A 57,671-nucleotide genomic window follows, 5' to 3' on the forward strand; every position below is an offset into this window, starting at 1 on the left:
ATCCATTCTAATAAAGCGATCGTTGCTGTAATTCACCGAGCGCTCAAACAAACGAGCTTGCCTCAAGAAAGTGTACAGCTCATAGAAGATACGACGCGAGATAGCGCGAAGCAGTTATTTACATTAAATGACTACTTGGATGTTCTTATCCCAAGAGGTGGCAAGCAATTAATCGATACTGTAGTAAGAGAAGCGTCTGTTCCAGTACTTGAAACAGGTGCGGGAAATTGTCATATTTTCATTGATGAAACAGCGGATAAACAAATGGCATTTAATATTATTATAAATGCAAAAACGCAGCGTCCATCTGTATGTAATGCAATTGAAACGATTATACTTCATGAAAAGTGGGCGCAGCAATTTGGTAGCGAACTGTTTTCTTTATTGAAGGAAAGAGGCGTGGAGCTACGTGGTGATAAGAAAGCATTGGCAATTGATTCTTCTATTGCATTCGCTTCAGAAGAGGATTGGGAAACTGAGTTTTTATCTCTCACGCTAGCAGTTAAAGTCGTTTCTACAGTAGAAGAAGCGATTCATCACATAAATACGTATGGATCCATGCATTCCGAAGCGATTATTACAGAGAACGAGGAAAACGTCAGCAAGTTTTTCACATCCGTTGATGCCGCAGCACTTTATCATAATGCATCGACTCGTTTTACGGATGGATCTGAATTCGGATTTGGCGCAGAAATTGGCATCAGTACGCAAAAGCTACACGTAAGGGGACCAATGGGACTTCCTGCATTAACTTCTACAAAATATGTGATTCGTGGGAATGGACAGATTCGGGGATAAAAATTATAAAAGAAAAAGTGAAATAATAACGAAAGACACCCAATTTCATTTAGGTGTCTTTCGTTATTATAAGTATTGATTTACCACACAAAAAGCCCCACGAGCATAGCGCTTAACAAGGAAACAGCCATTCCGCTAACAAGAAGCTTCCAAACATTTTTACCGATTATTGATGATTTTTCTCCGCCAAATAATGAATTGTAAGTTCCGTATATCATACCTACTGTACTAAAGTTAGCAAAAGAGGCTAGAAATGTAGTTGCAACAGCAATCGTATGCGGTTGTAATGACTTTAAGTTTGATTTTAAATCCATCATGGCAACAAATTCATTCGTTGTGATTTTGATTCCCATTAATTCAGCTACATACATAGCATCTTTACCTGTTAAACCGAGTAAAAAAGCAAAGGGGCTAAAGATAATGGAGAAGATTTTTTGAATTGTTAAACCTGCTACAAAAAAGCTTAAAATACCATTTAAACATGCTGTTAAAGCTACATATCCAATTACCATAGCTAAAATAACGATTACCATATTCATTCCGACTAACATACTGTTTGAAATAGTAGAAAAGAAATCTTTTTTTTCATTTTTTGAAGGTTTATAAACAACATCTTCTTCTTTCGTAACTTCAATAGGATTTAAAACATTAGCTAAAATTAATGCGTTAATACAGTTTAAAGGAATAGCGCTGAAAATATATGTTGCTGGAACCATTGACAGATAAGCACCAAGAATGGATCCGCTGACACTACTCATACTCATAATTCCAAAAGTCAACAAACGATTTTCTTTTAAAACAGATAATTGATCACGAACAACCGCAAGTGCTTCCGTATTTCCTAAAAACATCATTTGAATGGAAAAGAAACTTTCTAACTTTGGTAAACGAGAAATCTTAGAAATAAGTGCACCAACTTTATCAATGATCCAAGTTAAGACTCCAAAGTAGGAAAGGATATCAAAAAAAGTGATAACAAAAATGATAGGAAGTAAGGCGCTAAAGAAGAAATCAACTGTTTGATTTTCCATAGCTGAAGGAAATGCAAAACGAATACCTTCATTCGCGCACGATAGTAGCCAACTGAAAAATGACGCAATTTTATTAATAATAATACTGCCCAATTTGGTGCCTAACATAAACCACGTAATAAAAAGCTCCAATATGATTAGAATAACGATTGGTCTCCATTTTATTTTTCTTTTATTAGGCGAACAAAGGAAGACGATTAATATTACAACAAAAATCCCTAACATATTTAATATGAAATGCATGTCAACAACTCCTTGAGGCTTATTATTTGTATATAAAAAAGCCTCTATTCTTCCAAATTTGGATTATGATCAGGAGTTATGAAGAATGTGAATTATGTTTAGCATTCATCTATTTCAATTAATGTACTAACAATTAATGTTCTCGCTTTATAAAGTATATGTATTAGGAATGTAAAGCAACAAATTAAATCTATTGACGGAACGAAGGATAACTAATAACTGCATCCATTTTTAAATTGTTTAGGCGAAATACCAGTATGTTTTTTAAATACCTTTGTAAAATGACTTTGGTCGTGAAAATTTAGTAATGTAGAAATTTCGGATATAGAATGTCTCGTATATGTCATTAACTTTTTTGACTCATCGACTTTCGCACGCTGAATATATTCATTTAAAGAAATTCCAACTTCTTTTTTGAAAAGGGAAGATAAATAACTAGGGTTTAATGTGACTATTTCTGCAAGGATATTTAGTGTAATATCACCATAAAGATGAGTGAATATATAATTTTGACATACGTTTATATGTTTTGAATGTTGCTGCATTGTACTATTTTTGACACGTTCTGCAAACTCAAGTAAAGCATTCTCTAAAAAAGGGGGAATTGCTTCATTTTTATGTATTTCTTCGAGTTTTTGTATAAATAAATCACTAATAGTATATGCGATTTCAGGGAAAACTCCGCCTTCAATAGCAGATCTAGTTGCAAGTGTAATAGCTGCAATGGCAGAATTCTTTTGGCTTCGCAGGTGACTTGTCTTTGATAACACCCCAAGTTCTCCTGATTCAGGTAATCTCCTTAGATTTTTAATTAACTCCTCCTTTTTCCCTTGCTTAATACATTCAAATATTTTCCTCTCGGCTAGTGGATCGATATGAGTTAATGTACTTTGTCGTTGCTCTGATATATGTACATCAGGCTGTTCAATTTCGAATTCCACCTTTTTTATTAGCATGTTTTTTTGCAGTATATCAGCTATGTCCAACTGTTTCTGATATAGCATGTAATAAAGCACTAAACTTACATTTAAAAAACTCATATTATTTAATACGGGTAGAGAACGATAATATCGAATCATTTCTTCTTTGTTTATTTTTAGTTGAAGATCATTAACAATGCCGTTAATTGATGTTTCTGATAGCCTGGAATAAAGGACTGGTCCAACAATTATATTCCCACTAATTTGGTCGTTCAAACGCAGATGAATTGCGAAAAAGTTTTCGAGAAAGGCGGTCTCTACTAGTGACGGAAAAGTATAGGAAGGCTGTTCCTTATATAGTTCATTCAGTATTGCCTCTTTGGAAGAATACATAGGGTTATGCAGAATATTGGACGAGATTTCAAATACTAAATCTCCTTTGTTAGTAAGAAAATAGATAGGTGTTTTATGTAGATCAAAGACTAGCTTACAAATATAATATAGATCTTCTCGTTTGGAGCAATTCATTATTTTAACCTCTATTCTTTAAAAAACAGCTAAAATTTTTACAAGCATTCTAAAAAATATACCATAAGATCTAAAAGATAATAACTATAATATCATTAAGAAAGCGTTTACTTATATGTTTTTTAGGAGGGCTATCATGAAAAGAGATATTAAGAAAATCATTTCTGAAATGACGCTAGAAGAAAAGGCAAGTCTATGTTCTGGATTAGACTTTTGGAATACAAAAGGGATTGAACGATTAGGGATTCCATCAATTATGGTAACTGATGGACCACATGGTCTAAGAAAACAGGCAGAGGGAGCAGATCACTTAGGGATTTATAACAGTATTCCATCGACTTGTTTCCCTTCAGCAGTAGGGTTAGCAAGTACATGGAATAAAGACTTAATACATGAAGTAGGAGTTGCATTAGGAGAAGAATGTCAGGCTGAACATGTAGGTGTTCTCCTTGGACCAGGTGCAAATATTAAACGTTCACCGCTATGCGGAAGAAATTTTGAATATTTTTCAGAGGACCCGTATTTATCATCGCAAATGGCTATAAATCATGTTAAAGGTGTCCAAAGTCAAGGCATTGGAACGTCATTAAAGCATTTCGCAGCTAATAATCAAGAGCATCGCAGAATGTCTGTAGATACAATTGTTGATGAAAGAACTTTACGTGAAATTTACCTTGCAAGCTTTGAAGAGGTTATTAAGGAAGCACAGCCTTGGACAGTAATGAGTGCTTACAATAAAGTAAATGGTGAATACGTTTCGGAAAATAATTATTTGTTACATGATATTTTAAAAGATGAATGGGGATTTGAAGGCTTTGTCGTATCTGATTGGGGCGCAGTAAATGAACGTGTTGCAAGTTTAGCGAACGGTTTAGAGTTAGAAATGCCTTCAAGCTTTGGAATTGGTGAGAAGAAAATTATTGATGCAATTAATTGTGGTGAGCTATGTGTAGAAAAGCTTGATCAAGCAGTTGAGCGTCTTCTTTACATTATTTTTAAAGCTTATGATAATCAATTAGAAAACGCTACGTATAGTAAGGACACGCATCATCAGCTTGCAAGGGAAGTTGCAATTGAAAGTATGGTTATGTTACAAAATGAAGATTCCATTCTTCCGCTAAAAAAAGAGGGGACGGTAGCGGTAATTGGAGAATTTGCAAAGCAACCACGTTATCAAGGTGGCGGAAGCTCTCATATTAATCCAACAAAGCTTGAAAGTATTTTTGAAGAACTTGAAATGGTATCAGGTGAAAAAACGAACATTTTATTTGCACAAGGCTATGATCTTGCAAGCGATGACGTAGATGAAAACTTGATTAATGAAGCAAAAAAAATAGCTGAGAGCGCAGATACAGCTGTCCTTTTCGTTGGGCTTCCAGATCGTTATGAATCAGAAGGCTTTGATCGAAAACATTTACAAATGCCAGAAAATCACGTGCAATTAATTGAGGCTATTGCTGAAGTTCAAAGTAATATCGTTGTAGTTTTAAGTAATGGTGCGCCAATTGAAATGCCATGGATAGGTAAAGTAAAAGGAATACTTGAAGGCTATTTAGGTGGCCAAGCATTAGGCGGAGCAATTGCTGATTTATTATTTGGTGATGCGAATCCAAGTGGGAAGCTAGCAGAAACATTCCCGGAAGTTTTAAGCGATAATCCTTCTTACTTAAACTTCCCGGGTGAAGGTGATAAAGTAGAATATAAAGAAGGCGTGTTCGTTGGATACCGTTATTATGATGCAAAAAATATTGAACCATTGTTCCCATTTGGCTTTGGGTTAAGTTATACAAACTTTGAGTATAGTAAACTTTCAATAAGTAAAAACGAGATAAAGGATACTGTTTCTGTTCTTGTAAACGTGAAAAATGCTGGTAGTATAGCTGGGAAAGAAATTGTTCAGCTGTATATAAAAGATGTTGAAAGTAGTATGATTCGTCCTGAAAAAGAATTAAAAGGATTTGAAAAAGTAGAGTTGCAACCGGGAGAAGAAAAAACGGTTAGTTTTACTTTAAATAACAGGTCATTTGCTTATTATAATGTTGAATTGAAGGACTGGCATGTTGAAACAGGTGAATTCGAAATTTTAGTAGGAAAGTCTTCAAGAGAGATTGTTTTACAAGATAACATATTCGTTCAATCAACGACTATAATTAAAAAAACAGTGCATCGGAATACGTTACTAGGGGACATATTTGCGGACCGAATGTTAGCACCAATTGCAAAAGAGCTTATGGAAAAAGCATTAAAAGACAGCCCGTTTGCAAGTATGGCTGAAGGGGATAGTGATGCCTCTGAAATGATGGATGCTATGCTAAATTACATGCCGTTACGAGCGTTAGTAAACTTTAGTGCAGGCGCATTTACAGAAGAAATGTTAAGTGAAATAATTGAGCTATTGAACGATGCGCAAATGAATTAATAAGCGGCGCATGTGAAGAAGTTAGATGGGGGATTACGGTCTGGAAATACCCGATTGGTTTGGGCTAATATTTTATACTATTAATAAACATAGATTTACAAAAAAGCAAATGAGAGCTAGCATCTCATTTGCTTTTTTTGAATTTATTCAGCTAATGTAAAATCAAATAATTGTCCATTATCTACAGCAGGCCCATTTAGTTCTTTGTAATGTGGGACATTGATATAAAAAGGTCCTTCGGTAGATTCCCACTTATTATCTGTAGCAATAAAAGTAATTTTATAAAACCTAACGTTTTCACTTCTTTCGGTTCGTATCTAGACTATGTCTGTTACGATGCTCTTTTTCTTATTACTTTATCTTGGGTAATAGTAGTAATTACGGGAGAGAAATTGATGTAACAGTTAACTGCGTTCAATTGTTTTGTGGCATGTTAAACTTAAGCAATTTTAATCATTATTTATAAATAAGAACGATGAGTTGGCCATGAACCTTGGAGTTTCCGAAGTTGTATAATTTGTCCTGTATGATAAGCATCGTGCAAAAGGATATTCATATATTGTTGCCAAGTATACTTTTTTAATTCTTTTTTAATAAACATCTTTTGTACTCTTAACGTTAGTAATTGCAAAAATAAACATACGCTTCCTACATTATTTTTCTCCATGTAATACATTCTCCTTTCTCTTCAATATGCCTGCCCTATAGTAGAACAAGAATATGAACTGCAACGTATAAAAGAGCTAAAAAAGGAACCTCCATTATTAATAAGGTATTTAACAATCGGCGTTTTAATGGAGCAAGGATTAAAAAGATTATCAGAGTCTTTAGTTTTCGGTAATTGTAATATAATTCTAAAAATATAGAAGGTATAATTCGATAATTATAGAATTTAATATATAGCAAATAAGGAGGGGATCAAATGGAAGTCTTTCATGTAACGAGTAGAAAGAGGGAAACGTACCATATTCAAATGAAGTATTCGATACTTTTCGAATGTGCACTTGGCATTGCGGCAATTACTCATAAAAGGTTAATAGACACACTTGAAAAATCCCAAAGCGAATGGGAAGAAATTAGACAATCATTAACAGAAGAAATGAGGGAGCACTTACAGTTTGTAGAAGAGCATAATACGTGGAAAGCGCTGCTTCAGTTGTTGTATGAAGGAGATTTTCAAAATCTATCACAGTTTATTGCGAATATCGATTCGCTTTCAGAAGAAGATTTAAAGTATATATGTTTACCCTTTGTAGGAGAGAAGTATGAAGAAAAAAGACATTTAGCAGGAAATGGAGACGTAACTGCAATACAAAAATTAAAGGAACTGACACAGGATCATCAGTTTTTCTCTACGTATATTAGCTTTATATGTAATAGTGATATACAAGAACTAAAGGACCATTTTATCGCCGTTATGACAGGATGGTATGAGAGTGTTATTAAAAAAGAGGAAGAGCAATTACTTTCTATATTAGAGCGAGACTATGAAGCAAAGAATGAAATGAATAAAAAGATGAAACCGGAAGAGTTTGTCGAGTGGGCGACTGGTGGCGTTAACTATATGCCAGAGCCAAGTGTTCATTATGTACTTCTTATCCCGCAATTGACGTACAGGCCGTGGAATATAGAAGCTGATATTGAAGATACGAAAGTGTTTCATTATCCTGTCGCAAATGAAAGTATACATCCAGAAGATCCGTATGAGCCGAATTATTTTTTAGTTCAAAAACATAAAGCACTTGGGGATGAAGCGAGATTACGAATTGTAAAAATGTTGTTTGAAAAAGAACGTACATTGCAGGAAATTACGGAAAGACTGCAACTTGGTAAATCGACAGTGCATCATCATTTAAAATTATTACGTTCGGCTAAGTTAGTTGATATACATGACGGAAAATATGTATTGAGAAAAAAAGCAGTGCAGTCGTTAGCGAAAGAATTAGATGTATTTTTAAATAGATAATATACAACGAGAATGTACATAAAGGGAGGAATTAAATAGAAAAGTTGGTGAGCTATAGTGAAGAGTGTATTGAAAAATCGTTCATTCTTTTTTATGTGGATTGGTAGCGCAATTTCGGAATTAGGCGGAGCTTTCGGGACGTTGTGTAATTCAATTCTTGTTTATGAGTTAACGGGATCAAAAACAGCATTAAGTAGTATGTGGTTATTATATTTTTTCCCATCTCTCATACTGCAACTAATAAGCGGACCATTTATTGATAAATGGAGCCGAAAGTGGATTATGATTTTTTCGCAATGGATGCGGGCATCTATTTTCTTACTACCTTTAGTCATGGTAGTTACTAGTAATATAGAAGTTTGGCACGTGTATGTCGTTCAAATTATAATTGGGCTCATTACACCGCTTTATACACCTGCAAGTCAAGCAATTACACCGAGCATTGTAAGTAAAGAACAACTTCAAGATGCAAATGCGTATATTGATGGAATGACTCGTCTTATGATGTTTCTTGCGCCACTATTAGGTGGTATCGTTATTACATTCATTGGAATCAAATTAACAATGTTGTTCGTTTGTGTTTGTCTATTCAATAGTGGGGGATTGTTACTTTTCATAAAAGAAAAAAGAGTAAAACAAGAATTGAGAAAAACGTGGCTAGAACAGTTTCTTCACGGTTTTACATACTTTTTCACAAAACCAATCATCGTTTGGCTCGGTGTATTTCTTACTTTCGTACAGTTTGGAGTAGGGGTAACGATGGTTACAAATCTTCCTTATATAAAAGACGAGTTGTCCGCAGGATATGCGGAGTTTGGTTATTTTATGGCTGGTTTCCCGCTTGGCTATGTAGTTGGATCTATGCTAGTCGGAAAAGTAACATATAAAAGCCGGCGTATACTTATGCTTGGTGGATTGTTTATAGGAGGGCTCACATACATTTCGCTAGGGTTCAATCATAGTATAATAATTGCGGTAATAACTGAAGTGATTGCAGGTGTTTGCATCGCATTTTTCAATGTTCATAACACGACAATATGCCAACAAACTGTCCCGAACAATATGATAGGAAAAGTATTTTCAGTTCGACTATTTTTCATACGATCCGCTATGCCGTTAGGTGTGTTAGTAGGAGGCATACTAAGTGAAATGTGGGGAGTTAGAGCACTATACTTTATCATCGGTGCGATTATATGTGTCACTTCTTTAATAGGAATATTACTCCCATATTTTAAATTTTTAGATGAGGCAGTTGAAGAGAAAACACCATAATTCAAAAGATTTAAAACTTTATAATTGAAAATAATTATCATAATCAACTATAATAGAAGAATACTAGTATTCGAATTACAAAGAGGGAGTGGGATATATGTTTATCGAAACGAAAACATTTACTGTAAAAGAAGGTACATCAAATATAGTTGTAGAACGTTTCACTGGAGAAGGTATAATTGAAAAATTTGAAGGCTTCATTGACTTAAGTGTTCTTGTGAAAAAAGTAAGACGCGGCGATGAAGAAGTTGTCGTTATGATTCGCTGGGAATCTGAAGAGGCATGGAAAAACTGGGAAACGAGTGAAGAACATTTAGCTGGACATAGAGCGGGCCGTGGTAAACCAAAACCAGATCATATCATTAACGTTGAACACGGTGTTTATTATGTGAAATCATCGAAAGCGGCTTATCAGCAGTCGTAAAATATAAGCAGAGGATACATGTTGTAGAAATTAACATGTATCCTCTTTTTTAGTACTGGAGGGATGTAAGTGATAGAAAACCTTTCATTTATTACATATGAAAAACATAAAGAAATAGTGGAAATAATTTTAAACGAATGTTTATCTATAGAAAAAGTAACCGGATTTATGCTCATCGGTTCTGTCGCAAGAGGTGATGCATATCCTGATTCGGATTTAGACTTATATATTCTTTTAGAAGACGGACAAAAGAAGCGATTTTATTCTGAAATGAGAGAAGATATTTTAGTTGAATATAAGTATGCTGGTTTTAATCAAATACAAGTAAACTTTAAAAATAATCAGATGGAACTATATTCATTTTTAGAAGGGAAAATTTTGTTTGATAAAAGCGGTGAATTGAAAGAATTAAAGGCAATAGCAAAACAAAAATTTGAAAACTATCGAGTTGCTAGTGATAAAGTAAAGGGCATTTCTCATTGGTTACATAGTTCGCTAATTAAAATTAAGACTGCTCTGAAAGCAAAAGATGAGTTAAAAGCATCATATATAGTTCAAACATCAACTTGGACATTGTTAGAGGGAATATGGGCTATTAATAACAAGCCAGTACCTTCAGCTGGATCTGTTTTGAAGTATATTGAAACATTATCCAAAGTACCAACTCACTTTGAAGATTTTATAAATAAACTGTTTTTAGGTGACACGACAGAGCGAATCTCTTCAGCAGTTTTCTTAATTGAGTGGATTTTAATTCATTTGGAGAATAAACAATAGAATACGATTGTTAAATTTTATTGGTAAATAGATATTCCGTTTCGAATCGTTCGTATAATTTCATCCACTGTATCTTAAAAGTTGCATTGAAAAAACGTTCTAGACGATAGAAAAAAGTATTAAACTATTAAAAAATGAACACTTGAATACAACCTTAAACATTCGGGTGTTATTAATATGGGTCAAAATACTTCTGTATAGCCCCTGTTTAAAAGGAGATGAGTGAATGAAGTTGAATCATTTGAATTTATGTGTTGATGATTTATTAGAAGCGAGACATTTCTTTGAAACTTTTTTTGATTTTCAATTTTTGGAGCAAAAAGGAAAGGCACTTGTAGTGATGAGCGATGAGAGTGGATTTATACTTGTATTAAGTGATCCAAAAGCATTCAAGGGGAATAAGGACGTTACGTATCCAGAAGCTTTTCATATTGGTTTTTTAGTGGAAACTACAAATGAAGTTGATAAATCATATAATCGTTTAGTAGCTGGGGGCATTGAAATAGACAAGGCACCTTATGTGATGAGAGGTAGTAGTTATGGTTTTTATTTTACAATGTTTAATGGATTGTTAATTGAAGTATCGTGCCTTGACTATAAAGATGGTAAGAAAGTTCGATAGCAATAAGAGGAATTGTTTTGAAGATGTGAATATAGCCCCTTATCCAGTTTGGAAAGGGGCTTGAGCATTTTATTTGTATGATAAGTGAACATCAAAATGTTTATAAACTAGAGGGTATTCCTCTTAAACTAAATATTATAGATTTGAAATAAAGTTTCATAACAAGGTCTATTTTGCAAAGGAATTGCTTATGCATAAAATACCAATAATGTATACTGATACAAGAAAATTTAGAGAATTAAGCAGGTTTCCCATATGGTGCAGTACAAAACTATTATAAGTAGTACAGTGAAATAAATAGGAGGTTTTCATTATGACAGCTTCATTTAAAGCTATGGCGTTCCAGTTGAAAACGGAACGACTTGACCTGAATATGTGGGAGGAATCCGATGCAGTCTGGCTTAGAGAACTAATTGGTGAACGTGGAGTGGAAATGCCAACCGTTGAATCTGTTCGTAACGATCTTATTGAGAAGCGCAAGAAAGCAACCGAAAATGGCATATCCCTTCTCACGATTCGTAGACGAGACGAAGGCGATTTCATCGGATACTGTGGCTTAATTATCGGTCGTTCCACGCTTGAAGAGCCGGAGATTGCATATGAGTTGTTCCGCAGTGCTCATCGTATGGGTTATGCGACAGAGGCAGCATCTGCAGTACTGGAGGCTGCGATTGCTACGGGTCGCAAAAGACTTTGGTCAACTGTAGGTGCTTGGAATACGGCGTCCTTCCGGGTATTAGAAAAGATAGGATTTAAGCGGCATCACAGTACGTTTGGTGAACGAGGTGAGATTGTTTGGAACGTACGCGATCTGTAGAAATCGGATTAGATTCGGAACAATTAAAAATGTAAAAGAAAGCCCATATGTTAGATATGGGCTTTTCCTTATAGTAAATATTGATTTTGTATTTATTAAGTGTAATAGTCTATCTTTTACCATAGTTTTTTACATCATCATATAATTCCAGCGCCTCTTTCACATTCAATCCGTTCTTCACAATACCATGAATCGCTTGAATCATCGCAGCGGGGTGTTCGGATTGCCATATGTTTCGGCCCATGTCTACTCCAATTGCACCTTCTTGCAGTGCATTGTACGTAATGTTTAATGCGTCTTCGATTGAATCTAGTTTCGGTCCACCGGCGATGACGACTGGGGCAGGGCATGTGCTCGTTATTTTTTCGAATCCTTCGCAGTAGTACGTTTTAATAATGTCAGCACCCATTTCAACACATACGCGGGAAGCGAGTGCGAGGAAGCGTGCCTCTCGTTTTTGTAGTTCTTTTGCGACCGCGGTAATGCCGAGAACTGGTAATCCGTAATCATGAGCTTCTGAAACTACGTTTGCGAGATTTAAAACCGTTTGTGTTTCATAGTCTGATCCAACAAAGACAGAAACGCCGACGCCAATTGCGTTTTGTTTTACTGCTTCTTTCACAGGTGTAACAATAGTTTCGTTCGCTAAATCTTTACCGACGACAGTAGCTCCGCCAGATACACGCATAACCATCGGTGTGCTGCAGTTTTCAGGAATACAAGAGCTAAGTACACCTCGCGTTAAAAAAAGGGAATCTGTATAAGGAAGTAAGTTTTTAACTGTTTCTAATGGTTGTTCTAGTCCGTGAATCGGTCCTAAAAAATAGCCATGGTCGATCGCTAACATAACCGCTCTTCCATCAGGTAAAATTGTATTTAATCGATTTTTAAATCCCCAAGTCATTCGAAATCACTCCTTCGTTAATGTTGGATTTTCCGTTTGTACAGTATCTTTATTTGGTAAATGTGGTGACTTTATAAAAACAGCTTTAAAAGGTTTGTCAGAATGGTTAATAAGATAATGAGATTCATGAGGACGAACTTGTAAGACATCACCTTGTTTAATTGGAACTCTTTCATTATTTACATAGAATTCTATTTCTCCTTCTAATGCATAAAAGACTTCCTCGCATGTTGTATGGTAATGATTTTGAAACTCTTGCCCAGGCTGAATGACAACAAGGCCAAGATCAATATTTGGACCTTGTATTAAATATTTCGGCCCGTTATCACCGAAGCGATAGGAGAAATCATTTTCATTCGCTTTTCGCATACATTTCACTCCTTTATGTAATGTGTTACAGTGCACCTGGTGCGATCCACATATGTGATGTAAGTCCTATATCAGCTAAAGTGAGCTGACTGTCATACACAGTTTTCCAAGTTTCATAGAACGCCTTATATAGTTCGTGATTTTCAGTAACTGGTTCGAATGTGTTTTCCCACTGTACAAACTGTTCGGCAGTCTCTCCTATAGATGAATATATGCCAACACCAACACCAGCAGCAATCGCAGTTCCTAAAGCAGCTGCTTCTTTCACAACAGGTACTTTAACAGGAATTCCGAGTACGTCTGAAAGAATTTGTGGCCAAAGTTTTCCTTTAGCGGCGCCGCCAGCAAAAATAACTTCAGAAGGGAACGTACCAGTTAGATTTTCTATTAATTTTAAGTTACCAAGTGTAACGAAGGCGGCATTTTCTTCGATAGCGCGGAACATTTCTTTTTTTCCACATTTGTCAGCATCTAAGCTTAAATTTAAAAAAGAAGGTGAGGCATGACGCCAAGAAATGTAGTTCATGACGTTTGAAAAAGTAGGGATAATGCCATGTGAACCGACCGGTACGTCTTTCGCTTGTTCTTCTAACAATTCATAAGCATCTACACCGAGTTTTTCTGCAAGTTTCTTTTCTTCTTGGCAAAAGGCATCTCGAAACCAGCGCATAACGAGACCTGGGAAAAAGGCAATCGTTTCATATTGCCATAGGTTTGGAACGACGTGGCAATTTACGCGAATCGCAGCATGCGGATCTGTTATTGGTTTAGTAATATTCACTTCTTGTTGCCAAAAGCTGCCCCCGCATATTAATGTTTGATTAGTCTTCACGACTCCAGTTCCGAGTGATGCCATTTGAGCATCTCCGCCCCCGGCGATTACAGGAATTCCTTCGCGTAAACCAGTTAATGCTGCACACTCTTTTGTAACATTACCAATCACGGTGCCAGCTTCATTTACTTTTGGTGAAAACGGTAAAGTTATCCCGCACTCTTTAGCGACATCGTTATCCCAAGTTCTATTGTGTAAATCAAAAATTCCGGACGTACAACCGTTTGAAGGGTCGATTTGCAGTACGCCGCTTAATTTATATAAAATCCAATCATTTAACATCGTAAAAGAATGAATATTGCTATAGACTTCAGGTTCATGTTTTTTAATCCAAAGTAGGCGAGGTAAAGCCCCTAATGAAAAAGTTTGCCCAGATCTTGTATATAAATCTTCTTCAAGATGTGACCGAATTTCTTTTAGTTCACTAACTTCAGCGGATGCGCGCCCATCAACATTTGCACAAGCCCATATTTCTTGCCCATCTTTATCATATAAAACAAAACCTTCTCGCATACTAGTAGCGCTAATAGCTTGAATAGAAGAAGGAGAGACACTACTTTTTTGTAGAACTTCTTTCGTGCACTGTTGTACTAGCTCCCAGTTTTCAATTACATCAAAATTCATAGAGCCTGGGTAAAGAGGGTCGGTTTTATGAACCCATTCTTTTTGACTGACCGCAATTTGATTACCGAGTAAATCAAAAAGTACAGCTCGAATACTTCCCGTACCAGCATCAAAAGCTAATAAAGTAGACATTAACAATCACCATCCTTTCGTAATAAGGAGAGGGCTGTTTCCTCATCTGTAATTAATGTATGAATGAACTTTCCTTTTAAGGCACCATAAATTGCATCTATCTTTTCTGTACCTCCAGCAACACCAATGACATGTTTCATATTGCGAAGAATAGAGAGCGGCGTGCCAATAAGACGATTGTGATGCGGAAGCTCCAATAAATCGCCATTCGTATTATAAAACTGTCCTAAAATATCGCCAGTACCGTTTTGGCTACGAATATATGTCATTTCACGTAGTGTTAATTTTTCTTCTCTCACAATGGTAGCATCTTGAGATAACCCTCCAATACCGACAACTGTCGTTTGTGCAAGTGAAGCGACATGAAGCATATCTTTCACACTCGGTTCTGATAAAATACTTTTTGCCATTTCAGTAGTAGATGCAAGAAAAGGAGTGGGGATAATATGAAGATCACCTTGCATGTAATGTAAATAATTTTGTTTTCTTGGGAGGTAGTGGTTGACTCCGCCTGTTAGCGTTACGATTGAAAGATTAATAGAACTTTCAAAATGAATGTTTTCTAGCATTTTGCTAATCGTTTCTCCCCAGCCAATACCGAGTAAATCGCCTTGCTGGAGCTGAGTCTCTAAATATTGTGCAGCAGCTTTTCCGAGAGAAGTGGCATAATTGTCTATTGGAGTAGGGATAATGAAAGCATCTTTTAGGTTGAATTTTTTCATTAGGTCACGCTCAATGCTCAAACAGTGTAAACCAGTCCCTTTTACGTGAAAAGTAACGATTCCTTCACTGCGCGCCTTATCTAATAACCGAACCACTTTATTTCTTGAAATGTGAAGAAGTGAAGCGATTTCTTGTTGTGTTAATTGATCTTTATAATAGTACCAAGCGACTTTTGTTAACAAATTTTCTTCAAAGTTCAGCTGTGGCATACTCTTCATCCCTTTCAACAATTGACCAATGCTTAAACATATGTGCCACATATTTTGTTTATTCCAGTTGAAACGATGAAACGTCTGGTGAAAAAAGTGTTCTAGATATGAAAAAAGGAATATACAATGCTACAAAACAAGTAGAACAAATAATCATTTTCTCAAAAAATGTTCTGCATAAAGTGAAACTGTAATTAGTGGGGGTTTTATTCATTCCACTGATTTTCAGCCCGCACCAATCGGGCATGAACGGGTAGTAAATAGCGGGATAAAGGCAGGTGACATCATGTGGAGAACATACCCTTATTACAAGTAAAGAAAATGAGTAAGGCGTTTTCAAATCAACTTGTGCTAAAAGAAGTGAACTTACAAGTAGAGCGTGGAGATATATACGCTTTAGTTGGGGGAAATGGTGCTGGAAAATCAACATTAATGAAAATATTAACGGGGTTATATTCGTATGATAGTGGAGAAATGTATGTAAAAGGAAAGAGGCAACAATTTTCAAATCCGTCAGAAGCACATCGAGAACGTATGTATTTAATACCACAAGAACCACTCATTTTTCCGCATATGACTATTGAAGAAAATATATGTATTGGGCTAAACAGAAAGAAAAAGGAACTGAAAGTAAAGATTCAGCAATTAATGGACAGTTTAGGTTGGGATATTGCCCTTTATGAGCTAGGAGCATCGTTATCCATTGCGCAGCAACAATTAGTAGAAATCGTTAGGGGATTAATACGAGAAGCCGAGATTCTTATTTTAGATGAGCCAACATCGACATTAACAACTCACGAAATGAAGAGTCTTTTTGTGTTGATGAAAAGTTTACAAGAAAAAGGAATTGGGATGATATACATTACGCATCGTTTTCCAGAAATTTTTGAAATTGCTAATAAAGTAGCGATATTACGTGATGGAATGATTATAAGCCAAGGGGATGTATGTGACTATACTTATGACATGCTGATGGAGGGACTATTGCCAAAAGGATATAAACAGGAAGAAAAAAGAGAAGTAGTTCAAGAGATAGAAAGGACGAAAAAAATATTAGAAGTAACGAATGTAACTGGCCACGCATTTTCAAATATATCATTCGCTGTACACGCTGGAGAAATTGTAGGTATTGCTGGCATCGTTGGATCAGGTAGAACTGAATTAGCAGAAGCAATATTTGGATTGAAATCTATAAAAACAGGGTCTATTTTATTAGAAGGAAAATCTATTGATACATTTTCTTTGCATAAAAGGCTAGGCGAAGGACTCGTTTATGTGCCAGAGGATAGGGCGAGGAATGGGATTTTCTCAATCGCATCTGTTACAGAAAATATTACAGCAGCATGTTTACAGCAAAATAATCGTTTTTTTATTAGCCGAGAAAAAGAAAGCGCTTTAGCGAAGTCGTATATAGACCAGTTTCGAATTGTTGTGCCAAACATGAATGAAGAACTGGCATCTTTATCAGGAGGTAATCAGCAAAAAGTCGTGCTTGCGAAATATTTAGCATGTAACCCAAAAATTATTATTCTCGATGAACCGACGCGCGGAATTGATGCAAAAGCAAGACTTGAAGTGTATGAGGCGATAGAAAAAATGAAAGGGGAAGGACTCGCCATATTAATGAACTCTTCAGATATTGAGGAAATTGTCCAATTTTCTAACCGTGTATATGTAATGCGAAATGGTCAATTTGTTTCTCATTTAGAGAAAGAACAAATGAGTGTAGGTGAAGTTACACGTCTTGCATACGGGGGTGTAACGGAATGAAACGCATGTATAAAATGCACGAAACGTCTATCATACTGTTACTACTTATGTATATAGCCATTGTCGGAATGATAAATCCTAGTTTTGTTCAGTTTAACTCGTTATCTTTAATGATGAAATCAAGCGTTATTTTAGTCGTTCTAGCAATTGGCCAATCTTTCGTCTTATTTACGAAAAATATAGACGTATCAGTTGGCTCGATTATGGGATTAAGCGCAGCGGTTTGCGGAATGTTGTTAACGAACGGGTATAGTGCATTCTTTTCAATTGTTGCTACTATGATACTTGGCACTATTATCGGTTTCGTAAACGGGATTGGCGTTGCGAAGTTTCGGGTACCAGCCATTATTATGACATTAGGCATGCTAGGAATTATTAGAGGTGCAATGTTAATCTTCACAGGCGGGAAGTGGATTGAAGATATTCCAAACGATTTTAAGCAGCTGTCATCTATCGTCATACTTGGTCTACCGATAACTGTATGGATTGTTCTTATTATTTTACTACTACTCTATTTCTTTTTAATGAAAGTGCCGTACGGAAGATACTTTTATGCGGTAGGTGATAATGAAAATGGTGCAAGACTCATTGGGATACCTGTTAATAAAGTGAAGATAAATGCGTTTATTATATCGAGCATAAGTGCGGCACTTGCTGGTTGCATTTTTGTTATGAATATCGGGTTCGTTCCAAATCAAACAGGTACAGGAATAGAACTACAGGCTATCGCAGCTGCTGTGCTAGGAGGAATTCATTTAAAAGGGGGAACAGGTTCTATATTTGGGGCCGCATTAGGTGCATTATTTTTAGAAGCAATAAGCAGTTCACTCGTCTTTTTAAAAATACCAGCATTTTGGAATAATGCTATTTCAGGATTTTTACTATTACTTATTATTATATTAGATAGTGTAATGAAAAAGTGGAGAGCAGAAAGGAGGATGAATATATGAAGCATGTTTACAGATGGGAAGGTGTTCTAATCGTATTCCTTCTTATAGAATTCATTCTCTTTAGTTTTCTAAATAGTGATTTCTTCAACGTTAGTAATCTCCTTTTTAGTACAAATGATTTCCTATTTATCGCAATCGCGGCGATACCAATGACTTTCGTTATTGTAACAGGAGGAATTGATGTATCGGTCGGCTCAATAATGGGGCTCACTTCGATTTTGATTGGTGTACTTTGGATGAGCGGAATACCTATTTTGTTTGCTGTCATAATCGCCCTAATAATAAGTTGCTTAGCAGGCGCTTTAAACGGAATCATTATAAAAATGACAGGTGTAGAACCACTTGTCGTTACACTCGGAACGATGTTTTTATACGGAGGAATTGCACTCGTCATTTCAGGAGGTGCGGGCGCTTCTGGATACGAAGGAATAAGTGGTTTACCTGATGCGTATGTGCAACTGGCAAATGGTAGTTTAGTAGGAATACCTAATCTATTATGGATCCTAACTGTATTAACTGTTTTATGCACTGTATTGTTTCATCGTACCATATATGGGCGCCACGTAAAATTAACAGGCGCAAACGAAAATGCAGCGAAATACACCGGAATCAAAAAGGAGAAAGTAGTCATCATCGCTTATATAATTTCTGGGTTAGGAGGTGGATTAGGGGGAGCTTTCTTAACTGCATATTTTGGTTCCGCACGTGCTGATATGGGAAGTGAAACGATTTTACCGATCATTACAGCAGTCGTATTAGGCGGGACACTTATTACAGGGGGAAAAGGAAGTATTATCGGTACTGTACTAGCGAGTGTATTTATAGGACTAATGCAGTATGGCTTGCAAATGACAGGCTTAACTAATGAACAATCCAATGTAGTGATTGGTATTATCCTTATTCTTTCAGTTATTATGAGACATTTCAAAGTACATCCATTCTTAGTGGGAAAAAGAAGGAATTTGCATAAGGGGGAAATGTCATGAAGAGAAAACTGGGGATTGTTATTATTGTATGTATTTGTTTAATCGGTTTAATTGCTTGCTCTAGTCAAACAGCAGATAAGAAAAATGCTGATGATGTAAAATTTGCATTCATCCCGAAATTAACTGGAGTTGGTTTTTTCACATCAGGTGGTGAAGGTGCGAAAGAGATGGGGGATAAACTAGGTGTACAAGTAAAATATGATGGACCGTCTGAAGCGAGTGTATCAGGACAAGTGAAATATATAAATAATTTTATTAACCAAAACTATGATGCATTAATGGTTTCTTCTACATCAGTGGATGGCCTATCACAATCACTGCAACGTGCTAAGAAAAAAGGGATGACAGTGTTAACGTGGGATTCTGATGTGAATCCGAAAGATCGTTCTTTTTATATAAGTCAAGGAACACCAGATCAACTTGCGAATGTATTGATTGAAATGACTTCAAAGCAAATTGGAGATAAAGGAAAAGTAGCATTCTTTTATTCAAGTCCAACTGTAACGGATCAAAACCAATGGGTAACGAAGGCGAAAGAAATAATTAAAAAGAAATATCCGAACTGGGAAATTGTAACGACTCAATATGGTGAAAATAATGCGCAAAAGTCTTTGTCAGTAGGGGAGAACATATTAAAAACGTATCCTGATATAAACGCAGTCATTTGTCCAGATGCAACAGCACTTCCAGCAATGGCACAAGCAGCAGAAAATTTAAAAATGGATAAAAAAGTAGTTGTAACTGGATTTTCTACGCCGAACGTTATGCGTGATTATGTAAAACGAGGAACAGTACAACAATTTGGATTATGGGATGTAAAACAGCAAGGGGCTCTCGCAACATATGTAGCAAATGAAATTGTTGTAAAAGGGAAGAAGTTAAAAGTAGGGGATAGCTTCGAAGTAAAAGGTATCGGAAAAGTGAAAGTAGAGCCTAACTCCATACAAGGATATGACTATGAGGCAGAAGGAAACGGAATTATCGTATTACCAGAGCGAGTTGTCTTTACGAAAGATAATATTGATAAGTATAATTTTTAAAGAAGAAAAAACGTCCGAATATATCGGACGTTTTTATTATGTCATTTTGTGAATGTATTCATTAATTATGAACAGTTTCTTTTTCGTTTAATCCAAGTGTACGTCCAGTTGAAGTGTGTAAATCTTGGAATAGTCTTGGATTTTCAGTAAGAGAAATGCCATAAGAAGGAATCATTTCTTTTATTTTTTCTTCCCATCCTAATATACGATCAGGGAAACATTTTTCTAATACTTCAAGCATGACGTGAACGGCAGTAGAAGCACCTGGTGAAGCACCTAGTAATGCAGCGATTGATCCGTCAGCTGCACTTACAACTTCTGTACCGAATTGAAGTGTGCCTTTACCGCCAGCATCAGTATCTTTAATTACTTGTACACGTTGCCCAGCAACTACAATATCCCAATCTTCACTTTTTGCGTTCGGAATGAATTCGCGTAATTCTTCCATACGTTTTTCATGTGATAACATAACTTGTTGAATTAAGTATTTTGTTAGTCCCATTTCTTTTACACCAGCAGCTAACATCGTTAAGACGTTATTCGGTTTTACAGAACCGATTAAGTCAAGATTTGAACCAGTTTTTAAGAATTTAGGTGAGAACCCTGCGAACGGTCCGAACAGTAAAGCTTTTTTATTATCTATATATCTCGTATCCAGATGAGGTACAGACATTGGCGGAGCACCAACTTTAGCTTTACCGTATACTTTTGCATGATGTTGCTCAATTACTTTTTGATTTTTACATACCATAAATAGTCCACTTACTGGGAATCCACCGATATGTTTTGATTCAGGAATACCTGTCTTTTGTAGTAGAGGTAGGCTACCGCCACCGCCACCGATAAAGACAAATTTTGCAGTATGATGCTCAATTTTACCACTATTCATATCGTGTACTTTTACTTCCCACAAACCATTTTTCGTGCGTTTAATATTTTCGACACTATGTTTGTAGTTTAGCTCAACATTTTTCGTTTGTAAGTAATCAAACAACATACGTGTTAATGCACCGAAGTTAACATCTGTTCCAGAGTCAATCTTCGTTGCAGCCATCGGTTCATTAGATGTACGACCTTCCATAATGAGAGGAAGCCATTTTTTTAATGTTTCAGGAGCATCAGAAAACTCCATTCCTTGAAACAGTGGATTTTTTGAAAGCGCTTCAAAACGGTTTTTTAGAAACTCTACATTTTTTTCCCCTTCTACTAAACTCATATGAGGAAGTGGCATAATAAAATCTTGTGGATTACGAATTAATTTGCTTTTTACAAGATATGCCCAAAATTGTCTTGAAAGCTGGAATTGCTCATTCACTTTTACAGCCTTACTAATATCTATAGATCCGTCAGATTTTTCGGAAGTATAGTTCAGTTCGCATAGCGCAGAATGCCCTGTACCTGCATTATTCCATTCGTTAGAGCTTTCTTCCCCGGCACTTGCGAGTTTTTCAAAAACTTTAATTTCCCATTCAGGTGCTAATTCTTTTAGTAATGAGCCTAACGTTGCACTCATAATTCCTGCACCAATTAAGATAACGTCTGTTTTTTGCTGCATGTTGCTCATGATAATCTCTCCATCCCCTATATTGGCAAAAAAGAGTAGGTGTTTTCTATGTCTAAGCCGTAAAAGAGAAACACCGCCTAGGCCCCACCTAGGTGTATACCTTTTTTGTCTCAATTATATAACCATCTCATACTCTATTATAATAATTAATAGACTAAAATATCTAGTGTTATCTGATAATTTTAAACTATTTAACGTTTTATTTGCCAAAATTCTTATTTAACAAGCACTTTTCAGTTAATGAATAGAAAAAAATTACAGTTTGAAATTATCTCGAAAAAGCTTACGTATCCTTAATTGACTAAATCGAGTACCTTTTTATGGGATTTTTCTCTCGGTAAGGGTAAGATTATTCTGAAAAATGAAAAGGAGGGATTTTAATGCGTACAAAAGAGCAAATTTCAAACTTATTTCGAAACTTTTCAATAAAGGAATGTAAAGGGTCAAGTGATTTATATGAATATTTATCAATGAAAATTGCTGAAGATGAGGAAGTACTTACACTATCGTCCTATGCTCAGGTAGGTCAACCAGTCCCAAACTTATTATTAGGTGCAGTACATTATTTATTGCTTGCAGGGAAAGAACATCATTTAAAAACGTATTATAGTAGTTTAGTTGAAAATGCCGAAACAAATTTAGACAAAGCTTTTGATTATTTTAAAGGTTTCTGTAAAGAATACCGAGAAGAAATCATTACTTTGTTACAAACAAAACTCGTTCAAACAAATGAAGTAAGAAGGTGTGCATACTTATACCCAAGTTTCTGTTACATATTTAACAAAGTGAATAAACCAGTAGCATTAATTGAAATTGGGACAAGCTCTGGATTACAATTGTTCTGGGACCAATACCGTTATTCGTACGGAACGGATGAAATGTACGGAAATGTAAATTCAAATGTGCATGTAACTTCTGAAATAAGAGGGGAGAATGTGCCGCGTTTTCTAAAACAAAGTCCGCCTGTCGTAGAAAGAATCGGGCTTGATTTACATGTGAATGATTTACATAATGAGGAAGATTATTTATGGCTACGTGCACTCATTTGGCCAGAACATAAAGAAAGGCTTGAAATGTTTGACCAAGCAGCGACGCTTGTAAAAGAAAAATCAGTGCAATTAATTGAAGGGGACGGTGTAGCGCTTCTTCCGGCCATTGTAAATCAAATAAGGGAAGATGCTGTTATTTGTATTTTCCATACACATGTGGCAAACCAAATACCTGAAAATGTAAAACATACGCTAGAAAAACAAATGAAAGAAATTGGTGCAAAACGTGATGTATTCCACCTATATAACAACATGTGGGATCGTGATCTTCATATTGATTATTATATTAACGGAAACGAATATCGTGAAACTGTTGGGGAAACGGAAGGGCATGGGAGATGGTTTAGTTGGAAGCTTGGGGATGAGTCGCTTTGTTAATGTAATTCTATAGGAAGGGGACCTTTTGTTTTAGAATTTAAATTATCTGATTAATATGATAATACTTTATGATAAGTTGTATATAAAGATAAGATAAAAAGGATGATAAGCATGCAAAAGAGACCAGACGCAAATGAATATAATCCGTATTATTCAACGTACATAAATTTAATACCAAATGGAGATATCATACGTATTCTAGAGCAACAAATGAAGGAAACAAATCTTTTATTGAAAGATATTTCTGATAGTGAGGGACATTTTCGATATGCTCCTAATAAACGGAGTATAAAAGAAGTAATCGGTCATATTGTGGATACTGAACGTATTATGGCATATCGATTGCTTTCCATAGCAAGAGGCGAGACAGCAGAACTTCCTGGATATAACGATGATATGTATGTTCTTAGAGCAGCTTTTGATAAGCAATCTATGCAAGATCTTCTTGAGAATTTAACAGTTGTTCGCCAATCTACTGTGCATTTGCTTAAAAGTTTAGATAAAGAAGCCTGGTTACAAAGGGGAATCGCGAACAATTCTGAAGTCACGGTTCTTGCATTAGCAAACATTATCGCTGGTCATGAGCTTCATCATCGTCAAATTATAAAAGAACGTTATTTGGGTTCTAATGCATATCCAGCATGTTAAAATAAAAAAATAGTAGTACCTGCAAAAGAAGGAAGAAATGCATACCAAGTGTATATAAACGATAGTATGTTGTCTAAAAAAGAGCTTGAGAAAGTTTTACTTTCGGTGGTGGAATAGTGCGTGGTATGTAGAGACTAAATGAAAAACGGTGAAAGTAATAACTGATTCGTTTTTTATACTCATAATATTATTATGTAAACAAATTTAACGGATGTACATTTGTTAAATGATTCAATATTTTTGATTTTTCTATGGCTGTATCAGTATGATGTTCTTAGGGGGGATCATATGTGTAAACACAAAAGGGTCATAGCGATTTCAGGAAGTATTAGGGAAGGGTCATCCAACACAAATGTATTAAAAACTTTAGCAGCATTTATTCCAGAAGGTATAGATTACACTATTTATAATGGGATAGGGGAACTACCTCATTTTAATCCGGATGTAGATCGAGTTGGAGCACCGATTGTTGTTGAAAAATTTCGAAAGACATTAAGTGAGGCACATGCACTTATTATTTGTACACCAGAGTACGCAAAAAGTATTCCAGGAGTTTTGAAGAATGCATTAGAATGGCTTGTTTCATCAGCGGAACTTTATAAAAAGCCAGTTGCTATTATAACAGCTTCACCGTCGATTGCTAGAGGGGATAAAGCTCATGAATCATTATTACTTACGCTAGGTATGCTAGATACAATTGTCGTTCAAAATGGTTCGCTATTAATCCCATCAGTGCGCACTAAATTTAGTGATGATGCAAAGGTAACAGATGAGGATACAAAGGAAGCTCTTATCTCTTTAGTTCAAAGTGTAGTAGACGAGATAAAGAAATAATGATTTAGTTCGTATTAAAGTGAAAATGGACTTTTATAATAATAAAAGATAAAAGCAATGCTACGGTTAGTTCAAATGTAGCACTGCTTTTTTATATAGTTAAATATATGTACTCAAAATCTCCCCAGGCAATCCATCAATCTCGCAAACTTTTTCAGATGTAAAACCGAAGTTTAATAATATTTTACGAGAGGGGATATTATTCGGATCAATAATTGCTTTTAATACGTTTACTTCTGTTTGCTTCGCTATATGCATTAATTCCTTTGCAATCGCACTACCATATCTCTTTCCCCAGTATCCTGGCAAAATCATATAACCAATTTCAGCCTCTTTTTCATTTTCCTCACTGAGTGTAACGTGTCCAAGGCCGATATATTCATTTGTAATAGAGTCATACACTTTATAGGAGCCAAATAGCCGATGCTTTTCGTTGCGCTTTAACAATTTTTCAAAGTCATTTTGTGCCTCATCTAACGGAATGGCACGCTCGGTAATTTGCGCCATCACTTCTTCATTTGATACGAGTTGGAAATATTGATTGAAATCTGTTGCTCCATATTTAGTAAAATATAGCTTTTGCATAATATTCCTCCAAACCAATTTTTATTTGTTCTTCAGAAAAGAAAAAGTAAGCTAAATCGTAATTTCAATTTGATTACCTTCCGGATCGCCTATCACACTTTCGTAATATCCATCTCCAGTGAAACGAGGTCCACTTAATAAAGGGTAACCATCATCTTGTAATGTTGTAGTAAATGTATTTACACGTTCTTCACTACCGACAGAAAAAGCCATATGTGCATAGCCAGTTATATGAAGGTTAGGCTGGTTTTCTATACCTTTTTTACGCATTAGTTCGATCCTTGCTCCAGATTCGAACGTAATAAAATAAGATTCAAATTGTTTCGCTTCATTATGATATAAAGAGTTTGATTTACCGTTAAAGTATTTTATATAAAAATCACGCATTAATTCTAAATCATTTACCCAAATTGCGATATGTTCAATTTTCATAGGTTCCACCAATCCTATCTGTACTAATTAGGCTTTCACTGTATAAAAACTGTATTTATATTACAAGGAATTTGATTTGGCAAAAAAGATAATTTTTAATTTTTAGTTGTGTCCGTACATACAATGTGTAATTAAGTGAATGACTTACATAGGAATTACAGAAAAGGGTGAATGAGGCTTATGAGTCAATTTGAGCAAATGATGTACGTTGGTGTCATTATGTCTATTGTACTTTCCGTAATGATATTGGGGTCTGTATATTATAATCCTCGTCTATCATTAAATGATTATCCGAAAGATATTCAAAAGGTAGTTCTTCCGAAATCAATTCATGAAAAAAAGCAAACGATTTACTTTAATATTGCATACAATATAATTCTTTTCGGTACTCCTTTCGTTTCTACATATATACTACATCAACAAGAAAAATTATTGTATATTGAAGCTTATTTACATACTTTAGGCATTTTAATGATCTTCAATTTAGTAGATTTAATTATAATTGATTGGCTTATTTTTTGCTGGATTACTCCGAGGTTTGTTGTTATTCCTTGTACGGATGGGATGAAGGGATATAAAGATTACATGTTCCATTTAAGAGGGGCTATAGTCGGTACTTCATTTTTAGCAATTGTAAGTTTATTTCTGGCAGGAATTGCAACGACTATTTAGTAAAAAGAAAAAGGATTAGAAACGTTTATATAAGATAAAGAGATTGATAATTTATAGAATTAAAAATGAGAATTTGATACTATTGGAGTAAAGGGTTTTAATAACGGTATATTAGGCGGTATAAATATATCGTTGCAAATGTTTTGATATTCCGTGAAATTACCTAATTTTATGGGAGCATTTCATAAAACCCAAAAAAAGCAATGGAGGCTAATATGAAAAAAATAATTGGCGCAGCAACAGCAACAGTTTTTGGATTGGGGGCTTTTACTACATCTGCTATCGCAGAAACGATCGTAACAGCGGATGTACTCAACGTACGTGAAAAGCCAACTACGGAATCAAAAGTTATCGAAAAAGTAAAAGAAGGACAAAAGTTAAAAGTAATAAATACCGAAGAAGGATGGTCAAAAATTGATTTAAATGGTAAAGAATTGTTTGTAAGTTCGGAGTTTACAAAAGATATTTATCATGTAACAGCAAACTTGTTAAATGTACGCTCTGAAGCAAACACAGAATCAGAAATTCTTGGTAGACTGAAAAAAGATGATGTAATTGAATCAACGCATCAAGCAAAAGACGGATGGCTACAATTTGAGTATAAAGGAAAAACAGCTTATGCAAATGTTTCTTTCCTATCAAGTACAGCACCAAGTGAAAAGAAAGCTGGAGAGAAAACGAAGCAAGTAGCGAAAGTACAAAAAGCGGTAAAAGCTAAGGAAGAAGCCCAAACGCAGAAAGTAGCAAAAATACAGGAAATAGCAAAAACGAAAGAAACAACAAAAGTGCTGGAAGAAGTAAAAGTACAAGAAATAGCAAAAGGTAAGGAAGAAAAGAAAGTGCAAGAAATAGCGAAGCCTAAAGAAGAAACAAAAGTGCAAGAAATAGCGAAGCCTAAAGAAGAAACAAAAGTACAAGAAATAGCGAAGCCTAAAGAAGAAACAAAAGTACAAGAAATAGCGAAGCCTAAAGAAGAAGCAAAAGTAAAAGAGGTAGAAAAAGTTAAAGAAGAAGCGAAAGCACAAGAAATAGCAAGGGCTAAGGAAGAAGCGAAAGTACAAGAAATAGCAAGGGCTAAGGAAGAAGCGAAAGTACAAGAAATAGCAAGGGCTAAGGAAGAAGCGAAAGCGCAAGAAATAGCAAGGGCTAAAGAAGAAGCAAAAGCACAAGAAATAGCAAAGGCTAAGGAAGAAGCAAAAGCGCAAGAAATAGCAAAGGCTAAGGAAGAAGCAAAAGTAAAAGAGGTAGAAAAAGTTAAGGAAGAAGCGAAAGCACAAGAAATAGCAAAGGCTAAAGAAGTATCTAAAAATAACACACAGTCTGCTAAACGTGAATTAACGGTAGTAGCGACAGCATATACTGCTGATCCAAGTGAAAATGGTACATATGGTGGACGCGTTTTAACTGCGATGGGGCATGATTTAACGATTAATCCGAATATGAGAATTATTGCAGTTGATCCGAAAGTAATTCCTTTAGGATCTAAAGTATGGGTAGAAGGTTATGGAGAAGCTATCGCTGGAGATACCGGAAGTGCAATTAAAGGTAATCGCATTGATGTTTTAATGGGGTCAAAAAGTAAAGCTATGAATTGGGGAAGACAAACCGTTAAAGTGAAAATTCTATAATATATATAGTTATCTAGATAGAAGTCAGTTCTCTTTATTGAGGCTGGCTTTTATTTTTTGAGTTAGTGTGATTCATTGAGAAATTGACAAGAACAGTATGATGGCAACGAAGGGTTAATATAGATGGTTCAGGGGGTAAATTGTGCTTTAAAATACATAACGGAATAGTTTGTGATGAAATATATATTTGGTATCACGAAGATGCGGAAATGGAAGAAATAGAGAGAAATTTAAAAGGATTTATTATAGAAACTATGCAGGAAGACGATGCTTTTTAGTGTTAATTAATATAATATGGTGGATCACATTTATATAAAGCGAGGATGGAATATGACAACGGAATTATATGGCGCATATTGCAATGAAAAGAAAGGGTATAGAGTAATTGAAGGGAAAGATTTGTATAATCATTATTTCGGCGATCAAGATTGTCATTTACCAGTATGTAAGTTATGTGGTGAGAAGATGCACCAAATCATTTGTTTTGATTTGAATGATGAGCGGCTTGCTGAACTTAAAAGTGGAGAACTAAATATTTTACCATTAGTTTCATGCTTGAATTGTGCAATGGTGTGAGAGCCACAATATTTCCAATTAAGTAATGGAGGTAAAACAGTTCAAATTATACGGCAAGAAAATACAGAAGAATGGGTAATGGAAGAGGAAGATAAGCTTCCAGTTTCATTACCAAAAACAACTGTAAAGCTTATAAATATGAAAAATGAAGATATACCTACTGATGAGGATAGTTACTGGGAAGCTTTTGACTTGTTCGGTTCAGAATATGTTTGTAGATTATTAGGGGCACCATTATATGAAGATCTTCCAGAGGATTTTGCATGTCCAACTTGCTCTAAAGAAATGAAGTATGTTGCTACAATTACACAAGATATTAAGGAACGGAAACTTATTTCAGTAGTTGATTTCCAGTTCGGGGAAATGAATATATATTTTTATTTATGTAAAGATTGTTCAATTATAAAAACCGAAATATAAAGTACATAACGAAAATAAGACTGACATATTCTGTCGGTCTTATTTTCGTATCGCAACATCATTAAGAATCGTATGAAATATATCTTTTTGCGTAAAAGCATCTGTAAAAACAGTCTCCCTATTCACTACAATTGTATCGTGAGGATTGTACCATTTTCGTAATAAATCCTCTCCAAACTCAATTCGTTTTTCTCTTGTATTATGGCGTCTAATCGTTTCCTCTAATGATAAATCGAAGTAGTATGTATACGCGTTTCCATCAAAGTGGTGTATTAATTCTTTCAGCATATTACCGTATCTACGACTGTTTAAAATACCTTCTAAAATAACAAATTCACATTTTCCTTTTCCATACTTTGTAATTTCAAATAGTAAATCATGAGATAAGTTACCCATTGTGTCGTGTACTTTTAGCATATCTCTACGCACGACATCTTGTGAGACTAATAGTGTACCTTGCCCGAAATGTTCTTGCAGTTCCTTTGCGATTGTTGTTTTGCCACTTGCGGAGTTTCCCCGAAGGATAATTAAAGTTGATTTTTGTATAGGATTAGACATCATATATTTCCCCCAACATCTTTGATTGTATAGAAAATTTTAACAAATAAAGTGAGGAAAGTGTATAATCAATATGATAGAAATAAAAAAGGTGAGAGCTAGATGGAAGATACATTAAATAAAGTGCAGCCGATGTGGAATTGAATTTGGTTTCGGTATTTAGGGGCATTTTTAATTGTACAATTCATTTTTATTATTTGTGATGTTACTGAATGGAAACCAAACTTTAGACTGGGCGGAGAGTTTTTTAATAGAGTTTTACATTCTCAATTTTTCACGGAATGGTTCACACCATATAAAATCTCGCAATTGAATGTATTTACAATATTTTTTGCGATAACATTACTACCATATGCACTAGTAGGTGCAAGTAAAGATGTAATAGTAAAGAAAAATATACAGGAACAATAGAGGTGTCACATGCTTTTTCAAAAAGGAGATTTATTGGTTAGGTACGTAATAGAAGATGACGCACCTATCATGTCTAAATGGTTAACAGACCCAGAAGTCTTGCAGTATTACGAAGGACGCGATAATCCGCAATCTGTAGAAATGGTGCTTACTCATTTTATATATAATCCAAACAGCCATGAAAAAAGATGTTTAATAGAATTTGATGAAGTGCCGATCGGATACATTCAAATGTACCAAGTTGATTCTGAATGGAAAGCGTTATATGGATATGAAGAATCGCAAAATGTATGGGGGATGGATCAATTTATCGGAGAACCGACCTTTTGGGGAAAGGGAATCGGAACAAAACTCGTTCAAGCAGCGATTACATATATTGTAGAGAACGTGGGGGCGGAAGCAATCGCAATGGATCCAAAAGTAAATAATGAACGTGCGATAAAGTGTTATGAAAAATGCGGATTTAAAAAAGTGAAGATTTTAAAGAAACATGAACTGCATGAGGGGAAATTGGAAGATTGTTGGATGATGGAATATAAACAACTATAGTGAATATCCAATGGCCTATAAAAACAAAGGGGATGAGCGAAATGAAAAAAGCATTAATAGTAATTGATGTACAAGCAGGTATGTATACAGCAGGAATACCAGTACATAATGGGGAAAAGTTTTTAGAAACATTGCAAGAACTCATTGAGGAATGTCGCTCCAATGATATTCCGGTTATGTATGTCCAACATAACGGGCCAAAAGATCACCCGTTAGAAAAAGGGACAGATGGCTGGGAGGTGCATGCGGCAATTGCACCAAAAGAGGGTGATAGTATCGTTGAAAAGACGACGCCAGATTCATTCCATAAAACAAACTTAAACGAAGTGTTACAAGAAAAAGGAATTGAACATGTTATTATTTCAGGCATGCAAACAGAGTACTGTGTGGATACGACAACGCGCAGAGCATGTAGTGAAGGGTATAAAGTAACGTTAGTAAGTGATGCACATAGTACATTTGATACAGATGTGTTACGTGCTGAAGATATTGTGAAACATCATAACGTAGTGTTTGGAGCGTTTGCTGATGTTGTGACGTTAAAAGATTTGAAAGTGGCTGCCTCTAAATAAGAGGCAGTTTTTTATTTGAAGATAACATATCAAATATTGTTGGTAAGTCTATATAATTTCATGTACCGAAATGATAGTACAGAAAAAGGAGCCCGCATGATTAAAAAGGGAGCTCCTTCATCAAAATGTTACTTCTTCTTATCTTTATCCAATACATTCTGTTCTTCAGCAAACTCCGTACCATATGCAAATCGACGATTAATATGAATATTATCGTTGTGATGTCTTGTGTGTGAGTTAGAGAAGCGATGTACAATTACTTCTGATAATGTGAAGACAATCGCTGAAAGGATACTTCCCCATGCAATTTGCATGTAGTTGTCTAATAAAATATTACCGAAAATCCAAACGCTTAAATACGCTAATAAGAAATCTGTCATAATGGCACCAGTATTGCCAATGCGATTTAAAATAATTTTATCAACGAACATATAAGATACGATTGTCACAAAAAGACTGAATGAAATAATTTGGACGAACGTTGCAGGGAAAAATAAAGCTAGTCCGATACTAAATGCGATAATGCACGATATGAATTTGATAAGTACTACAGTAAAACCATTCAATAGTTACACCTCCGATTTATACATAGTTTTGCAATAAATTCAGGAGTTCATACATTGTAACTAATATATTTAAATAAAACTTTTTCATGTTCGAATTTATGTCTAAATATTAAAAAAACAACAAAAAAATGTTATAGTAAAATGAGAGTATATGACATTTTTAGGTAAGGGGTGAATCCAAATGTGGATTACTTCAGAAGTAGAAATTCCAGATGAGTTAATCGATCATCTTGAACAAGGAAAGTTAGTATTGTTTGTTGGAGCGGGAGTTTCTATGAAAGGGAAATCAAACTTACCGAATTTTGATGATTTAGTTGATGAAATTGCAAAAACTTTATATGTCGAAAAGCGTGAAATAACAGAACCTCATGATTATTATCTTGGTAAAATTGCGAAAACAAAAGATGTACATCAAGTTGCAAAAGATCTAGTTCATATAGAAACGTCAAAACCAAATCCGCTTCATTTTGCAATTCCGAGGTTGTTTCCTTTAGATACAGAAGTTCGCATTGTAACGACGAATTTTGATCGACATTTTACAACTGCGATGAACGAAATGAATAGAGAATTAAACGTTTATTATGCACCTGCTTTACCTACAGGTAGAGCGTTTAAAGGGCTCGCTTACATACATGGAAATATAGAACAAGAAAAGGAAGCATTAATTTTAACAGATGGTGATTTTGGAAGGGCTTACTTAACGGAAGGATGGGCGAGAAGATTTTTAGTTGATTTATTCTCCAATTACACCGTTTTATTCGTTGGGTATAGCCATAATGACCCAGTAATGAAATATTTAGCAACTGGTTTACCACCAAGTACAAGGCGCTATGCATTTGTCGCACAAGGAGAAAATACGTATCACTGGGAACATTTAGGGATAAGGCCGATTGTGTATCCGAATAAATCAAATAATCATCAGTCCCTCGTCAAAGCGGTAAAACGCTGGGCGGAATTAATGGGGGATAATTATATTACAAAAAGAATGCGTATTCGTGACATTGTAACAGTGCCACCATCAGTAGAGCAGGAACAATTATCCTACATAAAACAGTCCATTAAAAAAATTGAAACTGTTCGATATTTTGTTGAATTTGCCCGAGATTATGAATGGGTGGAATGGCTTGAAGCAGAGGGGAAATTACGAAATTTATTTTTGCTTACGTCAACCTATGATGAAGTAGATGAATTGCTTGCAGAATGGTTGGTGGAACAATTTCTTTTTAGTCATCAGAAAGAATTATTTCAATTGATTTTTAAAAATCATTCTAAAATATCCCCGTTATTATGGAGAACAATTTGCAGCTATTTAAACGAAACGAAGATCAAGATGGACCCGTTGTTGTTTGCAAGATGGACACTCCTTTTATTAGAAACAGCTGAAAAAGATAGTAAATCTATAGAAAAAATCTCTTACTTACTGCAAAAGTGTTCTTTTCCTGAGCATAAAGAAATTGCTTTATTGTTACTAACGTTTATTTTGGATGGAAAACTTAAGTTGAAGCGTGAAAGAAAGTTAGGAAATGATACACAAGAATCCATTGAACTTGAGGAATCGAGTCGGTTACCGGTGTCTACATTTTCTCATGTGGAGCAAATTTGGAATGAGAAGATGAGACCGCATATTTCTTATTACGCAGTTCCCATTTTGATGATGGGATTAGAGAAGATGCGAATGTTGTCATTAAGACAAACGGCACTGAAAAAAAGAAATAAGGAAAATGTAGAGAAAGAGTTTCATCAAAATGACCTTGCGTTTTTAATTCAAATTGTAAAAGAGTGTCTAATCTATTTATGTGAAAACAATGAGAAAAAAGCGAATTATTATATTACAGAAATGATAGAAGCAAATAGTTTGCTTCAAAAGCGAATTGCAATTGATGCGATGAATAAAAATTTATTTGTTAGCGTAGATGATAAAATGAAATGGTTGTTACAGGGAGGGCTTCTTTTAGATGTCACATATAAACATGAGGTGTTTCAACTTTTAAAAAATCATTACGTACATTCTTTAGAAAAAACAAAGGAAGAAGTCATTCAAACTGTAATGAAGCACCTTGCAGAGGAGAGGGCATTTGATGTTTGTTTAGTTTTAGATTTATTATTCACTTGTGATTCAAATAGTCCATCAACAGCACAAGGATACGAGCTAATGAAACAGAAACATCCGCATTTTCATTCTGATCGATACAGTGTACCTAAAAAAAAGGCTATCGAACAAAGTATTACTTGTAATGTAACTGCCGATGGATTACTGCAGCTGAAAGACGATGAAATCATGAACCAAATTCGGCAATTTTCGAATGACGGTGTTTTTGAACAACGTCATTTTTTAGAGATGTTATCAAAGGCATGTAAATTGAATACAGAGTGGAGTATTTCATTTGCGTACCAATTAGTAGGCATGCATGAAATAAGTAACGAAGTGTGGTTTGTTTGTATTAGAGAGTGGCGAAATAACCGGAGACTGACAAATGGGCAAATCCAAAAAATTATTCCGCTGTTACAGAAATTTGTTAGAAACACTGCGTTTCATTGGTTAATTAGTAGTTTTCTATATGAGATTAGTAATCGATTAGAAGAGTTAGAGGAGAATAGTATACGGTTTGTAAAACGTTTTGCTTTTTCGGTATTTCCTCAAGTTATGAAAAGCGATACAGATTTTAAGATTGGAAAACAAGACTTTTATAATGAGTCGATTCAGCATCCTGTTGGCAAAATGACAGCTGTATTATTAAAACTGTTATCATATGATCATTTATACGATCGCAATGTGTATGAATATTTATTTTTATTTGAAGAACAAGTAAGAATAAGTTCTGAACGGACAAACTTTATGTTTGCGCGTTTAATAGCAGATATTACATTTTTATATCATATTGAGAAACAATGGTGCCGAAAATATTTGTTACCTTACTTAGAATTAAAGAAAGAAAATGAGATTACGAAATATGCTTGGGCAGGTCTATGTTATACGCAAATAAATTTACCTTTATTTACTGAAATGAAGAGGTTTATTAAGTATGCAGTAGAGCATTTAGAAGTTTTACACCCGCATACGAGGGAAGCTTTCTTGAAGTGGCTTAGTTTTGTATTTATAAAATGTGTGTTGTATTGGGAACAAAAAACAGATTGGCTATATCCGTTGCTTATACGAGAAAATGAAGAGAATAAAATTAAATTTATGCAACATTTATGCTATTACGTTAAAACATTAAGTGTAAAAGAACAACAAAAATTTTGGACAGCTTGGCTCAGTATATTTTTACGAGAACGACCAAAAATGGGTGAGATAACAACGAGAGAATATGTAATGATTTTACGTATTATTTTATACATGGATGAGATTTTAGAAAAAGGATTACGTATTATGTCGCGTACATTTATAGATGTAAATGGAGAATGTGCAGGAGAGGAAATGAAACAGTTATTTATTGAAATGCTTGAAAAGAAAGAGAGTATGAAAGCGTATAAAGAAATGTATGCAAATGTGTTTTTCACTTTACTGCAAACACGTCAGGAAGCTGATTTTCTTGAAAATGAAATCATACAAATAAAAAAACGATTAGCCCAGTTTGGAATAGAAAAACACGTATTAAACTTAATAGAAAATGAGATGATTCGCATCGGAATTGTAATGGGGAATTTACAAGAAGAAATATAGGACGAAAGTGGAATTTTAAAAAATATATAAAAAACATATTGACAGTGTTTTGAAAAGCGTTCTATAATACGAATCATACTTATTCAATTTCAAAAACATTTGAATAAACAAAGTGCAATGAAGAGATCACAGTAGTGGTTAGTCTTACTGTAACAGAGAGCTGGTGGTTGGTGTGAACCAGTACAGGGATAATCATGAATTACAGTCTTGGAGCATCTTTTTCGTAGTAAAGATAGGATTGTCTTTATGAAGAAAGAGCGGTCAATTGATCGTTAACAGTGAAGAGAGGTAGACGGAAAGTTAGTCTACAACTAGGGTGGTACCGCGATAAATATCGTCCCTACTGATTTATTCAGTAGGGACTTTTTGTATTTTAGTGGTCCAACTTGAAAATAAAATAGTCATGCATTGAAAGGAAAAGCAGTAGTTGTTGTTTCCCTGTAACAGAGAGCTGGTGGTTGGTGCGAACCAGTACAAAAACAAGAGCGAATTACAGTCCTGGAGCATCTTTTTCGTAGTAAAGATAGTATTGTCTTTATGAAGGGAAAGACGGTCACATTGATCGTTAACAAGGAAGAGAGGTAGACGAAAGAAGTCTACAACTAGGGTGGTACCGCGATAAATATCGTCCCTACTGATTGGATCAGTAGGGCTTTTTTGTACAAAAAAAGTGGTTTTCAGCTAGTAGATAGTGTCTTTGTGGTAATTATTAGTTTAAGATAAGAAGAGGTATCGATTCCACTTTAAATTTGTATAATTAACCAGTTCAGAAAATAGAGAATTTTTCATTCTCTTACTATACTTTTAAAACATTAGAGGAGGATTTTCAAATGGCAAATCATGAATTAGATCAATTACGTAAACAGGTAGATGAAATTAACTTACAACTATTACACCTTTTAAACAAACGTGGTGAAATCGTTCAAAAAATCGGGGAGCAAAAGCAAGTACAAGGTACGAAACGCTTTGATCCAGTACGTGAGCGTGAAGTACTTGATATGATCGCAGAGCATAACGAAGGACCATTCGAAACGTCAACAGTTCAACATATTTTCAAAACAATCTTCAAAGCTAGCTTGGAATTACAAGAAGATGATAACCGTAAGGCGTTATTAGTATCACGTAAAAAGAAACAAGAAAATACAATCGTTAATGTAAAAGGTGAATTGATTGGGGACGGAACACAAACGTTCATCATGGGGCCTTGTGCAGTAGAAAGCTTAGAGCAAGTTCGCCAAGTAGGGCAAGCTATGAAAGACCAAGGCTTAAAATTAATGCGCGGTGGTGCTTTCAAACCGAGAACATCTCCATATGATTTCCAAGGTTTAGGAGTAGAAGGGTTACAAATTTTACGCCAAGTAGCAGATGAGTTCGACTTAGCGATTATTAGTGAAATTTTAAATCCGAACGATGTTGAAATGGCATTAGAATACGTAGATGTAATTCAAGTTGGCGCACGTAACATGCAAAACTTCGATTTACTACGAGCTGTAGGTAAAGTTAATAAGCCAGTATTACTAAAACGTGGATTAGCAGCAACAATTGATGAGTTCATTAATGCAGCAGAATACATTATCGCGCAAGGTAATGACCAAATTATTCTTTGTGAGCGCGGTATCCGCACATACGAAAGAGCAACACGTAACACATTAGACATTTCTGCAGTACCGATTTTAAAGAAAGAAACACATTTACCAGTTATCGTTGACGTAACACATTCAACTGGACGTAGAGATTTATTATTACCAACAGCGAAAGCGGCACTTGCTATTGGAGCTGATGCAGTAATGGCTGAAGTTCATCCAGATCCAGCAGTTGCATTATCAGATTCTGCACAACAAATGGACATTCCAGAATTCCATAGATTCATGGATGAGTTAAAAGGTTTCAAAAATAAATTATCTTAATTCCATATCATATATGCGCTGAAGAGGAAACAGTAGTGCTTATCTCACTGTTAAAGAGAGCTGATGGTCGGTGTGAATCAGTACAAAGATAAGCATGAATTACAGCCTTGGAGCATCTTTCCCGACAACTTTTGGAGGGGAGGACGGTCAAACGATCGTTAAAGAAGAAGAGAGGTAGACGATAGTTGTCTACAACTAGGGTGGTACCGCGATAAACATCGTCCCTACTGAGCGCTCAGTAGGGACTTTTTTGTACAAAAAAATAGTAAAGGGGCAAGAGAAATGAGATACATTACAGCTGGAGAATCACATGGTCCGCAGTTAACAGTTATTTTAGAAGGTGTACCGGCAGGTTTAACATTAACAGCGGAACATATTAATAAGGAATTATTAAGAAGACAAAAAGGACATGGGCGCGGAAGACGCATGCAAATTGAAACAGATACAGTTGAAATTGTAAGTGGTGTTCGTCACGGGATGACACTTGGCTCACCGATTACGTTAATCGTAAAAAATGATGATTTCAAACATTGGACGAAAATAATGGGTGCAGACCCGATTTCAGAGCAAGAAAGTAAAGAAATGAAACGCACAATTACAAAACCACGTCCAGGACATGCAGATTTAAACGGAGCTATTAAATACGGTCATCGTGATATAAGAAACGTATTAGAGCGCTCATCTGCAAGAGAAACGACAGTTCGTGTAGCTGCTGGAGCAGTTGCGAAACAAATTTTGAAAGAGTTAGGTGTGGAAATTGCAGGGCATGTGCTTGGAATTGGTGGGGTGCAAGCGAAGCATATTTCCAACTTATCAATTGAAGAGATTCAAACGATAACTGAAAATTCACCTGTTCGATGTTTAGATAAAGAAGTAGAACAAGAGATGATGGATGCGATCGATAATGCAAAAAGTAGTGGAGATTCAATCGGTGGTATTGTCGAAGTCATTGCAGAAGGTATGCCAATTGGTGTTGGTAGTTACGTTCATTACGATCGTAAATTAGATGCAAAACTCGCTGGTGCTATTATGAGTATTAATGCATTTAAAGGTGCTGAAATTGGTGTTGGTTTTGAAGCGGCAAGACAGCCAGGAAGTAAAGTGCACGATGAAATCCTTTGGGATGAAGAAAAAGGATACACGAGAAAAACGAATAATGCCGGCGGTTTAGAAGGTGGTATGACAACGGGAATGCCGATTGTTGTAAGAGGTGTTATGAAGCCGATTCCTACATTATACAAACCGTTAGCAAGCGTTGATATTGATACGAAAGAAGCATTCCAAGCGAGTATTGAAAGATCTGATAGTTGCGCAGTACCAGCAGCAGGTGTAGTAGCTGAATCTGTTGTGGCATGGGAACTTGCAGATGCACTAGTCGAACAATTCGGAAAAGATCGTATGGAATTATTAAAGCAAAACATTACAGAACATAACAAATACGCAAAAGAATTTTAAAAAAGGTGGGTTTAACATGCAAGTAAAAGATCAACTATCATCATTACAACCATATAAACCAGGTAAATCACCAGAACAAATGAAAGAAGTGTACGGAGATCATTTGTTTGTGAAATTAGCATCAAATGAAAATCCATTCGGTTGTTCGCCACGAGTGTTAGAAGAGTTGCAAAAATCGTGGTTAGAACATGCTTTATATCCTGACGGAGGTGCTACAACGCTCCGTCAAACAATTGCAGAGAAATTACAAGTTCAAATGGAACAAATACTTTGCGGTAGTGGTTTAGATGAGGTCATTCAAATAATAAGTCGCGCCGTACTTCGAGCTGGAGATAACATCGTAACGGCAGGTGCAACATTCCCACAGTACCGTCATCATGCAATTATTGAAGGTTGTGAAGTGAAAGAAGTTGCTTTAAATAACGGTGTATACGACTTAGATGAAATTTCGTCAGCAGTTGATAACAATACGAAAATCATTTGGCTTTGTAATCCGAACAACCCTACAGGCACATATGTGAATGAGCAAAAATTGACTCAGTTCATTGAAAGCATTAGTGAAAATACGTTAATTGTCATTGATGAAGCGTACTATGAATACGTAACAGCAAAAGATTTCCCTGAGACATTACCGCTTCTAGAAAAACATAACAACATTCTTGTACTTAGAACGTTTTCTAAAGCGTACGGATTAGCATCTTTCCGCGTTGGTTATGCGATTGGACAGGAAGAGTTAATCGAGAAATTAAATGTCGTACGTTTGCCATTTAACGTATCTTCATTAGCGCAAAAAGCAGCAACGATTGCTTTTAACGATGAAGCGTTTATTGAAGAAATTGTACGTGTTAATACAGAGGGAATACAACAATACGAAAGTTTTTGTAAGGAAAACGAAATTCCATTTTATCCGTCACAAACAAACTTCATCTTCTTACCGGTAGAGAATGGTGGAGAGATTTATGAAGCTTGTGCATACGCAGGGTTTATTATTCGTCCGTTCCCGAATGGTGTCCGTATTACAGTCGGCACAAGGGAGCAAAATGAAGGAGTGATTTCAGTGTTAAAACAACACTTTGAAAATAAGAAAAATAAGTCTCGAGATGAGGCAAATGTGTAAAAAGGTAGTATTAATTGGAACAGGCTTAATAGGAGGTTCTCTCGCATTAGCAATTAAGAAAGAGCACGATGTAACGATAACAGGTTATGACATATTTCAAGAGCAAGTAGAGCGTGCGAAAGAATTACACGTAGTAGATGAAGTAGCAGTAGATTTACAGCGTGCATGTGAAGAGGCACATTTAATTGTTTTTGCTTCTCCAGTTGAAGAAACGAAGAAGTTATTACACAAATTAGCGTCATTTCGTTTACGAGAAGATGTGATAGTGACCGATGTTGGTAGTACAAAAGGAACAATTATGAACGAAGCGGAAGCTTTATTTTCAAAGGAAATTTCTTTCATTGGTGGACATCCGATGGCAGGTTCTCATAAAACTGGGGTTGAAAGTGCAAAAGCACATTTATTTGAAAATGCATTTTACATTTTAACACCGATGAACCATGTGCCAAATGAACAAGTGGAAGAACTAAAAGGTTGGTTAAAGGGAACGGGGTCTCATTTTCTCGTTTTAAATACAGAAGAGCATGATTATGTAACAGGGATCGTTAGTCATTTTCCGCATCTTATCGCAGCAGGGTTAGTCAAGCAAGTGGAGAAACATGCAGGAGATAATCCGCTCATTCATCAACTAGCTGCTGGCGGATTTAAAGACATTACACGCATTGCATCTAGTAGCCCGAAAATGTGGAGTGATATTGTAAAGCAAAATCGTGAGCATTTAATGGTATTATTAAAAGAGTGGATCTCTGAAATGGAAGAATTATATGATACTGTTTCTACTGGAGATGCAGGCGAGATTCAAAACTATTTTGCAGATGCGAAAGAATACCGTGATTCTTTACCAGTACGAAAAAGAGGGGCAATTCCTGCCTATCACGACTTATACGTCGATGTTTTAGATAAAGTAGGGGCATTGGCTCATATTACGAGTATTTTGGCGCGTGAAGAAATTAGTATTACGAACTTGCAAATATTAGAAGCGCGAGAAGGATTGCTTGGCGTATTACGCATTAGCTTCCAAAGAGAAGAAGATCGTATGAAAGCGAAACTAGCGCTTGGAGAAGAAGAATACCAAACTTATGAAACAATTTAAATGAGAAGGTGAAAACGTGAAAGAAAGAACGATACAACCTATAAATAGCGGATTGAACGGTAACATTACAATTCCAGGTGATAAGTCCATTTCACATCGTGCTGTTATGTTCGGCGCAATTGCAGAAGGAAAAACGACAATTAAAGGCTTCTTGCCCGGTGCAGACTGTTTAAGTACGATTTCGTGCTTTAAGGAAATGGGAGTAGAAATCACGCAAAATGGTGATGAAGTAACTGTAGTCGGAAAAGGAATTGAAGGCTTACAAGAACCGAAAGCTGTATTAGATGTTGGTAATTCTGGTACAACGATACGATTAATGTCAGGAATATTAGCAAATACACCATTTTTCTCTTGCGTACAAGGTGATGCGTCTATCGCAAAAAGACCGATGAAACGTGTTACAAATCCATTAAAACAAATGGGCGCAAAAATTGATGGCCGAGAAGAAGGAACGTTTACGCCGCTCACAATACGTGGCGGAGATTTAAAAGCAATTGAGTATATTTCTCCTGTTGCAAGTGCACAAGTAAAGTCAGCTATTTTACTTGCAGGTCTTCGGGCAGAAGGTGTAACAGCTGTTACAGAACCACATATTTCGCGTGATCACACGGAAAGAATGCTTGAAGCATTCGGTGTTAACGTAACTCGTGAGGGAAAAACAGTGAAACTTGCAGGTGGACAGAAGTTAACAGCGACAGACGTTCAAGTACCAGGTGACGTATCATCAGCAGCATTTTTCTTAGTAGCGGGAGCAATTATTCCAAATAGTAAACTAGTATTACAAAATGTAGGAATGAATCCAACTCGTACAGGTATTATTGATGTTTTAGAGACAATGGGTGCTACATTTACTGTAGAGCCGATTAACGAAGGGGCATCAGAACCAGCTGCAAACATTACGATTGAAACATCTTCATTAAAAGGAATTGAAATTGGTGGGGATATTATTCCAAGACTAATCGATGAAATTCCAGTTATCGCTTTAGCGGCAACTCAAGCAGAAGGTATTACAGTTATTAAAGATGCACACGAGTTAAAAGTAAAAGAAACGAACCGTATTGATACAGTCGTTGCGGAGTTAACGAAACTAGGAGCTCGCATAGAAGCAACTGATGATGGCATGATTATATACGGAAAATCAGCTCTAAAAGGCAGTACAGTAAATAGTTACGGTGATCACCGCATCGGAATGATGCTTGCGATTGCTGGCTGTCTAGCAGAGGGAAAAACAACAATTGAAGATGCAGAAGCAGTAGGCGTATCATACCCTACATTCTTTGAAGAACTTCAAAAGTTAGCAAAATAAGGTGATGAGAAGCAGATACATTATGTATCTGCTTTTTTATGTTAGGTTGTTGTAAAATCGATATTTTTTGTTGAAACGCCTGTGTAATTTCACTTACCGAACTAAAATAGTAAGAATTATGATACAATTCAATCAGGGAATGGAGGAGAATTATATGAATGTCATACAATTACAAGAAGATAAATTTAGAGAAGCATTACGTTTATCAGAATACGCTTTTCAATATAAAGTAAATGAGGAACGATTGCAGCAGCAAATCACTCGAATGAAAGAAAGTCATGAAATATACGGCATTATGGAAGGGGAAGACTTAGCAGCAAAACTACATCTTATTCCATTTCATATATACATAGGAAAAGAAACATTTAAAATGGGCGGCGTTGCAGGGGTAGCGACGTATCCTGAGTATAGAAGAAGTGGGTATGTAAAAGAGCTACTTCAGCATTCTCTTCAAACGATGAAAAAAGATGGATATACAGTATCGATGTTACATCCATTTTCTGTTTCATTTTACCGTAAATACGGCTGGGAACTTTGTGCGAATCTTCTCGTATGTCATATGACTAAGAGCGATTTAGTTATGAAAAAACAAGTAAATGGCACCGTGAAACGTTTCAATAAAGAAAATCATCCAGAAGAAGTCGAGAAGCTATATGAAATCTTTGCAGAACGTTTTTCAGGTATGTTAGTTCGAGAGAAGAACTGGTGGTTACAAGTGGTTTATGATGATTTAGCATTAGCGATTTACTATGATGAAAATAAAACGGCAGCTGGTTACATGTTATATAAAATAGAAAACTATAAAATGACAGTAGAAGAATTTGTACCACTGCATAATGAAGCACGAAATGGTCTGTGGAACTTTATTTGCCAGCATGATTCTATGATTAAAGAACTTGAAATGACAGTAAGTGAAAACGAACCGTTGTTATATACATTTCAAGAGCCACGCGTGAAGACAGAAATAAAACCATATTTTATGGGAAGAATTGTAGATGTAGAGCAGTTCTTAAAACAATATGAGTTGAGCTGGAACAATGTACAGCAAGAAGTGATCTTACATATTACAGATTCATTTGCTCAGTGGAATAACATAACAGTGAGACTTGCAAATCATGAAATAACAATTATGAAAGAAGAAACAATAGATAAAGGATTAAAGCTGGACATTAATGCGCTATCTACAATAATGCTTGGCTACAAACGTCCGTTAGAGCTAAGGAAGCTTGAATTAATTAGTGGAAGCGAAGAGGAGATACGAACATTTGAAAATGTAGTCCCGGTGCGTGAAGCGTTTATTTATGATTTCTTTTAATTGTATATTTGATAGTGAACTGTACGAAATAAAGTTTTGGTACAGTTCACCCTTATTTTGTTGTTTCTTATCGTTAAGTCGATATATCTTGAAAATCGCTGATAAAATGTGAGTTGCGCTGATATATTCTGGAAATTGCTGATATAATGTCACTGACAGATATGGAATTAAAAAACATAACGGAACTGTGTAGCGCACTTGACTTTTAATCCATGTAATTTATAATTAAAAACGGAATGAATTTTCATTCCTGAAAATTGAGGTGAGAAAAATGGCTAAAAATAAACAAGAAGACATTTTTGAAGCAGCTATACAACTATTCGCAGAGCGTGGTTACGATGGTACGACAATTCCGATGATCGCTGAAAAAGCCAATGTCGGCGCTGGCACGATTTATCGCTATTTTGAAAATAAAGAGGCACTCGTTAACTCATTATTTTCAAAAAGTATGTTGCAACTATCTGAAATGATAAAAACAGATTTTCCTGTTGAAGCAAATATTCGTGAACAGTTTAGTCATACGTACAACCGTTTATTTGAATTTGCGAGAAACAATGTGGATGCTTTTCTTTTTACAAATTCTCACTGTGATAGTTATTTTCTTGATGAACAGAGTAAGAAAATATTTGACGATTTTATAGGCTTCTTTATGAATATTATAGAAGATGGAATCGCAAAAGGGTTTCTCCGTCCATTGCCTCCAGTTGCATTAATTATCATTGTATACCAACCGCTAGAAAAATTAACTAAAGTAATGGCGACGGGGCAATTAGAATACTCAAAAGAATTAGTAAAAGAATTGGAAGAAAGCTCTTGGAATGCTATTAGAATCATTTGATTCTATAGCTTTATAAGGATAGGAATGAACATTCATTCCGAAATGGATTTTAAAAATGAAATAGGGGATGATATATTTGTAGTACTAAGAGAATGAATATTCATTCCGTGAAAGGTAATTTAAAAGGGTTTTAAAAATAATTTAATAGAGTGATAGGAATGAACGTTCATTCCGTAATGATAGTTTTAAAAGGATAGGAATGAACGTTCATTCTGAACTTAACATGAAAAGCTAAAAACGGGAGATGATTCAAATGAGCAAGCTAAAAAGTTGGAGAAGTTTATCTTTTCTATTATGGATCGTTATTACTATTACGATGTTCGTAACGATGCCTAATATGGATAAACTAGTGAAGGAAAAAGGGAAAATTACAATCCCTAATACAGAACAAAGCAGTATTGCTGACAAGATGATCAAAGAAATGGATAAAGAAGGAGTTGAAAAATACGAAGTTATCGCCGTATTTAATAGTGGCAATAAAACAGCTTTAACTACTGAGCAAAAAGAGGAAATAACAAAAACAATCAACGCTTTGCAAAATGAAAAAGAGCAATTAGGAATTAAGGAAGTTGTTTCACATTTAGATAATAAAGAATTGGAGAAACAATTAGTTTCTAAAGATAATACGACTATTTTAACGCAAATATCAATAGATAAAAAGCATGGTGAAATATCAAAAGTTGCAAATAATCTTCATAAAAAATTGCAAACGAAAGGAGTAAAAACGTACTTAACAGGAAGTGACTTAATAGCGGGTGATTTTCTTACATCCTCTCAAGAGGGAGTGAAAAAGACTGAAGTTATTTCAATCATTTTCATTCTTATAGTATTAATCATTGTATTCCGTTCACCAATTGTTCCAATTGTTTCTCTTCTTACAGTTGGTATATCGTATTTAGTTTCAATGGGTATTATTGCTCATCTTGTAGATCAATTTAATTTTCCGTTTTCTAACTTTACGCAAGTGTTTGTAGTTGTCGTACTGTTTGGAGTAGGAACAGATTACAACATTTTATTATATACGAGGTTTAAAGAAGAATTAAGTAAACAAGAAAATGCATTTTTGGCCACGAAAGAAACATTTAAATCGGCAGGTAAAACCGTTTTATATAGCGGGATAGCGGTGCTAATTGGTTTTGCATCACTTGCTTTAGCGAGTTTTAAATTATATCAATCTACTTCAGCGGTAGCAATTGGTGTTTTAGTATTACTACTCGTAATAACCACTTTAAATCCATTTTTTATGGTGCTTTTAGGAAAAGGAATGTTTTATCCAGTTAAAACATTTAAAGGTCATGAGGATAGCCGTTTATGGGGATTCTTTGCTAAAAATTCAGTAGCAAGACCATTTGTTGCTTTAATCATCGTATTCGTGATATCGATTCCTTTCGTATTAAAATACTCTAATACACTGAATTACAATGATTTGTTTGAAGTGGATAATAAGTATGAATCAAAAATGGGTATTAATGTGATAGAAGAACATTTTCCACCAGGATTTTCTTCACCAAGTACGTTAGTGATTCAATCTAACAAAAAATTAGATGAAGGAACGTCTCTACAAACTTTAGATGAATTAACTGATAAAATTTCGAAAGTTAAAGGTGTTTCAGAAGTATATGCACCGACGCGTCCAACTGGTGATAAGATAAAAGAATTATATTTAAATAAACAAGCGGGAGAACTAAATACTGGTTTAGGCGATGCCAATGGTGGCATAAAGGAAATTAATGATGGCTTAACGGATGCGAAAGATAAAATGGGTAGTAATGACTCAAATAGTCTTGCAAATGTTCAAAAGTTAATTGATGGAACGAACGAAGCGAAAAATGGAGTATCAGCATTAGGAACAGCTTTAAATCAATTATCCAATGGCATAAACGAAGGTGCACAAGGAGCGCAGCAAATTGAGAGTGGGTTAACTTCAGTAAATGAAAATGTAAATGTCCTATCGGGTGCAACGTCACAGCTTCATGCTGGTTATGCACAGTTAGAAAAGGGTTTAAGTTCTTACGATCAATACTTCGGAAGTATTTCTCAAGCGATTGACGGTGCGAAAAAAGGATATGAACAAATTGAAGTGTTAATGACTAATTTCATTCAAACGAAACCAGAAGTAGCAAATGATCCTAATGTACAGCAAACGATAGGAATTGCCAAGGAAGCTCAAAAGCAATTAAGTGGACTTTCAAAAGAATTAAATCAATTAGCAGTGCAACATAAAGCTGCGGTGAATTCATTTAAAGAAGCGAATCAATCATTACTAAAAGTAGATAACGGCATAAAAGAAATGAATAATGGCGTTACCAAGTTACAAAAAGGAGCTGCCGGACTAAAAACTGGATTAAACGAAGGAGCTACAGGTTCAAAACAAATTGCAAACAAATCATCTGAGCTACAATCCGGCTTAACAAAAATAAATGATGGGCAAGGGCAGATTTTAACTGGATTGAAAGACCTGCAAGAAAAGATGGGGCAATTACAATACGGCTTATCTAAAAGTACAGAAGGGCTTGGAAAAGTAAGTAACGGCCTAGGGGATGCTCAGAAATATTTAGGCGAGCTTAATGAGTCAAAAAGCTCTGAGAAATTTTATATTCCTAAAGAAGTGTTAGCGGGAGAAGATTTCCAAAAAGCATTGAATACGTACATGTCACATGATAGAAAGACTGCTAAAATGACAATCATTTTAGACGTAAATCCGTATTCAAAAGAAGCGATGCCAATCATTCAAGAAATTAATAAAACGATAGATGGTACGCTAAATGGTACTGAATTAAAAACGGCGAAAAAAGCGATCGGCGGGACAACAGCTAGAAATGTTGATTTAAAAGAAGTAACCGGGCAAGATTTCTTGCGTACAGCTACGATTATGTTGATTGGAATTGCGATTGTATTAATCGTAATTACACGCTCATTACTAAACACAATATTTATTATTGGCTCATTACTATTAGCGTACTTTGCATCACTTGGTATAAGCGAACAAATTAGTGCACATGTATTACATGTAGATTCATTAAGCTGGAATGTTCCATTCTTTAGCTTCATTATGATTGTCGCTTTAGGAGTGGATTATAGTATTTTCGTAATGATGCGCTATAACGAGATAGAAGGGGATTCGGTAACGAAAATTGTAACTGCATCTCGTCATATAGGAGGAGTTGTATTATCAGCGGCGCTAATTTTAGGCGGGACATTTGCCGCATTAATTCCATCAGGTGTATTGACACTTATACAAGTAGCATCAGTTGTTGGCGTTGCACTATTACTATTAGCTTTAATCGTGATGCCGATATTGTTACCTGCTTTAATAGGGTTAACGAGTAAATTGAAGAGTTATAAAGAGAGAATTATAAATACGAAATAAGAAAAAACTGTAGGGAATGTTTTCCCTACAGTTTTTTCTGTATATAAAAATTAAAAATAGGAAATTAATCCAATGTATTACAGAGTGAGAATCGATAAAAACTATCCGATTTCATTGTAGAAAGGTAATCAACCGTTGCTATTCATCCAGCTTCTACTATATAATAGCTATAGTCTACAATAATTGAGTCGTAATATGCGATTTTTTAAGACAATCGGTGAGAAAACGCTGAAATAAGCGGTATTAGTAGGAGGACACAAATGATTACAGTAAGTAACGTTAGTTTGCGTTTCGCGGATCGCAAATTGTTTGAAGATGTTAACATAAAATTCACGCCAGGTAATTGCTACGGTTTAATTGGAGCAAACGGTGCTGGTAAATCAACGTTTCTAAAGATTTTATCTGGAGAAATCGAACCATCAACAGGTGACATACATATTACGCCAGGTGAGCGTCTAGCAGTATTAAAACAGAACCACTTCGAATATGAAGAGTTCCCAGTATTAGAAACAGTAATTATGGGTCACACGCAACTTTATAAAGTAATGCAAGAGAAAAATGCTATTTACATGAAAGAAGACTTTAGTGATGAAGATGGTATGCGTGCTGCTGAACTTGAAGGTGAGTTCGCTGAGCTTAACGGTTGGGAAGCTGAGTCAGAAGCTGCAATCTTACTAAAAGGACTTGGTATTGGTGAAGATCTTCATGATAAGAAATTGTCAGAATTAACTGGGGCAGAGAAAGTAAAAGTATTACTTGCTCAAGCTTTATTCGGTAAACCTGACATTCTATTACTAGATGAGCCTACCAACCACTTGGACTTAAAAGCGATTCAATGGTTAGAGAACTTCTTAATGAACTTTGAAAATACAGTAATCGTTGTATCCCATGACCGTCACTTCTTAAATAAAGTTTGTACGCACATGGCTGATCTTGATTTCGGTAAAATTCAACTTTATGTTGGTAACTATGACTTCTGGTATGAGTCAAGCCAATTAGCTTTAAAATTAACACAAGATGCTAATAAGAAAAAAGAAGAGAAAGTAAAAGAGTTACAAAACTTCATTGCACGCTTTAGCTCAAACGCATCTAAAGCGAAACAAGCCACTTCTCGTAAAAAATTATTAGATAAAATTACATTAGATGATATTAGACCATCATCACGTCGTTATCCATTCGTTGGTTTCACACCTGAGCGTGAAATAGGAAATGACTTATTAACTGTTGAAGGACTTTCTAAAACAATTGATGGCGAAAAAGTGTTAGATAATGTGTACTTCACTTTAAATAAAGGTGATAAAGTTGCATTTATCGGTCGTAACGATATTGCGATGACAACATTATTTAAAATCCTTATGGGTGAAATGGAGCCAGATAGCGGTTCATTCAAATGGGGTGTTACAACATCTCAATCGTATTTCCCAAGAGATAACTCTAAATACTTTGAGAACAGTGACTTCAACTTAGTTGATTGGTTACGCCAATTCTCTCCACAAGATGAGTCAGAGAGCTTCTTACGTGGTTTCTTAGGCCGTATGTTATTCTCAGGTGAAGAAGTTAAGAAGAACGTTTCTGTATTATCTGGAGGCGAAAAAGTTCGTTGTATGTTATCTAAAATGATGTTAAGTGGTGCGAACGTAATCACACTTGACGATCCGACGAACCATTTAGATCTTGAGTCTATCACTGCATTAAACAACGGTTTAATTGCATTCAAAGGTACAATGTTATTCACATCTCATGACCATCAGTTCGTACAAACAATTGCAAACCGCATTATCGAAGTAACACCAAACGGTGTAATCGATAAAGAGGCAACTTACGATGAGTACTTAGAAAATGAAGAACTTCAAAAACAAGTAGATGCAATGTATAAAGGTCAATAATATATGATGAAAACCCCTGCTCTTTGTTAGAGCGGGGGTTTTGTTGAAAAGAGATGAAGACTAAGGTATTAAATGAATAATTATTCAAATATAATATTAACGGTGGTAAGAAGTTGTAATGTTATGATTGCATAGTTTTTTGGCACATAGATGAGATTTAATGTGTATAGGATTGAAGGAGTTAATTGTAACAGGAGAAGTGTAGTTTGAGTAATAAGGTCAAACTACACTTTTTTGTTATGTGAAAAATGTACCAAAAATGGAGATAGATTAGTTTGCGAAGTAGTGAATAAAGGTTTATAGTATGTGGAGTCATAAGTAGTGGATGGAACTTGGGAGAAAACAGGAAATGTTACAAATGTATTTTGTTAAATAGAAACCAAGGTCACAATGTTTAAAAAGAAATAGTTGAATAAATAAAAGCTTCAATTTATAATTACTAATATTCTTCATGTAGTTAAACAAATAAAATCTATTTGAAGAAGAAAATTAAATACAGAGACGGACTTATAAAAAATAAGCCTTGGATGATTAAAAGAGGTGGAGAGATGAAACAGTTTTTATTAAAGAGCAAAAGTGTGTTAAGTAATCATTTTGGATTCTTTCTGTTTGCCGTTATTTTATTATGGCTCAAAACATATACAGCCTATGTAACGGAATTTAATTTAGGAATTTCAAACACAATCCAAAAATTCTTGCTGTTTTTTAACCCGCTTAGTTCAGCAGTTCTATTTTTAGGACTTGCATTATTTGCAAAAGGGAAACGATCTTATATTTGGGTAATTATTATTAATTTGTTATTGTCGATACTTTTATACGCAAACGTAGTATATTATCGCTTTTTCAGTGATTTTATTACGTTCCCGACATTAACACAAACGAATAACTTTGGTGATTTAGGTGGTAGTATTTTCGCGTTACTACACTTATATGATCCACTATATTTCTTAGATACAATCATTTTAATTGTTTTAGTCGCAACAAAATTTGCAAACCCAAAACCTATTCGTGTTGCGAAACATAAACTATCACTAGTATTTGTAGCAGGTATTTTATTATTCAGTGTGAACCTAGGGCTTGCAGAATCTGATCGTCCTGAATTATTGACAAGAACATTTGACCGTAATTATATTGTGAAATATTTAGGGGCATACAACTATACGATTTATGATGGTATTCAAAGTGCGAAAGCATCAACAGAACGAGCGTTAGCTGATGGAGATAATATGACAGAAGTTAGAAATTATCTTGCATCAACATATGCAAGTCCAAATCCTGAATACTTCGGTAAAGGAAAAGGAATGAACGTAATTTATATTCATTTAGAGTCATTCCAAAACTTTTTAATCGATTATAAATTAAATGGCCAAGAAGTTACACCATTTCTAAATTCATTTACAAAAGATGCGAATACGTTATACTTTGATAACTTCTTCCATCAAACAGGACAAGGTAAAACATCTGATGCGGAGTTCATGTTAGAAAACTCAATGTACGGATTACCACAAGGATCTGTTTTTACAAATAAGGCTCATAACACGTATCAATCAGCACCAGCTATTTTAGGACAACAAGGATACACATCAGCGGTATTCCACGGTAACTATAAAACATTCTGGAACCGCGACGATATTTATAAATCATTTGGTTTTAATAAATTCTTTGATGCGTCATACTATGATATGAACGAAAAAGACGTAGTAAACTATGGCTTAAAAGATAAACCGTTCTTTAATGAATCAATTCCATTATTACAAACGTTAAAACAACCGTTCTATACGAAGTTCATTACGTTATCAAACCATTTTCCTTATCCTATTGATAAAGCGGAAGCAACAATTGAACCAGCGACTACAGGTGATTCATCAGTAGATACGTATTTCCAAACAGCACGATATTTAGATGAGTCTGTAAAAGGGTTCATTGATTACTTGAAACAATCTGGCTTATATGATAACTCGATTATCGTTATGTACGGTGACCATTACGGTATTTCAGATAACCATAATGCAGCAATGTCACAAGTAATGGGTAAAGAAATGAACTCATTTGAAAATGCACAGTTACAACGTGTACCATTAATCGTTCGTGTACCAGGAGTGAAAGGTGGCGTACAACATCAATATGGCGGTGAAATTGACGTTCTTCCTACGTTATTACACTTACTAGGTACAGATACGAAAAATTATGTTCAATTCGGTTCAGATTTATTATCACCAGATCATAAACAAGTTGTTCCATTCCGTAACGGTAATTATGTAAGCCCAACAGTTACGGCATTGAACGGAAAATATTATGATACAACAACTGGAAAACCTGTAGAATTAACAGATGAAATAAAACAAAATGAACAAATGGTTCAAAAATCACTAAAATACTCTGACCAAGTCGTAAATGGTGACTTATTACGATTCTACACACCAGAAGGCTTTACTCCAGTAGATCGTTCGAAGTATAACTATAACCATCGTGATAAAAATAAAACGAAGGTAAAAACGACTGAAGACGGGGAAGCTAAATAAATATGAAAAAGCGCTACTCATATGAGTAGCGCTTTTGTTTGTAACTATAATTACATTAACATTACATAGTACCATCTTTAGTTTTTTGTTTCATCTTTCCGAAGAACACTACAAAGATAATGATAATAATGATGAATGCCCATTTTATGAAAGGATTACTTTCGAAAAATCCAGCGAACCATTTCTCATCTACAATCATTTTTGCAGCAGTATAAGCTAAAACAGCTGCTCCAATCGTAATGATGACAGGGAAACGGTCAACCCATTTTAAAATTAATGTACTGCCCCATACGACTACTGGAATAGACACTAATAATCCGATGATTACTAAAGAAAAGTTACCATGGGCAGCTCCCGCAACAGCGAGTACGTTATCAATTCCCATTAACGCATCAGCTATAATAATGGTTTTAATAGCAGACCAAAATCCTTCTTCAGCTTTAATATCATGATTTTTGCCCTCAGCAATTAATTTGTAAGCAATCCATATGAGGAGTACACCACCAATTAGAAGCAATCCTGGTATTTTTAATAACCAAACGACAATTAAGGTGGCGAGGGCCCTAATAGCGATAGCCCCGACAGTTCCCCATATAATAACTTTCTTTTGTTGATCTTTCGGTAATCGCCTTGCTGCTAATCCAATTACGATGGCATTATCTCCAGCTAACACTAAATCAATTACAATAATGGCAAGCAAGGCTGACAAATATTCAGATGAAAGAAAATCCATATACATATCACTCCTTATGATTAATATGTACTTATAAGCTATTCAGTATTAAGAATTCTAACGATTATTTAAAAGCATAACTGTAAAATATAATCTCTTCAAATAGTAATCGAGGATTATAATTATAGTCGTAAGCACTCAAAAAGATGGCTTCGGTATAATTCCGGAGCCATCTTTTAAGTGCTTATTTTTTAACAATCATTTTATGTTTGAAGATTTACTTTCGTATCTTTTGATTACTACTTTTTTGGGCATGAAACTTGCGATAATCAAAGCTATAAAAGATAAGACTAACATAAACACGTATGCATCACTTGAGCTGAAGATAGAAGATAATTTTGTTACTTGCGTAGCTGTTATATTTCCATTCCTACTAGATAACTGTGATATGTGTGAAGTAGATTGAATTGTATACACCGTGATGATAACTGCTGTCCCAATCGCACCTGCTAATTGGCGAATTATATTATTTACTGCTGAACCATGTGAACCCAGTTCTATTGGCAAAGCGTTTAAGCCGGCTGTATTTAAAGGCATTGAAATGAAACTTAACCCAATTCGTAAAATAATGGTACGAACCATTAAATACATATAAGTTGTGGAGTCGGTCAAATCAATTACACCCCACATCGAAATAATGACACAGATTAAACCGGTAATAAAGAGTGGTTTCGCTCCATATTTATCAAACATTTTGCCTGTGATAGGTGATAAGAAGGCGTTAATGACAGCTCCAGGTAATAGAAGTAAACCTGATTCAAATGCAGTAAAGCCTCGTCCGTTTTGTAAGTAAATTGGTAATAGAATTAAATCTGCATACATAATCATCGTAATGAGTACGTTAATGACTGAAGTAAGAGTGAAAACTTTATATTTAAATACTGATAAATTCAATAATGGATCATTAGACTTTATTTGACGTAAACAGAATAAAGCTGTAACGATGATACCGATAGTAATTGTTATAATAACAACGGGATGATTCCATCCTTTACTTCCTGCACTACTGAATCCGTATATAACACAACCAAAGCCAATTGTTGATAAAATGACACTTATGATATCTAATTTTGCTTTTGTTGTATTTGCAACATTCATTAAATATTTAATCGCGAGAATAATTACGATGAATATAAATGGAGCTAATCCAATAAATAGCCATCTCCATGATACATATTCAATAATAAAGCCAGATAAAGTTGGAGCGATAGCTGGCGCAAAAATTATAGCGAATCCGATGGTCCCCATAATACTTCCGCGTTTTTCACTAGGGTACAAATATAAAATAATAGTCATCATGAGTGGCATAATAATTCCTGCTCCAACTGCTTGAATCATTCTTCCTGTTAACAAAATGCTAAAATTCATGGCGCATGCACAGAGAACGGTCCCAATAAACAAAGAGAGCATTGAGCTAATAAATAGCTGCCTTGTTGTAAATCGTTTCATTAAAAATGCAGTAATTGGAACTAGAACACCATTTATGAGCATAAAGCCTGTTGATAGCCATTGCACTGTTGCAGCTGTTACATCAAATACCTTCATTAAATTACTCATTGCCACATTTAATAGCGTCTGATTTAAGGTTGATAAAAAACAGCCGGTAATGAGGACAACTAATATAATTTTTTTATTTCTTTCTGATATTTCCTTTTGCATTGGTAATCTCCTTCATTGTTACCTTGATTTATCGACATTGTGTCGATAAAATTAATGGTAACAAAATACGTTTTCTCTGACCATGAACAGTTTTGTTGAAAATGTTCACAACTCGACAGAGAAGATATGTACTGTCGAGAAAGTAATGAGAAAATCTATAAAGGAGTTTCAAAATGTCTACATTTAAAAAAGAGGACCCTCGTACAGTTCGTTCAAGAGAAATGTTTAAAAATGCTGTTTTTTCTCTTTTATGTGAGAATCCTACTATTTCAAGTTTAACGGTTCAGAAAATCGCAACAAAAGCAGGATTAAATCGAACAACATTTTACTTACATTATCAAGATATTCAAGATTTACTAGACCAAATCAATAGCGAGATTTTAAATGAGCTTTCTAATAAAATTGTTGATTTAATACATGCAAAAGATTTATCAGAAAAACAAAAGCTAACACAATTGCTAGATTATTTATATATCCACCGGAATTTTTTATTTATATTATTTAAAATGAATCAATTTGAAGAGCAATTATTTTTATTTTTAAAGCAATTAATAGAAACGAGAAGAGAGAATACGAAAAATAAATTACCTGATGATTATGTTGCAGTTGATATTAAAACAGCCTCTTTGGTAGGTATTATCATGTGGTGGATAAGGAATGGACTTCACTTTAGTTCAGATTATATAGCAAATCAAATATATTTAATGTATAAAGGATGATATGTTAGAATCAGTCATGTGTATTAATAAACGAAAATCATTATATTTAAGAATTGAAATTAACAGGAGATAGAAAAATAATTGTTTTGCAAGTAAAGGCTTATATATTTCAAATTTATAAAGTAAAAGTTTTATAGCAAGAAGGGGAGCAATTTATGGATTTTCAAAATGAAAAAGTAGCATTACATTTAGAGATGGTGAGATACCAATTTAAAGATGCAAAAGAGGAGTGTGATAGAAATTGGCTTATAGTAAAAGCGAAACTGTCAGAAGGAAATAAAGTTTTTGAAACGATGGATCCTTTTCTACAAACTTTCGACTTACAGCATATGAAAAAATGGTTTCAATCATTACCGAATCCTACATATACCGAACTAGATTTCATAGAGCCTAATATAGCGTTTGAATTAATGGGGAAAAATGAAGGTGAGTTTCAAATTGTAGTCCGATTATCTCAGGAACTTACCCCTTCATGGTGTAAGGAAGAGGAGTACGAATTTTCTATAAGTATTACGCATGAGGACAGAGAAAAGATTATTCGTTTTATTGAAGAGCAACAAAGAAACTTTCCAAAACGTTAAAAAAAGACTTGATATCCTACTAGAGGGAATCAAGTCTTTTCATTACATACGATTATCATGCCAGAAGTTTAATGGGAAGTGTTCGTTCTCATTATAGGCTTCTAATTCATATCCTTTTTCTTTCAGTCCTTTTATAATTCCAGGTACTGCTTTAACTGATTGTGGGTGAATATCGTGCATAAGGATAACTTCTGTTGGATTTGTAGCACCATGTAGAACGTTTTCTACAATTTTAGCTGATGCAGCATCAACTTGTATTTTGTTGTATCTCCAGTCTAAAGAATCAATTGTCCAATCCCAAACTTTCAACCCGTTTTCCACCACTTTGTTGCGAAGTGCTTCGTTTAATCCTGGCATTGAGCCGTATGATGGACGAGTTAATACGGGTGATTTGCCTAGAACGCCAGCGATTAAGCCTTGATCTTCTTTCATTTCATCTACGTAATGTCCTTCTGTGTAAAGTTTCTTATAGTTATGAGTCATACTGTGCATCCCAACATAGTGGCCTTCAGCATCTTCACGTTTCACAAGATCAGGGAAAGCTTTCACGTTTGAACCAATTAGGAAGAATGTTGCTTTTGCATTTTCTTTCTTTAACATATCTAAAAGCTCAGCTGTGTATTTTCCAGGGCCGTCATCAAATGTTAAGTAAGCGACTTTTCTAACTTGCCCATTATAGTGTTTTGGAGCTTCTTTCGGTGCAAGAGATGTTTGAATTTCACTTACAAATTGAACAGACTTTGCTTCATCTTCTGTACTTGCTAGAGCAGTATGTACCGATCCTAAAGCGGCCTCATATGTAAATAATACCCCAGCGCAAATCAACATAGCCCTTTTTACTAAAGTTGTCATTCGAATTCCATTGTGCATAATTTTCCTTCTCTCTATAAAAGTTCTACTCTACTATATTAGCAATTATAGGTAGGGAAATGCAAAAAAACTTTTTTACAACTGTAAAAAAGTTTGGTCAAAAATATGCAAGATTTTGTATCAACTGCATTCTTGAAAAATTGGAAGGTTTTAAACTTTATTATGAAAATCTTCAAGCATCAAATTTAATTCTTCTAATAATGATGCGGATGCTTTTTTTGGTGAACCTGTATCAAAAGGAGGCTGTGGATCGTATTCTAACATGAGCTGAACTGCTTTACTCTTTTCATCTCCGAATTCCCAAGCCATCAACTGGAGAGCCATATCAATACCTGCAGATACACCAGCTGCTGTTATGATTTTTTCATGGCGAACGACTCTCTCTTCAGTTGGAATAGCCCCGAGAGAACGAAGCAAGTCAAAAGAGCTCCAATGACTAGTGGCTTTAACACCATTTAGTAGGCCAGTAGCACCTAAGATTAAAGAACCTGTACATACAGTTGTAGTCCATTTAGTAGTTTCATGTATTTGGAGAATCCAATTGAGAGTTTCTTCGTCCTCCATAAGTTGTTTAAAGTTAGGCGGGCGACATCCAGGAATAATAAGGATATCAGCTGAATTAACTTCAGTAAAATTATAATCGGCATGTAAATAGCCCATTTTTGAATCTAATTTAATTAAGCCCGTAGTTTTAGCAACAAACTTTATGTTGTTATTGCTTTCTGCTGCAAATACTTCGTACGGACCAATAGCATCTAATGCAGTAATCCCTTCATAGAGCATAATAACGATTTCCATTATAATCTCCCCTTAAGTTATTACAAATGTAATCTAGTAA

General features: G+C 35.1%; 49 protein-coding genes, 2 pseudogenes and 3 other annotated features (1 of these 54 only partly in view). Of the genes and pseudogenes, 35 read left to right on the forward strand and 16 right to left on the reverse strand.

Annotated features, from left to right (window positions below; genetic code table 11):
• On the forward strand, positions 1–798 hold the 3' portion of the coding sequence (locus tag JDS81_RS07635) for a glutamate-5-semialdehyde dehydrogenase (RefSeq protein WP_097954641.1). It extends 450 nt beyond the left edge of the window; 798 of the gene's 1,248 nt are visible here — the last part of the coding sequence; the start codon falls outside the window, past its left edge; it ends in the stop codon at positions 796–798.
• Between the two features lie 80 nt (positions 799–878).
• On the opposite strand, the gene JDS81_RS07640 is transcribed toward JDS81_RS07635, so the two are convergent.
• Together JDS81_RS07640 and JDS81_RS07645 are read right to left on the reverse strand one after the other, a co-directional pair.
• Positions 879–2,072, reverse strand: coding sequence for a nucleoside transporter C-terminal domain-containing protein (locus JDS81_RS07640; protein WP_000545491.1), 1,194 nt, complete (start codon positions 2,070–2,072; stop codon positions 879–881).
• Positions 2,073–2,284: 212 nt separating this feature from the next.
• Positions 2,285–3,520: a helix-turn-helix domain-containing protein gene (locus tag JDS81_RS07645; protein ID WP_087969418.1), complete on the reverse strand. Its 1,236-nt coding sequence runs from the start codon at positions 3,518–3,520 to the stop codon at positions 2,285–2,287.
• A gap of 136 nt (positions 3,521–3,656) precedes the next feature.
• Between JDS81_RS07645 and JDS81_RS07650 the strand changes: the two genes are divergently transcribed.
• The gene (locus JDS81_RS07650) at positions 3,657–5,939 is read left to right on the forward strand and encodes a glycoside hydrolase family 3 C-terminal domain-containing protein (protein WP_097954642.1); all 2,283 of its coding nucleotides are present in this window, start codon (positions 3,657–3,659) and stop codon (positions 5,937–5,939) included.
• A gap of 460 nt (positions 5,940–6,399) precedes the next feature.
• Here the strand turns inward: JDS81_RS07650 and JDS81_RS07655 are convergent, their stop codons facing one another.
• Positions 6,400–6,606 (reverse strand): hypothetical protein, encoded by a 207-nt coding sequence (locus tag JDS81_RS07655; protein ID WP_097954643.1) that lies wholly within the window; start codon positions 6,604–6,606, stop codon positions 6,400–6,402.
• Positions 6,607–6,861: 255 nt separating this feature from the next.
• Between JDS81_RS07655 and JDS81_RS07660 the strand changes: the two genes are divergently transcribed.
• From JDS81_RS07660 to JDS81_RS07685, 6 genes are all read left to right on the forward strand, one after another.
• Complete coding sequence (locus JDS81_RS07660; RefSeq protein ID WP_097954644.1) at positions 6,862–7,905, forward strand: ArsR/SmtB family transcription factor; 1,044 nt, start codon at positions 6,862–6,864, stop codon at positions 7,903–7,905.
• Positions 7,906–7,962: 57 nt separating this feature from the next.
• Positions 7,963–9,177, forward strand: coding sequence for an MFS transporter (locus JDS81_RS07665; protein WP_097954645.1), 1,215 nt, complete (start codon positions 7,963–7,965; stop codon positions 9,175–9,177).
• Between the two features lie 97 nt (positions 9,178–9,274).
• Entirely contained in the window at positions 9,275–9,601 is a 327-nt protein-coding gene (gene hmoA / locus JDS81_RS07670) for a heme-degrading monooxygenase HmoA (protein WP_000469501.1), read from the forward strand.
• A gap of 69 nt (positions 9,602–9,670) precedes the next feature.
• Complete coding sequence (locus tag JDS81_RS07675; protein ID WP_097954646.1) at positions 9,671–10,378, forward strand: nucleotidyltransferase family protein; 708 nt, start codon at positions 9,671–9,673, stop codon at positions 10,376–10,378.
• Between the two features lie 226 nt (positions 10,379–10,604).
• On the forward strand, positions 10,605–11,000 hold the full coding sequence (locus tag JDS81_RS07680; protein ID WP_000773071.1) for a VOC family protein: 396 nt from the start codon (positions 10,605–10,607) through the stop codon (positions 10,998–11,000).
• A gap of 313 nt (positions 11,001–11,313) precedes the next feature.
• Positions 11,314–11,817 carry a GNAT family N-acetyltransferase gene (locus JDS81_RS07685; protein ID WP_087969414.1) on the forward strand — a complete coding sequence of 168 codons (504 nt, stop codon included), beginning with the start codon at positions 11,314–11,316 and terminating at the stop codon, positions 11,815–11,817.
• Positions 11,818–11,926: 109 nt separating this feature from the next.
• On the opposite strand, the gene lsrF is transcribed toward JDS81_RS07685, so the two are convergent.
• Genes lsrF through JDS81_RS07705 form a run of 4 tightly spaced genes read right to left on the reverse strand, consistent with a single transcriptional unit; the run spans position 11,927 to position 15,628 of the window.
• Positions 11,927–12,721 carry a 3-hydroxy-5-phosphonooxypentane-2,4-dione thiolase gene (gene lsrF, locus JDS81_RS07690; protein WP_097954648.1) on the reverse strand — a complete coding sequence of 265 codons (795 nt, stop codon included), beginning with the start codon at positions 12,719–12,721 and terminating at the stop codon, positions 11,927–11,929.
• Positions 12,722–12,727: 6 nt separating this feature from the next.
• Positions 12,728–13,090, reverse strand: coding sequence for a cupin domain-containing protein (locus JDS81_RS07695; RefSeq protein ID WP_097954649.1), 363 nt, complete (start codon positions 13,088–13,090; stop codon positions 12,728–12,730).
• Between the two features lie 25 nt (positions 13,091–13,115).
• A complete protein-coding gene (lsrK, locus tag JDS81_RS07700; RefSeq protein WP_142311462.1) occupies positions 13,116–14,678 on the reverse strand; it encodes an autoinducer-2 kinase in 1,563 nt (520 codons plus the stop codon).
• Positions 14,678–15,628, reverse strand: coding sequence for a sugar-binding transcriptional regulator (locus JDS81_RS07705; RefSeq protein ID WP_141499325.1), 951 nt, complete (start codon positions 15,626–15,628; stop codon positions 14,678–14,680). Before JDS81_RS07705 ends, lsrK begins: the two co-directional genes overlap by 1 nt.
• 270 nt (positions 15,629–15,898) lie before the next feature.
• On the opposite strand from JDS81_RS07705, the gene JDS81_RS07710 reads away from it, so the two are divergent.
• From JDS81_RS07710 to lsrB, 4 genes are read left to right on the forward strand one after another with little or no spacing between them, the layout of a single operon-like run.
• On the forward strand, positions 15,899–17,380 hold the full coding sequence (locus JDS81_RS07710; RefSeq protein WP_142312437.1) for a sugar ABC transporter ATP-binding protein: 1,482 nt from the start codon (positions 15,899–15,901) through the stop codon (positions 17,378–17,380).
• A complete protein-coding gene (locus JDS81_RS07715; protein ID WP_097954652.1) occupies positions 17,377–18,330 on the forward strand; it encodes an ABC transporter permease subunit in 954 nt (317 codons plus the stop codon). The genes JDS81_RS07710 and JDS81_RS07715 overlap by 4 nt, the downstream gene beginning before the upstream one ends.
• Positions 18,327–19,316 carry an ABC transporter permease gene (locus tag JDS81_RS07720; protein ID WP_142316343.1) on the forward strand — a complete coding sequence of 330 codons (990 nt, stop codon included), beginning with the start codon at positions 18,327–18,329 and terminating at the stop codon, positions 19,314–19,316. Before JDS81_RS07715 ends, JDS81_RS07720 begins: the two co-directional genes overlap by 4 nt.
• Positions 19,313–20,356 carry an autoinducer 2 ABC transporter substrate-binding protein LsrB gene (gene lsrB / locus JDS81_RS07725; protein ID WP_097954654.1) on the forward strand — a complete coding sequence of 348 codons (1,044 nt, stop codon included), beginning with the start codon at positions 19,313–19,315 and terminating at the stop codon, positions 20,354–20,356. Before JDS81_RS07720 ends, lsrB begins: the two co-directional genes overlap by 4 nt.
• A gap of 61 nt (positions 20,357–20,417) precedes the next feature.
• Here lsrB and JDS81_RS07730 read toward each other — a convergent pair whose 3' ends face one another.
• Complete coding sequence (locus JDS81_RS07730) at positions 20,418–21,920, reverse strand: malate:quinone oxidoreductase (RefSeq protein ID WP_000069153.1); 1,503 nt, start codon at positions 21,918–21,920, stop codon at positions 20,418–20,420.
• Positions 21,921–22,300: 380 nt separating this feature from the next.
• Here JDS81_RS07730 and JDS81_RS07735 point away from each other — a divergent pair, with 380 nt between their 5' ends.
• From JDS81_RS07735 to JDS81_RS07745, 3 genes are all read left to right on the forward strand, one after another.
• Positions 22,301–23,347: a DUF2332 domain-containing protein gene (locus tag JDS81_RS07735; protein ID WP_097954655.1), complete on the forward strand. Its 1,047-nt coding sequence runs from the start codon at positions 22,301–22,303 to the stop codon at positions 23,345–23,347.
• A gap of 111 nt (positions 23,348–23,458) precedes the next feature.
• Positions 23,459–23,995 carry a DinB family protein gene (locus JDS81_RS07740; protein WP_097954656.1) on the forward strand — a complete coding sequence of 179 codons (537 nt, stop codon included), beginning with the start codon at positions 23,459–23,461 and terminating at the stop codon, positions 23,993–23,995.
• Between the two features lie 288 nt (positions 23,996–24,283).
• Positions 24,284–24,829 carry an NADPH-dependent FMN reductase gene (locus JDS81_RS07745; protein WP_097954657.1) on the forward strand — a complete coding sequence of 182 codons (546 nt, stop codon included), beginning with the start codon at positions 24,284–24,286 and terminating at the stop codon, positions 24,827–24,829.
• 99 nt (positions 24,830–24,928) lie between these two features.
• Here JDS81_RS07745 and JDS81_RS07750 read toward each other — a convergent pair whose 3' ends face one another.
• Both JDS81_RS07750 and JDS81_RS07755 read right to left on the reverse strand, forming a co-directional pair.
• Entirely contained in the window at positions 24,929–25,414 is a 486-nt protein-coding gene (locus JDS81_RS07750) for a GNAT family N-acetyltransferase (RefSeq protein ID WP_001171007.1), read from the reverse strand.
• Positions 25,415–25,465: 51 nt separating this feature from the next.
• Positions 25,466–25,846 carry a VOC family protein gene (locus JDS81_RS07755; protein ID WP_000687538.1) on the reverse strand — a complete coding sequence of 127 codons (381 nt, stop codon included), beginning with the start codon at positions 25,844–25,846 and terminating at the stop codon, positions 25,466–25,468.
• A gap of 180 nt (positions 25,847–26,026) precedes the next feature.
• Between JDS81_RS07755 and JDS81_RS07760 the strand changes: the two genes are divergently transcribed.
• The 4 genes and pseudogenes from JDS81_RS07760 to JDS81_RS07775 all read left to right on the forward strand — a co-directional run bounded on the left by JDS81_RS07760 (position 26,027) and on the right by JDS81_RS07775 (position 29,142).
• Complete coding sequence (locus JDS81_RS07760; RefSeq protein WP_000077243.1) at positions 26,027–26,518, forward strand: hypothetical protein; 492 nt, start codon at positions 26,027–26,029, stop codon at positions 26,516–26,518.
• Positions 26,519–26,733: 215 nt separating this feature from the next.
• Entirely contained in the window at positions 26,734–28,146 is a 1,413-nt protein-coding gene (gene entB / locus JDS81_RS07765; protein ID WP_199688502.1) for a cell wall-binding protein EntB, read from the forward strand.
• 122 nt (positions 28,147–28,268) lie between these two features.
• A pseudogene (locus JDS81_RS07770) lies at positions 28,269–28,424 on the forward strand (SMI1/KNR4 family protein); the annotation flags it as partial.
• Positions 28,425–28,476: 52 nt separating this feature from the next.
• Positions 28,477–29,142: pseudogene (locus JDS81_RS07775) on the forward strand (hypothetical protein).
• 39 nt (positions 29,143–29,181) lie between these two features.
• Here JDS81_RS07775 and JDS81_RS07780 read toward each other — a convergent pair.
• Positions 29,182–29,703, reverse strand: coding sequence for a kinase (locus JDS81_RS07780; RefSeq protein WP_142312506.1), 522 nt, complete (start codon positions 29,701–29,703; stop codon positions 29,182–29,184).
• A gap of 141 nt (positions 29,704–29,844) precedes the next feature.
• On the opposite strand from JDS81_RS07780, the gene JDS81_RS07785 reads away from it, so the two are divergent.
• The 3 genes from JDS81_RS07785 to JDS81_RS07795 are packed head-to-tail and all read left to right on the forward strand — an operon-like array spanning position 29,845 to position 31,232.
• Complete coding sequence (locus JDS81_RS07785) at positions 29,845–30,111, forward strand: YfzA family protein (RefSeq protein ID WP_225988035.1); 267 nt, start codon at positions 29,845–29,847, stop codon at positions 30,109–30,111.
• Positions 30,112–30,120: 9 nt separating this feature from the next.
• Complete coding sequence (locus tag JDS81_RS07790) at positions 30,121–30,660, forward strand: GNAT family N-acetyltransferase (protein WP_097955089.1); 540 nt, start codon at positions 30,121–30,123, stop codon at positions 30,658–30,660.
• Positions 30,661–30,701: 41 nt separating this feature from the next.
• On the forward strand, positions 30,702–31,232 hold the full coding sequence (locus JDS81_RS07795) for a cysteine hydrolase family protein (RefSeq protein ID WP_000709518.1): 531 nt from the start codon (positions 30,702–30,704) through the stop codon (positions 31,230–31,232).
• Between the two features lie 128 nt (positions 31,233–31,360).
• On the opposite strand, the gene JDS81_RS07800 is transcribed toward JDS81_RS07795, so the two are convergent.
• Complete coding sequence (locus JDS81_RS07800; protein WP_001013100.1) at positions 31,361–31,798, reverse strand: YndM family protein; 438 nt, start codon at positions 31,796–31,798, stop codon at positions 31,361–31,363.
• 181 nt (positions 31,799–31,979) lie between these two features.
• On the opposite strand from JDS81_RS07800, the gene JDS81_RS07805 reads away from it, so the two are divergent.
• The 11 genes from JDS81_RS07805 (at position 31,980) to ltaS (ending at position 52,271) form a co-directional block, all read left to right on the forward strand.
• Complete coding sequence (locus tag JDS81_RS07805) at positions 31,980–35,462, forward strand: DUF4020 domain-containing protein (protein ID WP_097955088.1); 3,483 nt, start codon at positions 31,980–31,982, stop codon at positions 35,460–35,462.
• Positions 35,463–35,570: 108 nt separating this feature from the next.
• Positions 35,571–35,807: a binding site (T-box leader), on the forward strand.
• A gap of 54 nt (positions 35,808–35,861) precedes the next feature.
• Positions 35,862–36,098, forward strand: a binding site (T-box leader).
• A gap of 194 nt (positions 36,099–36,292) precedes the next feature.
• On the forward strand, positions 36,293–37,369 hold the full coding sequence (locus JDS81_RS07810) for a bifunctional 3-deoxy-7-phosphoheptulonate synthase/chorismate mutase (protein WP_001273577.1): 1,077 nt from the start codon (positions 36,293–36,295) through the stop codon (positions 37,367–37,369).
• A 9-nt stretch (positions 37,370–37,378) separates the two neighbouring features.
• Positions 37,379–37,598, forward strand: a binding site (T-box leader).
• Positions 37,599–37,651: 53 nt separating this feature from the next.
• Positions 37,652–38,824, forward strand: coding sequence for a chorismate synthase (gene aroC / locus JDS81_RS07815; protein WP_097955086.1), 1,173 nt, complete (start codon positions 37,652–37,654; stop codon positions 38,822–38,824).
• Between the two features lie 16 nt (positions 38,825–38,840).
• Positions 38,841–39,941, forward strand: coding sequence for a histidinol-phosphate transaminase (gene hisC, locus JDS81_RS07820; RefSeq protein WP_097955085.1), 1,101 nt, complete (start codon positions 38,841–38,843; stop codon positions 39,939–39,941).
• Entirely contained in the window at positions 39,934–41,034 is a 1,101-nt protein-coding gene (gene tyrA, locus JDS81_RS07825; RefSeq protein WP_000335164.1) for a prephenate dehydrogenase, read from the forward strand. Before hisC ends, tyrA begins: the two co-directional genes overlap by 8 nt.
• A 16-nt stretch (positions 41,035–41,050) precedes the next feature.
• Positions 41,051–42,340 carry a 3-phosphoshikimate 1-carboxyvinyltransferase gene (gene aroA / locus JDS81_RS07830; protein WP_000664599.1) on the forward strand — a complete coding sequence of 430 codons (1,290 nt, stop codon included), beginning with the start codon at positions 41,051–41,053 and terminating at the stop codon, positions 42,338–42,340.
• 154 nt (positions 42,341–42,494) lie between these two features.
• The gene (locus JDS81_RS07835) at positions 42,495–43,655 is read left to right on the forward strand and encodes a GNAT family N-acetyltransferase (RefSeq protein WP_142316359.1); all 1,161 of its coding nucleotides are present in this window, start codon (positions 42,495–42,497) and stop codon (positions 43,653–43,655) included.
• Between the two features lie 271 nt (positions 43,656–43,926).
• Positions 43,927–44,493: a TetR/AcrR family transcriptional regulator gene (locus JDS81_RS07840; RefSeq protein WP_001107311.1), complete on the forward strand. Its 567-nt coding sequence runs from the start codon at positions 43,927–43,929 to the stop codon at positions 44,491–44,493.
• 253 nt (positions 44,494–44,746) lie between these two features.
• Positions 44,747–47,863, forward strand: a complete 3,117-nt coding sequence (locus JDS81_RS07845) for an MMPL family transporter (RefSeq protein WP_142316358.1) — start codon at positions 44,747–44,749, stop codon at positions 47,861–47,863.
• Between the two features lie 260 nt (positions 47,864–48,123).
• Entirely contained in the window at positions 48,124–49,749 is a 1,626-nt protein-coding gene (locus JDS81_RS07850; protein WP_000633859.1) for an ABC-F family ATP-binding cassette domain-containing protein, read from the forward strand.
• A 548-nt stretch (positions 49,750–50,297) separates the two neighbouring features.
• On the forward strand, positions 50,298–52,271 hold the full coding sequence (gene ltaS / locus JDS81_RS07855; RefSeq protein ID WP_000808783.1) for a lipoteichoic acid synthase: 1,974 nt from the start codon (positions 50,298–50,300) through the stop codon (positions 52,269–52,271).
• 61 nt (positions 52,272–52,332) lie between these two features.
• Here ltaS and JDS81_RS07860 read toward each other — a convergent pair whose 3' ends face one another.
• The gene (locus JDS81_RS07860; protein ID WP_097955080.1) at positions 52,333–53,004 is read right to left on the reverse strand and encodes a TerC family protein; all 672 of its coding nucleotides are present in this window, start codon (positions 53,002–53,004) and stop codon (positions 52,333–52,335) included.
• A gap of 198 nt (positions 53,005–53,202) precedes the next feature.
• Positions 53,203–54,663, reverse strand: coding sequence for a DHA2 family efflux MFS transporter permease subunit (locus JDS81_RS07865; RefSeq protein WP_097955079.1), 1,461 nt, complete (start codon positions 54,661–54,663; stop codon positions 53,203–53,205).
• A gap of 173 nt (positions 54,664–54,836) precedes the next feature.
• Here JDS81_RS07865 and JDS81_RS07870 point away from each other — a divergent pair, with 173 nt between their 5' ends.
• Together JDS81_RS07870 and JDS81_RS07875 are read left to right on the forward strand one after the other, a co-directional pair.
• Positions 54,837–55,382: a TetR/AcrR family transcriptional regulator gene (locus JDS81_RS07870; protein ID WP_097955077.1), complete on the forward strand. Its 546-nt coding sequence runs from the start codon at positions 54,837–54,839 to the stop codon at positions 55,380–55,382.
• A gap of 155 nt (positions 55,383–55,537) precedes the next feature.
• A complete protein-coding gene (locus tag JDS81_RS07875; protein WP_097955076.1) occupies positions 55,538–55,963 on the forward strand; it encodes a WapI family immunity protein in 426 nt (141 codons plus the stop codon).
• 42 nt (positions 55,964–56,005) lie between these two features.
• On the opposite strand, the gene JDS81_RS07880 is transcribed toward JDS81_RS07875, so the two are convergent.
• Together JDS81_RS07880 and JDS81_RS07885 are read right to left on the reverse strand one after the other, a co-directional pair.
• Positions 56,006–56,833 carry a peptidoglycan-N-acetylglucosamine deacetylase gene (locus tag JDS81_RS07880; RefSeq protein ID WP_097955074.1) on the reverse strand — a complete coding sequence of 276 codons (828 nt, stop codon included), beginning with the start codon at positions 56,831–56,833 and terminating at the stop codon, positions 56,006–56,008.
• Positions 56,834–56,983: 150 nt separating this feature from the next.
• Positions 56,984–57,631 carry a DJ-1/PfpI family protein gene (locus tag JDS81_RS07885; RefSeq protein WP_000407027.1) on the reverse strand — a complete coding sequence of 216 codons (648 nt, stop codon included), beginning with the start codon at positions 57,629–57,631 and terminating at the stop codon, positions 56,984–56,986.
• Between the last annotated feature and the right edge of the window lie 40 nt (positions 57,632–57,671).

The sequence above is a fragment of the Bacillus cereus group sp. N31 genome, from assembly GCF_016483245.1.
Classification (GTDB): Bacteria; Bacillota; Bacilli; order Bacillales; family Bacillaceae_G; genus Bacillus_A; species Bacillus_A toyonensis.

What these genes read in the sequence shown, in the direction of transcription:
- JDS81_RS07755 (WP_000687538.1), bottom strand. Translation starts at nt 25,846, where the DNA reads ATGAAAATTGAACATATCGCAATTTGGGTAAATGATTTAGAATTAATG.
- JDS81_RS07745 (WP_097954657.1), top strand. Translation starts at nt 24,284, where the DNA reads ATGTGTAAACACAAAAGGGTCATAGCGATTTCAGGAAGTATTAGGGAA.
- JDS81_RS07660 (WP_097954644.1), top strand. Translation starts at nt 6,862, where the DNA reads ATGGAAGTCTTTCATGTAACGAGTAGAAAGAGGGAAACGTACCATATT.
- JDS81_RS07780 (WP_142312506.1), bottom strand. Translation starts at nt 29,703, where the DNA reads ATGATGTCTAATCCTATACAAAAATCAACTTTAATTATCCTTCGGGGA.
- JDS81_RS07865 (WP_097955079.1), bottom strand. Translation starts at nt 54,663, where the DNA reads ATGCAAAAGGAAATATCAGAAAGAAATAAAAAAATTATATTAGTTGTC.
- JDS81_RS07850 (WP_000633859.1), top strand. Translation starts at nt 48,124, where the DNA reads ATGATTACAGTAAGTAACGTTAGTTTGCGTTTCGCGGATCGCAAATTG.
- ltaS (WP_000808783.1), top strand. Translation starts at nt 50,298, where the DNA reads ATGAAACAGTTTTTATTAAAGAGCAAAAGTGTGTTAAGTAATCATTTT.
- JDS81_RS07840 (WP_001107311.1), top strand. Translation starts at nt 43,927, where the DNA reads ATGGCTAAAAATAAACAAGAAGACATTTTTGAAGCAGCTATACAACTA.
- JDS81_RS07680 (WP_000773071.1), top strand. Translation starts at nt 10,605, where the DNA reads ATGAAGTTGAATCATTTGAATTTATGTGTTGATGATTTATTAGAAGCG.
- JDS81_RS07640 (WP_000545491.1), bottom strand. Translation starts at nt 2,072, where the DNA reads ATGCATTTCATATTAAATATGTTAGGGATTTTTGTTGTAATATTAATC.
- tyrA (WP_000335164.1), top strand. Translation starts at nt 39,934, where the DNA reads ATGTGTAAAAAGGTAGTATTAATTGGAACAGGCTTAATAGGAGGTTCT.
- JDS81_RS07655 (WP_097954643.1), bottom strand. Translation starts at nt 6,606, where the DNA reads ATGGAGAAAAATAATGTAGGAAGCGTATGTTTATTTTTGCAATTACTA.
- JDS81_RS07845 (WP_142316358.1), top strand. Translation starts at nt 44,747, where the DNA reads ATGAGCAAGCTAAAAAGTTGGAGAAGTTTATCTTTTCTATTATGGATC.
- entB (WP_199688502.1), top strand. Translation starts at nt 26,734, where the DNA reads ATGAAAAAAATAATTGGCGCAGCAACAGCAACAGTTTTTGGATTGGGG.
- JDS81_RS07740 (WP_097954656.1), top strand. Translation starts at nt 23,459, where the DNA reads ATGCAAAAGAGACCAGACGCAAATGAATATAATCCGTATTATTCAACG.
- JDS81_RS07870 (WP_097955077.1), top strand. Translation starts at nt 54,837, where the DNA reads ATGTCTACATTTAAAAAAGAGGACCCTCGTACAGTTCGTTCAAGAGAA.
- JDS81_RS07885 (WP_000407027.1), bottom strand. Translation starts at nt 57,631, where the DNA reads ATGGAAATCGTTATTATGCTCTATGAAGGGATTACTGCATTAGATGCT.
- JDS81_RS07685 (WP_087969414.1), top strand. Translation starts at nt 11,314, where the DNA reads ATGACAGCTTCATTTAAAGCTATGGCGTTCCAGTTGAAAACGGAACGA.
- JDS81_RS07860 (WP_097955080.1), bottom strand. Translation starts at nt 53,004, where the DNA reads ATGGATTTTCTTTCATCTGAATATTTGTCAGCCTTGCTTGCCATTATT.
- aroC (WP_097955086.1), top strand. Translation starts at nt 37,652, where the DNA reads ATGAGATACATTACAGCTGGAGAATCACATGGTCCGCAGTTAACAGTT.
- JDS81_RS07715 (WP_097954652.1), top strand. Translation starts at nt 17,377, where the DNA reads ATGAAACGCATGTATAAAATGCACGAAACGTCTATCATACTGTTACTA.
- hmoA (WP_000469501.1), top strand. Translation starts at nt 9,275, where the DNA reads ATGTTTATCGAAACGAAAACATTTACTGTAAAAGAAGGTACATCAAAT.
- JDS81_RS07835 (WP_142316359.1), top strand. Translation starts at nt 42,495, where the DNA reads ATGAATGTCATACAATTACAAGAAGATAAATTTAGAGAAGCATTACGT.
- JDS81_RS07790 (WP_097955089.1), top strand. Translation starts at nt 30,121, where the DNA reads ATGCTTTTTCAAAAAGGAGATTTATTGGTTAGGTACGTAATAGAAGAT.
- JDS81_RS07795 (WP_000709518.1), top strand. Translation starts at nt 30,702, where the DNA reads ATGAAAAAAGCATTAATAGTAATTGATGTACAAGCAGGTATGTATACA.
- JDS81_RS07875 (WP_097955076.1), top strand. Translation starts at nt 55,538, where the DNA reads ATGGATTTTCAAAATGAAAAAGTAGCATTACATTTAGAGATGGTGAGA.
- JDS81_RS07650 (WP_097954642.1), top strand. Translation starts at nt 3,657, where the DNA reads ATGAAAAGAGATATTAAGAAAATCATTTCTGAAATGACGCTAGAAGAA.
- JDS81_RS07695 (WP_097954649.1), bottom strand. Translation starts at nt 13,090, where the DNA reads ATGCGAAAAGCGAATGAAAATGATTTCTCCTATCGCTTCGGTGATAAC.
- JDS81_RS07720 (WP_142316343.1), top strand. Translation starts at nt 18,327, where the DNA reads ATGAAGCATGTTTACAGATGGGAAGGTGTTCTAATCGTATTCCTTCTT.
- JDS81_RS07760 (WP_000077243.1), top strand. Translation starts at nt 26,027, where the DNA reads ATGAGTCAATTTGAGCAAATGATGTACGTTGGTGTCATTATGTCTATT.
- JDS81_RS07810 (WP_001273577.1), top strand. Translation starts at nt 36,293, where the DNA reads ATGGCAAATCATGAATTAGATCAATTACGTAAACAGGTAGATGAAATT.
- lsrB (WP_097954654.1), top strand. Translation starts at nt 19,313, where the DNA reads ATGAAGAGAAAACTGGGGATTGTTATTATTGTATGTATTTGTTTAATC.
- JDS81_RS07735 (WP_097954655.1), top strand. Translation starts at nt 22,301, where the DNA reads ATGCGTACAAAAGAGCAAATTTCAAACTTATTTCGAAACTTTTCAATA.
- JDS81_RS07880 (WP_097955074.1), bottom strand. Translation starts at nt 56,833, where the DNA reads ATGCACAATGGAATTCGAATGACAACTTTAGTAAAAAGGGCTATGTTG.
- lsrK (WP_142311462.1), bottom strand. Translation starts at nt 14,678, where the DNA reads ATGTCTACTTTATTAGCTTTTGATGCTGGTACGGGAAGTATTCGAGCT.
- JDS81_RS07750 (WP_001171007.1), bottom strand. Translation starts at nt 25,414, where the DNA reads ATGCAAAAGCTATATTTTACTAAATATGGAGCAACAGATTTCAATCAA.
- JDS81_RS07730 (WP_000069153.1), bottom strand. Translation starts at nt 21,920, where the DNA reads ATGAGCAACATGCAGCAAAAAACAGACGTTATCTTAATTGGTGCAGGA.
- JDS81_RS07805 (WP_097955088.1), top strand. Translation starts at nt 31,980, where the DNA reads ATGTGGATTACTTCAGAAGTAGAAATTCCAGATGAGTTAATCGATCAT.
- hisC (WP_097955085.1), top strand. Translation starts at nt 38,841, where the DNA reads ATGCAAGTAAAAGATCAACTATCATCATTACAACCATATAAACCAGGT.
- JDS81_RS07645 (WP_087969418.1), bottom strand. Translation starts at nt 3,520, where the DNA reads ATGAATTGCTCCAAACGAGAAGATCTATATTATATTTGTAAGCTAGTC.
- lsrF (WP_097954648.1), bottom strand. Translation starts at nt 12,721, where the DNA reads ATGACTTGGGGATTTAAAAATCGATTAAATACAATTTTACCTGATGGA.